This is a genomic window from Serratia sp. 2880STDY5682894 (genome assembly GCF_001537385.1).
In the GTDB taxonomy this organism is placed as follows: domain Bacteria; phylum Pseudomonadota; class Gammaproteobacteria; order Enterobacterales; family Enterobacteriaceae; genus Serratia; species Serratia nevei.
Genome location: NZ_FCJA01000008.1, coordinates 170720 through 228390, shown reverse-complemented (window position 1 = coordinate 228390; position 57671 = coordinate 170720). Strand labels below are relative to the sequence as shown.

Annotated in this window: 52 protein-coding genes and 1 tRNA gene (2 of these 53 running past the window's edge); 27 read left to right on the top strand and 26 right to left on the bottom strand. The window is 60.5% G+C overall.

Features of this window, described 5'->3' with window-relative positions:
* Nucleotides 1-13: the 3' portion of a putative transporter gene (locus AWX27_RS18645; RefSeq protein WP_047729572.1), read on the top strand. 1646 nt of this gene lie to the left of the window's left edge; only the last 13 of its 1659 coding nucleotides appear in the window; its start codon lies beyond the left edge, outside the window; it ends in the stop codon at nt 11-13.
* 10 nt (nt 14-23) lie between these two features.
* Here the strand turns inward: AWX27_RS18645 and AWX27_RS18640 are convergent, their stop codons facing one another.
* The 4 genes from AWX27_RS18640 to AWX27_RS18625 all read right to left on the bottom strand — a co-directional run bounded on the left by AWX27_RS18640 (nt 24) and on the right by AWX27_RS18625 (nt 4150).
* Nucleotides 24-404, bottom strand: coding sequence for a type II toxin-antitoxin system VapC family toxin (locus tag AWX27_RS18640; RefSeq protein WP_060424343.1), 381 nt, complete (start codon nt 402-404; stop codon nt 24-26).
* The gene (locus AWX27_RS18635; RefSeq protein ID WP_004933932.1) at nt 404-625 is read right to left on the bottom strand and encodes a ribbon-helix-helix domain-containing protein; all 222 of its coding nucleotides are present in this window, start codon (nt 623-625) and stop codon (nt 404-406) included. The genes AWX27_RS18640 and AWX27_RS18635 overlap by 1 nt, the downstream gene beginning before the upstream one ends.
* Before the next feature lie 75 nt (nt 626-700).
* Complete coding sequence (locus AWX27_RS18630; RefSeq protein WP_004933935.1) at nt 701-1951, bottom strand: valine--pyruvate transaminase; 1251 nt, start codon at nt 1949-1951, stop codon at nt 701-703.
* Between the two features lie 135 nt (nt 1952-2086).
* Entirely contained in the window at nt 2087-4150 is a 2064-nt protein-coding gene (locus tag AWX27_RS18625; protein WP_060424339.1) for an alpha-amylase, read from the bottom strand.
* Between the two features lie 195 nt (nt 4151-4345).
* On the opposite strand from AWX27_RS18625, the gene AWX27_RS25320 reads away from it, so the two are divergent.
* On the top strand, nt 4346-4498 hold the full coding sequence (locus AWX27_RS25320) for a hypothetical protein (protein ID WP_169317907.1): 153 nt from the start codon (nt 4346-4348) through the stop codon (nt 4496-4498).
* Nucleotide 4499: 1 nt separating this feature from the next.
* Here the strand turns inward: AWX27_RS25320 and ghrB are convergent, their stop codons facing one another.
* The 8 genes from ghrB to AWX27_RS18585 all read right to left on the bottom strand — a co-directional run bounded on the left by ghrB (nt 4500) and on the right by AWX27_RS18585 (nt 11939).
* Nucleotides 4500-5477: a glyoxylate/hydroxypyruvate reductase GhrB gene (ghrB, locus tag AWX27_RS18620; protein WP_060424337.1), complete on the bottom strand. Its 978-nt coding sequence runs from the start codon at nt 5475-5477 to the stop codon at nt 4500-4502.
* Between the two features lie 73 nt (nt 5478-5550).
* Entirely contained in the window at nt 5551-6819 is a 1269-nt protein-coding gene (locus AWX27_RS18615) for an MFS transporter (protein WP_060424334.1), read from the bottom strand.
* Between the two features lie 140 nt (nt 6820-6959).
* Nucleotides 6960-7925 (bottom strand): sugar kinase, encoded by a 966-nt coding sequence (locus AWX27_RS18610; RefSeq protein ID WP_060424404.1) that lies wholly within the window; start codon nt 7923-7925, stop codon nt 6960-6962.
* A 7-nt stretch (nt 7926-7932) separates the two neighbouring features.
* Nucleotides 7933-8685 carry a sugar phosphate isomerase/epimerase family protein gene (locus AWX27_RS18605; protein ID WP_060424332.1) on the bottom strand — a complete coding sequence of 251 codons (753 nt, stop codon included), beginning with the start codon at nt 8683-8685 and terminating at the stop codon, nt 7933-7935.
* Nucleotides 8686-8851: 166 nt separating this feature from the next.
* Nucleotides 8852-9886, bottom strand: coding sequence for a LacI family DNA-binding transcriptional regulator (locus AWX27_RS18600; protein WP_060424330.1), 1035 nt, complete (start codon nt 9884-9886; stop codon nt 8852-8854).
* Nucleotides 9887-10012: 126 nt separating this feature from the next.
* Nucleotides 10013-10675 (bottom strand): OmpA family lipoprotein, encoded by a 663-nt coding sequence (locus AWX27_RS18595; protein WP_016929583.1) that lies wholly within the window; start codon nt 10673-10675, stop codon nt 10013-10015.
* Nucleotides 10676-10929: 254 nt separating this feature from the next.
* Nucleotides 10930-11376 carry an N-acetyltransferase gene (locus tag AWX27_RS18590; RefSeq protein WP_049200599.1) on the bottom strand — a complete coding sequence of 149 codons (447 nt, stop codon included), beginning with the start codon at nt 11374-11376 and terminating at the stop codon, nt 10930-10932.
* A complete protein-coding gene (locus AWX27_RS18585) occupies nt 11373-11939 on the bottom strand; it encodes a DNA-3-methyladenine glycosylase I (protein WP_038875986.1) in 567 nt (188 codons plus the stop codon). Before AWX27_RS18585 ends, AWX27_RS18590 begins: the two co-directional genes overlap by 4 nt.
* A 196-nt stretch (nt 11940-12135) precedes the next feature.
* Here AWX27_RS18585 and AWX27_RS18580 point away from each other — a divergent pair, with 196 nt between their 5' ends.
* From AWX27_RS18580 to AWX27_RS18550, 7 genes are all read left to right on the top strand, one after another.
* Entirely contained in the window at nt 12136-14124 is a 1989-nt protein-coding gene (locus tag AWX27_RS18580) for an autotransporter outer membrane beta-barrel domain-containing protein (protein ID WP_060424328.1), read from the top strand.
* 745 nt (nt 14125-14869) lie between these two features.
* A complete protein-coding gene (gene glyQ, locus AWX27_RS18575) occupies nt 14870-15787 on the top strand; it encodes a glycine--tRNA ligase subunit alpha (RefSeq protein WP_004933966.1) in 918 nt (305 codons plus the stop codon).
* A 9-nt stretch (nt 15788-15796) separates the two neighbouring features.
* The gene (gene glyS / locus AWX27_RS18570; RefSeq protein WP_038875981.1) at nt 15797-17866 is read left to right on the top strand and encodes a glycine--tRNA ligase subunit beta; all 2070 of its coding nucleotides are present in this window, start codon (nt 15797-15799) and stop codon (nt 17864-17866) included.
* 332 nt (nt 17867-18198) lie between these two features.
* Nucleotides 18199-18918, top strand: a complete 720-nt coding sequence (locus AWX27_RS18565) for a DUF3053 domain-containing protein (protein WP_016929578.1) — start codon at nt 18199-18201, stop codon at nt 18916-18918.
* Between the two features lie 539 nt (nt 18919-19457).
* Entirely contained in the window at nt 19458-21377 is a 1920-nt protein-coding gene (locus tag AWX27_RS18560) for a PTS mannitol transporter subunit IICBA (protein WP_049200647.1), read from the top strand.
* A 58-nt stretch (nt 21378-21435) separates the two neighbouring features.
* Nucleotides 21436-22581 (top strand): mannitol-1-phosphate 5-dehydrogenase, encoded by a 1146-nt coding sequence (locus AWX27_RS18555; RefSeq protein ID WP_060424325.1) that lies wholly within the window; start codon nt 21436-21438, stop codon nt 22579-22581.
* Between the two features lie 94 nt (nt 22582-22675).
* Complete coding sequence (locus AWX27_RS18550) at nt 22676-23227, top strand: MltR family transcriptional regulator (RefSeq protein ID WP_016929575.1); 552 nt, start codon at nt 22676-22678, stop codon at nt 23225-23227.
* Here AWX27_RS18550 and AWX27_RS18545 read toward each other — a convergent pair.
* Nucleotides 23224-23832, bottom strand: coding sequence for a LysE family translocator (locus AWX27_RS18545; protein ID WP_038875972.1), 609 nt, complete (start codon nt 23830-23832; stop codon nt 23224-23226). The genes AWX27_RS18550 and AWX27_RS18545 overlap by 4 nt on opposite strands.
* A gap of 142 nt (nt 23833-23974) precedes the next feature.
* Here AWX27_RS18545 and AWX27_RS18540 point away from each other — a divergent pair, with 142 nt between their 5' ends.
* The gene (locus tag AWX27_RS18540) at nt 23975-25441 is read left to right on the top strand and encodes an aminotransferase-like domain-containing protein (RefSeq protein WP_038875970.1); all 1467 of its coding nucleotides are present in this window, start codon (nt 23975-23977) and stop codon (nt 25439-25441) included.
* Nucleotides 25442-25514: 73 nt separating this feature from the next.
* Nucleotides 25515-25877: a YibL family ribosome-associated protein gene (locus AWX27_RS18535; protein WP_004933989.1), complete on the top strand. Its 363-nt coding sequence runs from the start codon at nt 25515-25517 to the stop codon at nt 25875-25877.
* 11 nt (nt 25878-25888) lie between these two features.
* Here the strand turns inward: AWX27_RS18535 and AWX27_RS18530 are convergent, their stop codons facing one another.
* From AWX27_RS18530 to sodA, 4 genes are all read right to left on the bottom strand, one after another.
* Entirely contained in the window at nt 25889-26668 is a 780-nt protein-coding gene (locus tag AWX27_RS18530) for a class I SAM-dependent methyltransferase (RefSeq protein WP_060424323.1), read from the bottom strand.
* Between the two features lie 102 nt (nt 26669-26770).
* The gene (gene yiiM / locus AWX27_RS18525; protein ID WP_060424321.1) at nt 26771-27442 is read right to left on the bottom strand and encodes a 6-hydroxyaminopurine reductase; all 672 of its coding nucleotides are present in this window, start codon (nt 27440-27442) and stop codon (nt 26771-26773) included.
* Nucleotides 27443-27541: 99 nt separating this feature from the next.
* Nucleotides 27542-29470, bottom strand: coding sequence for a methyl-accepting chemotaxis protein (locus AWX27_RS18520; RefSeq protein WP_060424318.1), 1929 nt, complete (start codon nt 29468-29470; stop codon nt 27542-27544).
* Between the two features lie 125 nt (nt 29471-29595).
* Nucleotides 29596-30216, bottom strand: a complete 621-nt coding sequence (gene sodA, locus AWX27_RS18515; RefSeq protein ID WP_004934003.1) for a superoxide dismutase [Mn] — start codon at nt 30214-30216, stop codon at nt 29596-29598.
* A 418-nt stretch (nt 30217-30634) separates the two neighbouring features.
* On the opposite strand from sodA, the gene fdnG reads away from it, so the two are divergent.
* The 10 genes from fdnG to AWX27_RS18460 all read left to right on the top strand — a co-directional run bounded on the left by fdnG (nt 30635) and on the right by AWX27_RS18460 (nt 41485).
* A complete protein-coding gene (fdnG, locus tag AWX27_RS18505) occupies nt 30635-33682 on the top strand; it encodes a formate dehydrogenase-N subunit alpha (RefSeq protein ID WP_154618190.1) in 3048 nt (1015 codons plus the stop codon).
* A gap of 12 nt (nt 33683-33694) precedes the next feature.
* Nucleotides 33695-34597 (top strand): formate dehydrogenase subunit beta, encoded by a 903-nt coding sequence (fdxH, locus tag AWX27_RS18500; RefSeq protein WP_033649532.1) that lies wholly within the window; start codon nt 33695-33697, stop codon nt 34595-34597.
* A complete protein-coding gene (fdoI, locus tag AWX27_RS18495) occupies nt 34594-35229 on the top strand; it encodes a formate dehydrogenase cytochrome b556 subunit (protein ID WP_004934017.1) in 636 nt (211 codons plus the stop codon). The genes fdxH and fdoI overlap by 4 nt, the downstream gene beginning before the upstream one ends.
* Nucleotides 35229-36158 carry a formate dehydrogenase accessory protein FdhE gene (fdhE, locus tag AWX27_RS18490; RefSeq protein ID WP_038875958.1) on the top strand — a complete coding sequence of 310 codons (930 nt, stop codon included), beginning with the start codon at nt 35229-35231 and terminating at the stop codon, nt 36156-36158. The genes fdoI and fdhE overlap by 1 nt, the downstream gene beginning before the upstream one ends.
* Before the next feature lie 114 nt (nt 36159-36272).
* A complete protein-coding gene (locus AWX27_RS18485) occupies nt 36273-36923 on the top strand; it encodes a DcrB/PsbP domain-containing protein (RefSeq protein WP_049202570.1) in 651 nt (216 codons plus the stop codon).
* A gap of 40 nt (nt 36924-36963) precedes the next feature.
* The gene (locus AWX27_RS18480; protein ID WP_060424313.1) at nt 36964-37569 is read left to right on the top strand and encodes a glutathione S-transferase; all 606 of its coding nucleotides are present in this window, start codon (nt 36964-36966) and stop codon (nt 37567-37569) included.
* 68 nt (nt 37570-37637) lie between these two features.
* Nucleotides 37638-39032 (top strand): L-seryl-tRNA(Sec) selenium transferase, encoded by a 1395-nt coding sequence (gene selA, locus AWX27_RS18475; RefSeq protein ID WP_060424311.1) that lies wholly within the window; start codon nt 37638-37640, stop codon nt 39030-39032.
* Complete coding sequence (selB, locus tag AWX27_RS18470) at nt 39029-40867, top strand: selenocysteine-specific translation elongation factor (RefSeq protein WP_060424309.1); 1839 nt, start codon at nt 39029-39031, stop codon at nt 40865-40867. Before selA ends, selB begins: the two co-directional genes overlap by 4 nt.
* 82 nt (nt 40868-40949) lie before the next feature.
* Entirely contained in the window at nt 40950-41210 is a 261-nt protein-coding gene (locus AWX27_RS18465; protein WP_047025978.1) for a CopG family ribbon-helix-helix protein, read from the top strand.
* A complete protein-coding gene (locus AWX27_RS18460) occupies nt 41210-41485 on the top strand; it encodes a type II toxin-antitoxin system RelE/ParE family toxin (RefSeq protein ID WP_033631416.1) in 276 nt (91 codons plus the stop codon). The genes AWX27_RS18465 and AWX27_RS18460 overlap by 1 nt, the downstream gene beginning before the upstream one ends.
* An 11-nt stretch (nt 41486-41496) precedes the next feature.
* On the opposite strand, the gene AWX27_RS18455 is transcribed toward AWX27_RS18460, so the two are convergent.
* Nucleotides 41497-42408 carry a LysR family transcriptional regulator gene (locus AWX27_RS18455; RefSeq protein WP_060424307.1) on the bottom strand — a complete coding sequence of 304 codons (912 nt, stop codon included), beginning with the start codon at nt 42406-42408 and terminating at the stop codon, nt 41497-41499.
* A 121-nt stretch (nt 42409-42529) separates the two neighbouring features.
* Between AWX27_RS18455 and AWX27_RS18450 the strand changes: the two genes are divergently transcribed.
* On the top strand, nt 42530-43156 hold the full coding sequence (locus AWX27_RS18450) for a LysE family translocator (RefSeq protein ID WP_060424305.1): 627 nt from the start codon (nt 42530-42532) through the stop codon (nt 43154-43156).
* A 53-nt stretch (nt 43157-43209) separates the two neighbouring features.
* Here the strand turns inward: AWX27_RS18450 and AWX27_RS18445 are convergent, their stop codons facing one another.
* The gene (locus AWX27_RS18445; RefSeq protein WP_038875940.1) at nt 43210-44457 is read right to left on the bottom strand and encodes an MFS transporter; all 1248 of its coding nucleotides are present in this window, start codon (nt 44455-44457) and stop codon (nt 43210-43212) included.
* Between the two features lie 217 nt (nt 44458-44674).
* Here AWX27_RS18445 and AWX27_RS18440 point away from each other — a divergent pair, with 217 nt between their 5' ends.
* Nucleotides 44675-45667 (top strand): acyltransferase, encoded by a 993-nt coding sequence (locus AWX27_RS18440; protein ID WP_060424303.1) that lies wholly within the window; start codon nt 44675-44677, stop codon nt 45665-45667.
* Here the strand turns inward: AWX27_RS18440 and AWX27_RS18435 are convergent.
* The 4 genes from AWX27_RS18435 to AWX27_RS18420 form a co-directional block, all read right to left on the bottom strand.
* Entirely contained in the window at nt 45662-46585 is a 924-nt protein-coding gene (locus AWX27_RS18435) for a GlxA family transcriptional regulator (RefSeq protein ID WP_060424300.1), read from the bottom strand. The two genes, AWX27_RS18440 and AWX27_RS18435, sit on opposite strands and share 6 nt — an antisense overlap.
* Before the next feature lie 2 nt (nt 46586-46587).
* Nucleotides 46588-47139: an isochorismatase family protein gene (locus tag AWX27_RS18430; RefSeq protein ID WP_046898791.1), complete on the bottom strand. Its 552-nt coding sequence runs from the start codon at nt 47137-47139 to the stop codon at nt 46588-46590.
* A 100-nt stretch (nt 47140-47239) separates the two neighbouring features.
* Nucleotides 47240-48628, bottom strand: coding sequence for an amidohydrolase family protein (locus AWX27_RS18425; RefSeq protein ID WP_060424297.1), 1389 nt, complete (start codon nt 48626-48628; stop codon nt 47240-47242).
* 127 nt (nt 48629-48755) lie between these two features.
* Nucleotides 48756-49610 carry a LysR family transcriptional regulator gene (locus tag AWX27_RS18420; RefSeq protein WP_041037265.1) on the bottom strand — a complete coding sequence of 285 codons (855 nt, stop codon included), beginning with the start codon at nt 49608-49610 and terminating at the stop codon, nt 48756-48758.
* 126 nt (nt 49611-49736) lie between these two features.
* Here AWX27_RS18420 and AWX27_RS18415 point away from each other — a divergent pair, with 126 nt between their 5' ends.
* The 4 genes from AWX27_RS18415 (at nt 49737) to AWX27_RS18405 (ending at nt 53909) form a co-directional block, all read left to right on the top strand.
* Nucleotides 49737-50936 (top strand): cyanate transporter, encoded by a 1200-nt coding sequence (locus tag AWX27_RS18415; RefSeq protein WP_072265479.1) that lies wholly within the window; start codon nt 49737-49739, stop codon nt 50934-50936.
* A 75-nt stretch (nt 50937-51011) separates the two neighbouring features.
* A complete protein-coding gene (locus AWX27_RS18410; RefSeq protein ID WP_060424293.1) occupies nt 51012-52355 on the top strand; it encodes an esterase-like activity of phytase family protein in 1344 nt (447 codons plus the stop codon).
* 97 nt (nt 52356-52452) lie between these two features.
* Nucleotides 52453-52547 (top strand) — tRNA-Sec (locus AWX27_RS25150).
* 162 nt (nt 52548-52709) lie between these two features.
* Nucleotides 52710-53909 (top strand): tyrosine-type recombinase/integrase, encoded by a 1200-nt coding sequence (locus tag AWX27_RS18405; protein ID WP_060424291.1) that lies wholly within the window; start codon nt 52710-52712, stop codon nt 53907-53909.
* A gap of 80 nt (nt 53910-53989) precedes the next feature.
* Here AWX27_RS18405 and AWX27_RS25145 read toward each other — a convergent pair whose 3' ends face one another.
* The 3 genes in view from AWX27_RS25145 to AWX27_RS24680 are tightly spaced (at most 4 nt apart) and all read right to left on the bottom strand, a layout consistent with a single transcriptional unit that may run on beyond the window.
* A complete protein-coding gene (locus AWX27_RS25145) occupies nt 53990-54934 on the bottom strand; it encodes a hypothetical protein (RefSeq protein WP_154618191.1) in 945 nt (314 codons plus the stop codon).
* A gap of 4 nt (nt 54935-54938) precedes the next feature.
* Nucleotides 54939-56069: a DUF3696 domain-containing protein gene (locus AWX27_RS24685; protein ID WP_072265475.1), complete on the bottom strand. Its 1131-nt coding sequence runs from the start codon at nt 56067-56069 to the stop codon at nt 54939-54941.
* On the bottom strand, nt 56053-57671 hold the 3' portion of the coding sequence (locus AWX27_RS24680) for a DUF262 domain-containing protein (RefSeq protein WP_080432959.1). The gene runs 130 nt beyond the window's last position; the window shows 1619 of its 1749 coding nt (coding positions 131-1749); its start codon lies beyond the right edge, outside the window; its stop codon occupies nt 56053-56055. The genes AWX27_RS24685 and AWX27_RS24680 overlap by 17 nt, the downstream gene beginning before the upstream one ends.

The following is a 57671-nucleotide window of genomic DNA, read 5'->3' as shown; positions in this document are numbered from 1 at the left end:
CTGGACGCTGTAACGCTGCCCGACTACAGCCGGTAAGGCATTAACACGCCGTTGTCAGTGCCGAAATCTTTGGGGTTGCGGGAGATGAGCGTCCGGAACCCCACCTGCGCGGTGGCCCAGATAATGGCGTCCGGCAGCTTCACATGCTGTGAGTGGCGCAATTCTACGGCGCGTTCGGCAACTTCATCGGTAATAGGCAGCAGCAGGAATTGCCCTAAAAACTGGCGCGTTTTCAGCTCCAGCGCCGGCCCCTGTTTTTTGGCACCCACCATCACTTCCATCCAGGTGATGGCGCTAATAGCCGGGTTGATGTGGTATTCGGTCAGAACGTCTTTGGCTTGAGGAATGCCGTTGAGATAATCGATCAGGATATTGGTGTCGAATAGCGCCCGTTGAACCACCATTATTCCCACTCCTCGCGCTGACGATTTTCGTAGTCTACGCCATCGCCCATCGCCCCGGACCAGAGCCCGAAAGCATTGCTGGGATCTTCAACGTGGTTCTCCGTCAGATAACGGGAGACGGCCTGACGGATGATTTCGGCCCGGGGAACGTGGCGGATATTTTTCAGATTGTCGAGCTGCCGCAGGTCTTCTTCAGGTAAATCGATCACGATGCGAGTCATCGCTAGCCCTCCAGAAAAAAGATATACGATATATGCATCGTATATCTTTATCGGTCGATTTTCAATCAGCTGGCGTTAGCCTTCCTGATGCGCGCGTTCGATCTCTTCCGCCAGGATCGCCACGCCGCGCTCGATTTTCTCCGGGTCGGGCACGTAGTTCATGCGCATGCACTGGTGGGTGTGCGGCCAGTCGTGCTCCAGCCCCGGGAAGAAGTAGTGGCCCGGCACCATCAGCACGCCGCGCTTTTTCAGGCGCTGATACAGCACTTCGGTGGTGATCGGCAGATCCTTGAACCACAGCCAGAGGAAGATAGCCCCTTCCGGTTTGTGGATCAGGCAGCGCTCCGGCGACAGGTAGCGGCGGATAATCTCGATGGTGTGCTCGACGCGCTGTTTGTAGAACGGGCGAATCACCTCGTTCGACAGGCGCAGCAGATCGCCGCGCGCGATCATTTCCGTCGCCATCGCCGGCCCCATGCTGCCCGGCGACAGGCTGATGATGCCGTTCATGTTGGTCAGCGCGGTGATCACCTTCTCGTCGGCGATCACGATGCCGCAGCGCGAGCCCGGCAGGCCGAGCTTGGACAGACTCATGCACAGGATGGTGTTCGGGTTCCACAGCGGCGTGGCGTCGCTGAAGATGATGCCGGGGAACGGCACGCCATAGGCGTTGTCGATCACCAGCGGAATATCGCGCTGCTGTGCCAGCAGGTCGAGCTTCATCAGCTCTTCGTCGGTGATCACGTTGCCGGTCGGGTTGGTCGGCCGTGAAACGCAGATCATGCCGATGTCGTCGCCGATGGTGAGGTGTTCGAAATCAACGTGATACTTGAACTGGCCGTCCGGCAGCAGCTCGATGTTCGGCTTGGCGGAGACGAACAGCCCTTCGTCCAGCCCGGCGTCGGCATAGCCGATATATTCCGGCGCCAATGGGAACAGCACGCGGCGGCGCGAACCGTCGGCGTAGCGGCCGGCGAACAGGTTGAACAAGTAGAAAAACGCGCTTTGGCTGCCGTTCGTCAGTGCAATATTCTGTGGCGAAATCTCCCAGCCGAGCTCGTCGCGCAGCAGATTGGCCAGCGCTTTCAGCAGCGCGTCCTTGCCTTGCGGGCCGTCGTAGTTGCACAGCGCTTCGGTCAGTTTGCCCTGGTCGAGCATCTCCTGGCACAGCTGTTTGAAGTAGGCTTCCATCTCTGGGATCTGCGCCGGGTTGCCGCCGCCGAGCATGATGGCACCGGGGGTGCGCAGGCCTTCGTTCAGGTCGTCCATCAAACGGGTAATGCCCGCATAACGGGTAAATTTTTCGCCGAAAAGTGAGAAAGTCATAGGTGCAGCAGTACTGTTTCTTAGCAGGTAATCCCCCACCATACCGCCAGACAAATCCCGCTGCAACGCGGCCGACAAATCGACCAATGGGCACAAACTTCGATCATTGGCCGATTAGCAGCATATTACGCTGGATTATTGTGACCGTTCGCCGGCCCACACCACCATCACCTTATCGTCGCCGAGCCGGCGGCTGAAGGCGTAGTAGGCGGCGTGCGGCTGCGGGGTTTGCACGCCGCCGCCGATCGCCGGGTGGCGAGCGCGGAACTGCCCCAACCGTTGCCAGTGGGCCAGCAGCGGGGCTTTTTCCCCCTGCAGCTCGCGCCAGTTCATGTCGGAGCGGGTGCCCTGCAGCGGATCGGAACCGGTTGGGCCGAGCGGGCGGCCGCTTTCATCGCCGTAGTAAATCTGCACCGCGCCCGGCGCCAGCAACAGCAGGTTCGCCGCCCGCTGTTGCAGCGGCAGCGAGCCTTTGGCGTCGCTGGCCAAGAACAGCCGGGTGTCGTGCGAAGAGAGGTAGCTCAGCACGTTGAAATCCTGCAGCCGCTCGGCCATCTGCCGGTAGGTGGCATCGATGTCGGCAAAGCAGCCCAATGCCTGCGCCGCCTGGTCCTGGAAGTCGAAGTTGATCATCGCGTCGAAGCCGTTTTGGTAATAGTCGCTTTTCATCACCCCGTGGCCCCAGGCCTCGCCGGTCATCCAAAACGGCGCGTCATCCAGCGCCTGCTGCGGATGCTCCGCTTTCCACGCCGCCAATGCCGCCGTGGCGCGCTGCTTCAACAGCGCCAGCGTCGGTTTTTCCACGTGCTTGGCGGTATCGACGCGAAAACCGTCGATGCCGTAATCGCGCACCCACTGGCTGAGCCAGACGGTCAGGTAATCGCGGGTGGTGGCGCCGGGCATGTCGCGCGCGGCGGTGTCGGGTTTGTGGCGATAGAACAGCGGCAGGCCGCTGGCGCCGGGCGCTTCGGTTTTGATGTCCGGCAGGAAGGCCAGCGACATTGTCAGGTCATCATAGCCCGGTGAGTCATAGTCGCCGATGTCGGTGCGGATCCAGTTTTTCCCCCACCATTGGCGCCAGCCCGCTTTGTCGCTGAAGTTGATGTAGTCGTTGAAGCTGTGCCAGTTTTGCCCCGGTCCGGGGCGCCAGTCGCTCCAGTTTTTCCCCAGGGTTTTCTCCACTTCTGTACCCTGCAGATACAGCGAGCCGAAGTGGAACGTCTGCATATCCGCCAGCGTGGCGTAACCGACATGGTTCACCACCACGTCGAACAGAATGCGAATGCCGCGCCGATGCGCCTGCTCGACCAGCGTGCGCAGCTCCTGTTCGGTGCCCATGTTGGCGTCGAGGCGAGTCCAGTCCAGCGCGTAATAGCCGTGATAGGCGTAATGCGGGAAATCGCCTTTGGTGCCGCCGCCAACCCAGCCGTGGATCTGCTCCAGCGGCGAGCTGATCCACAAGGCGTTGACGCCCAGCTGCTGCAGATAATCCAGTTTCTGCGTCAGGCCGGCCAGATCGCCGCCGTGAAAGGTGCCTATTTCCTGCAGGCCGTCGCTGCGGCGCCCGTAGCTGTGGTCATTGGCCGGGTTACCGTTCTCAAAGCGATCGGTCAGCACGAAGTAGACCGTGGCGTTATGCCAGCTGAACGCCGCCGGTTTCGCCGTGGCGGCGGATTCCAGCAGCAACAGGCCGCCGCTGGCGGCGGCGGGTTGCAGCGTTATTTTCCCCTGGCTCACCTGCGCCGTTTGGCCGGAATAGAAATCGCGCAGCGTTTCGCCTTCGGCGAAGGTGGAGGCGACGTCGACCGTGACCGGCTTGCCGTCCCAGCGCGGGCAGCTGCGGACGGCAACGGTGGTGCTTTCCGGCGCGCTGCTCAGGCTGAGCTGCAGCGTCGGCGTGCCGCTGCGGGTGTCGATGCGCACCTGATAATCGCCGGCGCGGAACTGCCGCCAGTTGACCGGCGGGTGAGTGCCGCAGGGCTGCAGCGACAGCGTCTGGTTAAGCTTCACTGCCTCGGCCGGCTGCCAGCAGTGGTTATCCTGATACAGCCGCAGCGGCAGCTGGCCTTTGGGCAGCGCGGCCTGGCTGGCGAACAGCCCGGCGGCCGTTTCGTCGAAGGCCGGGAAGCCCGGCAGCGTCCAGCCGGCTAGCGCCGAAGGCGACAGCAGCATCAACAAGGGCAGGGGTAAAAGCTTCATGGCTCTCCTTACGCGCGGCAGGAAGCGTTTTTTCGCAGGGTAGCGCCCAGTGTGGCAAACGGTGGAAAAATGGCCTCCTCCCTGCGGGGGTTTTTCGGGGAGGAGAGGAAGGGCGGAGCGTTTTCGGATTGATTCGGCTTGGCTTTGCGCGCGCGCTGCGGCAGATTAAACGATGAACATCAAAGGAGGTTAGCGATGACGGACAAAAACTGGCGAGAAGAGATCGTTCAGGCAATTCAGGATGCCGAATTGCAGCACTTCGCCGAAGAACATCAGCTGCAGGCGCTGTTCGCACCGCAGCAGGAAGATCAACACGGCCGGTTATCCGCAGAGCACCGGCCGCGCTGAGTTATTTCCGCAACAGCTGCGGGTTGACGCAGTTTTCTTTCACCGTGCCGGTCAACGCGGCGATCAAATTATCCACCGCGCAGGCGGCCATGCCGTAGCGCGTTTCATGGGTGGCGGAGCCGATGTGCGGCAACGCCACCACGTTCGGCATGCTGAGCAGCGGCGAGTTGGCCGGCAGCGGCTCTTTCTCGAACACGTCCAACCCGGCGGCGTGGATCACGCCGTTTTGCAGCGCTTCGATCAGCGCCTGCTCATCCACCACCGGCCCGCGGCCGGCGTTGATCAGAATGCCGCTTTTCTTCATTTTCGCCAGCTGTTCGCGGCCGATCATGTGGAAGGTTTGTTCGGTCAGCGGCAGCGTGATGCAAACGAAATCCGACTCGGCCAGCAGGGTGTCCAGATCGCAGCGGCGCGCGTTGAAGCGCTGTTCCGCCTCTTCATGCGTGCGGCGGGCGTTGTACAGCACCGGCATGCCGAAACCGAAATGCGCGCGCTGCGCCAGCGCCAGGCCGATGCGCCCCATGCCGAGGATGCCGATGGTTTTATGGTGCACGTCGACGCCGAACCAGTCCGGCCCGATGCTGCCGCGCCATTCGCCGGCCTTCACCCGCTCGGCCACTTCCACCACCCGGCGCGCGGTCGCCAGCACCAGGCTCATGATGGTGTCGGCGACGGTTTCGGTCAGCACCGTCGGGGTGTGCATCAGCAGCACGTTATGGGCGTTGAGCGCCTCGACGTCGAAGTTGTCGTAGCCGACGGAAACGGTCGAGGCCGCGCGCAGTTTGGGCGCCTGCTGCAGGAAGGCTTCGTCAATTTTACCGCCGGAACCGATGATCCCTTCGGCCTGCTGCAGCGCCTGGCGCAGTTCGTCGCGGTTCTCCGGCTGCAGGCCGTTGAAGGCGTGCACGGTGAAGTGCTGTTCCAGACGTTCACGCAGATCGGCAGGCAGGCTTTTGTACAATACGATAGAAGGCTTCATCACGAACTCCAGCTGGGCCAAAGGGGGCATGGCGCCCCCCCGGTTGGGTTAACAGATAAAAAGTATAACCGGATCAAGCCAATTGCGGCTGGATCTCGTTGCGGGCGGGTTTGACGATCAGCGTCAGCACCACCGCCACCACCAGTGCGATGGCCATAAACATGTAAGAGGCCGCCGGGCTGCCGGTGGCGCCATTCAGATAGCCGACGAACCATGAACCGAAGAACGACCCCAGCGCGCCCATGCTGTTGATCAGCGCCATGGCGCCCCCGGCGACGTTTTTCGGCAGCATTTCCGGAATGATGGCGAAGAATGGCCCGTAGGGGGCGTACATCGCGGCGCCGGCGACCACCAGCAGGCCGTAGGAGATCCAGAAGTGGTTGGTGCCGACGGCGTAAGAGCCGAAGAACGCCAGCGCGCCGATCAGCAGCAGCGGCCAGACGAACAGCTTGCGGTTTTGCATTTTGTCCGACGCCCAGGAGACCACGATCATGGCGATGGTCGCCGCCAGGTAAGGCACCGCCGACAGCCAGCCGGCTTCCACCATGCCCATCTGCATGCCGCTGCGCAGGATGGAAGGCAGCCACAGCACGAAGCCGTACACGCCGATGCTCCAGGCGAAGTACTGCACGCACAGCAGGATCACGTTGCGCGAACGGAAGGCTTCGCCGTAGTTGCGCACGGCCTTGATGCCTTTCTGCTCTTCGTCCAGCTGCTGTTGCAGCGCCAGTTTCTCCTCGGCGCTCAGCCAGCCGGCCTGCGCCGGTTTGTCTTTCGCCAGCACCCACCAGCAGAACGCCCAGATAACCGCCGGAATGCCCTCGATGATGAACATTTCGCGCCAGCCGAAAGCGTGAATGAGATAACCGGACACCACCGACATCCACAGCACCGTCACCGGATTGCCGAGGATCAGGAAAGTATTGGCGCGTGACCGTTCCGATTTAGTGAACCAGTTGCTGATGTAGATCAGCATCGCCGGCATCACTGCCGCTTCCACCACGCCGAGGATAAAGCGGATGGCGGCCAACATCGGGATATTGCTGACCACGCCGGTCAGCGAGGCGCAGCCGCCCCACAGGATCAGGCACCAGAAGATCAATTTTTTGACGCTGCGGCGTTCGGCGTAGATGGCGCCGGGAATTTGGAAGAAGAAATAACCGAGGAAAAACAGCGCGCCCAGCAGCGAGGCCATGCCTTTGGTGATGCCGAGATCTTCATTGATGCCGGCGGCAGAGGCGAAGCTGAAGTTGGCGCGATCGAGATAGGCCAGGCTGTAGGTGATAAACACGATGGGCATGATGTACCACCAGCGTTTGGCCGCGACAGTCGCTTTGTTCATGTTCAGTATCCTTCAGTGGTGTTGCATCCCCTTTGCCCGGCACGCTGGGCATGCAAGACAAAGGGGCAGATGCTCTCCCGACGCGTCCCGGTTGTAGGGCCAGAGGCTGACGTCATGCGGAGAAGTCGTTTTTTTTATTGTTATTCGGCCAGCGCCGCGCGGGTTGGCAGGCCTTCGCTGTCGCCGATGGCCTGGATCGCCAGCGAACCGATTTTGTTGCCGCGCTGCACCGCCTGTATCAGCGTTTTGCCTTCCAGCAGGGCGCTGAGGGTGCCGACGGCAAAGCCGTCACCGGCACCGACGGTATCCACCACGTTGTCGACCTTCACTGCGGCCACTGCCGCCTTGTCGCCGGCGGCGGTTTTAAACCAGGCGCCGTCCGGGCCGGTTTTGATGATCACCGCCTGCACGCCGCGTTCCAGATAGAAATCGGCGATGCCTTCCGGCGTCGATTGGCCGGTGAGGATCTGCCCCTCTTTCAGCCCCGGCAGCACCCAGTCGGCGGCGAACGCCAGCTGGTTCAACTGCTCGATCATCACCTCGCGGCTGGGCCACAGCACCGGGCGCAGATTGGGGTCGAACGAAATGGTTTTGCCCATGGCGCGCATCTCGCGCGCCGCATGGTGGCACAGCGCCAGCGACTCGCTGGACAGCGCCGCTGCAACGCCGCTCAGGTGCAGGTGGCGTGCGGAACCGAAATACTCAGGGTCGAAATCGGCGACCGACAGGTGGCTGGCCGCCGAGCCTTTGCGGAAGTATTCCACGCTGGGATCGGTACCATCGGTGGTTTTGGATTTCACCTGAAAGCCGGTCGGATAGTGGCCGTCGACCGTCACCTGCCGGTAGTTGATGCCTTCTTTTTTCAGCTGCTGCAGGGTGAAGCGGCCGAACGAATCGTTGCCGACGCGGCTGACCCAGCCGACGTTCATGCCCAGACGCGCCAGGCCGATCGCCACGTTAAGTTCAGCGCCGGCGATGCGTTTGGTGAAGGTTTCCACCTCAGCCAAATCGCCGGTTTGCGCCGCCACGAACATCGCCATGGCTTCGCCCAGCGTGACCACATCCAGGGGCGCCTGCTGCGCCGTCGTTGCCGTTAACGTTGTCATCATGGGGCTACTCCGCACGCAAAATATTGACGTAATGGCGGGTGACGGCTTCCAGGTCATCGCCCTGCAACGGGAATTCGATGCCGCGCGGCGCATCGTGCGGCAGGCGGGCCAGCAGATCGCGCCAGCTGCCGTCGGTATCGTCCAGCGCGACGGCGCGCCAGCCGCGCGGGCCTTGGGTGGCGGCTTTGACGTGCACGTAACCGACGTGGCGGGCCAGGCGTTCGGCGGCGGCAAAGGCGTCTTGCCCCACCCACAGCCAGTTGGCCATATCGAAGGTCATGCTGACCGGCAGGTGGCTATCTTCCGCGGCGTGGAAAAAGGCGTTCAGCATCGACAAAATGCCGCAGTCCGGCGTCTGATCGTTTTCGACCACCAGTTTGACCGGGTGCTGCTCCAGCGCCACTTTCAGCTCGGTAAAATCGAAGCCGGGGCGGAAATGGCCGAGGGAAAGCTTCAGCCGGCGCGCGTTCAGCGCCTGCGCTTCCGCCAGCAGCGCCGGCAGGTTAGGGTTCAGCGTATGTTGCGGGGTGAACAGCGCCTCAGGGGCGGAGTAGACGGCGAACAGCTGCTGGCGATCGATCTCTTGCGCCAGGGCCGGCAGGCTGTCCAGTTCGCCGGCGGCGAACAGTTCGCGGCGGATCTCGACCCCGTCGGCGCCTGCGCCGGCGATGATGGGCAACAGCGCGCGCTGGCCGCCGTGTTGTTTGACGGTATCGGTGCCGTAGGCACCGGTGACCACGATGATTTCTGTTTTCATTTTGACTCCTGAGGCGGCATTGTCGCCGCCGCTGCTGTTACCGGTACGTTAAATGGAACCGGTTCCAGCGGAAAGCGACAGAGTGTAAAAATATGATCGCAATCACGAAGCTGAGCAAAAAACAGCCGATGAGGGCGGGGCGGGCAACGGCCCCGGAGAAGGCGGGTTAGCGGGTGGTGGAGCCGCGGACGATCAGCTCGCCGGAGAACATCTGCTCGCCGCTGGGGGCGGCCAGGCCCTGAATGCGCTGCACCAGCCGCTCCAGCGCCGCGTGCCCCATTTGGTAGGTGGGCTGTTTCAGCGTGGTGATGCCGACGCCCGCCAGCTCCGCCCACTCCAGCTCGTCGAAGCCCAGCAGGCCGATGTCGTTGCCCCACTGAATGCCGAGCCGGCGCATGGCGCGCGCCACCTGCAGCGTCAGGGCGCCGTTAGCGGAGATCACCGCCTTGCGCATGCCGCGATGGCGGCCACTGAAATCGCTCAGTACCTGCTCCAGCTTCTGCCGATCGTTGAGCGGCGTTTCGGCCTGCTCCGCCAACAGCGTGGGGTGCTGCGCCATGGTGTGTCTGAAAGCGTGCAGGCGTTCGAGACGGGTATTGACCGTACCGAGCGGCTCGCTGAGGAACAGGATCGCTTCGAAACCTTGTTGCAGCAGATGTTCGGTGGCGACGGTGGCGGCTTCGCGGTTGTTCAGGCCCACCACGTCGCAGGCGAAGTCGGGGATTTTGCGGTCGATCAGTACCATCGGCAGCATCGACTGTTGCAGCGTGGATAACGCTTCCTCGCGCATGCCGACCGCGTTGACCACGATGCCTTCCACCCGGTAACTGCTGAGCAGCTGCAGGTAGTGCTGTTCCTGATTGACTTCGTTGTTGGTGTTACACACCAGCAGGGTAAAGCCGTGCTGGCGGCAGGCGGCCTCGATGCCGCGCATCACGTCCACCGAATAGGGGTTGGTGATATCGGCGAGGATCAGGCCGATCAGGCGGGTCTGGCCGCCTTTCAGGCTGCGCGCCATCTGGCTTGGCCGGTAGTCGAGCTGCCGGATCGCCTGTTCGATGCGCTGTTTGAGATCGTCGGAAAGCAGGTGTTGTTCACCATTCAGATAGCGCGACACGCTGGTCTTGCCGGTTTTGGCGATGTTGGCCACATCGCTGATGGTGGCGCGCCCTGAGGCGCGCGTTGCCTTGACAGTGCTCACAGCCGATCCCTCCTGCGGTTAATTGCCAAGGAGACTACCATACCCGATGTGCGGGCGGGAGTATTGAAGGGTAAGGAGAAAATCGCAGGGAGGCGGCGGGGCGCCGGTTGCGCGCCCCGCACGGGATTACTGCAGCGGGCTGAGGGTGATCTCGACGCGGCGGTTTTGCGCCTTGCCTTCCGCGGTGCTGTTGGAGGCGATCGGGTTGTCCGGGCCGGCACCGGTGGTGCGGATACGGTTTGCCGCCACGCCCTGGGTGATCAGCGCGCTGGCTACGCCGTCGGCGCGCTGCTGCGACAGGTTCATGTTGAGCGAGCGGGAGCCGGTGCTGTCGGTGTAGCCGACAACGTTGACCGCGGTTTTCGGGTACTCTTTCAGCACCATGGCGACGCCGGTCAGGGTGTTGGCGCCCGCCGGTTTCAGCGTGGCGCTGCTGCTGTCGAAGGTCACGTTGTTCGGCATGTTCAGCACGATGTTGTCGCCCTGGCGGGTGACGCTGACGCCGGTGCCTTTCATCTTGTCGCGCAGTTTGGCTTCCTGCACGTCCATGTAATAACCTGCGCCGCCGCCCAGTGCCGCACCGGCCGCCGCGCCGATCAGCGCGCCCTTGCCGCGATCTTTCTTGGAAGAGGACAGCACGCCGACACCAGCGCCCAGTGCGGCCCCGAGGCCTGCGCCGATGCCGGATTTGCCGACTTCGGATTCGCCGGTGTATGGGTTAGTGGTACAGGCCGACAGCGTGAGCGCTACGCTCACTGCGCCGGCAATAATTGCAATGCGTTTTTTCATGTTCTTGTCCTTAATGGCATCAAAATCTGTACGCGCCTGCCCAAAACGGGGGCGCAAAAAATAGGCGACGCAGGTGGGGCCCGCGTCACCGCGCTACTATGACGCGTTGACTCGCCGGCAGTTCCGGAGAAAAACGTGACAAATGATGAGCGCGGGGAAGTGCTGGGGGGAGTTATGCGACAAAACGCCGGGCGGCGCCATGCAGCGGATTCCTAATTGCGCGCATCCGGGGTGCGGATGCGCCTTTTTTAAGCCTAATGGGTTGAATTTTCGACTGCCGACCAGTTCATGATCAGCGTATAGGCCTGGGTTTCTTCATTGAACAGGCGCTGCGTCACCTGAAAGCCGTGCTTGTGGTAGAACGCGCAGGCACGCAGGTTCTGCTGGTACACCTCCAGGCTGAGCCGGCGGTAGCGCTGCTGCACGTGCGTCATCAGCGCCTGGGCGACGCCGCGGCCGTGAAACGCCCGATCGACAAACAGTGCGCCGATGAACTGCTCGTCCAGCACGCTGATAAAGCCGACGATCTCGTCGTGATGCCAGCAGGCCCAGCTTTGCGCGCGCGGCAGGTAGTTTTCCCGCACCAGCGCGGCGCTCTCACGCCAGTACTTTTCCGCCACGAACGGATGGGCGGCGATGGTGCTGGGCAGCCACAGCGCCATCAGCCGTTCGATATCCTCCGGTCCACAGGGGCGGATCACCGTGGCTTTGGGTAGCAGATGCACCCCGTCAGATGATCGTTCACCAGCCCGCTGGCCTGCATGAAGGCGTAACAAATGGTGGAGCCGATAAACTTGAAGCCGCGCTTTTTCAGCGCTTTGGACATGGCGTCGGACTGTTCGGTTTTGGCCGGCACCTGGTTCAGCGCCTGCCAGCGATTGAGCTGCGGCCGGCCGCCGACGAAGTCCCAAATGAAAGCGACGAAATCTTCGCCGGCCGCTTCCATCGCCAGATAGGCTTTGGCGTTGGTGATGATGGCTTCTATCTTGCCGCGGTGGCGGATGATGCCGCTGTCCTGCAGCAGGTTTTCCACGTCCTCTGTGGTCATGGCGGCGACACGCTGCGGATCGAAACCGTGGAAAGCGCGACGGTAATTCTCGCGCTTTTTCAGAACGGTGATCCAGGAAAGGCCGGCCTGTTGCCCCTCCAGACACAGCATTTCAAACAGTTCGCGCGCGTCGGTGGTGGGCGCGCCCCATTCCTTGTCGTGATACTCGAGATACAACGGATCGGCCGTCACCCAACCGCAACGTTCGTCTGCCATCCTGACTGTCCCTATGCTGTGTTTATGAACAGTAATCATCGCTCGTAGCGCCGAACTTGGCAAGCCTCTGATTGTTTTGTCATCAGCCCGCTTGACGTGACGAAAAAGCCGACAATAGTTACTACATGGCCGGTGGAAAACCGGTCAACGATAAAAACGACATTGCCTTCATTTGCAGGCTCTCAGGAGTCGATTCATGCCTCTAAAAATAACGTGCATGCCCCGCCCGGCGGCGCTTGCAGTGGCGCTACTTTGCAGTGTGACCCTACCGGCTCAGGCGTACGATCAACTGTACGTCTTTGGCGACAGCCTGAGCGATACCGGCAACAACGGCCGGTTCACCTATGACGGCAACCAGCACTTGTTGTACGACGAAGCGTTGGCGCAACGCATCGGGGCGGCGCTGGTGGCTTCGGACAACGGCGGTGAAAACTACGCCGCCGGCGGCGCCGTGGCGGTGCCGGGCCTGAACCCGGTCGACAACACCCAGGATCAGGTGCAGCGCTACCTGAACCGGGTCAATGGCCAGGCCGACGGCGACGGGCTGTATATTCATTGGATCGGCGGCAACGATCTGGCGGCGGCGGCGCTGAATGCCGCTACCGCGCCCGGCGTGGCCTATAACAGCGCTGCGGCCGCCGCTGCGCAGGTGCATTCGCTGCTGAACGCCGGCGCCGGCACGGTGATCGTGCCAACGGTGCCGAACATCGGCTCCACGCCGCAGCTGATGGAATTGATCATTCAACAGGCGCTGTCGCCGGTGCAGGGGGCGGCGATCCAGGCGGCCTATGCCACGCTTAATTCGGTGGCGACGCCGGACAACGCTTCACGCACGCAGGCGATCCACGCGGCGTTGGCCGCCGCGGCGAAGCAGGGCAGCGCCATTCCTCAGGTGCAGCAGGCGATCGCCGCGCAGCTTATCGCGGCGTATGACAGCCTGAGCGCGCAGGCCGCCCAGCTGACCGATTTCTATAATCAAAGTGAAGACCGTCTGCTGGCGCAGGGCGGCGGCAATATCGTGCGGGTGGACGTCAACAAGCTGTTCGCCGAAGCGATCGCCAATCCGGCGCAGTTCGGCTTCGCCAACACCGCCGGTATGGCTTGCCCGCCGGGCGTTTCCTCGGCGGTTTGCCGTTCTGATATGCCCGGCTTCGACGCCAGCCAGTCCTATCTGTTCTCCGACCATTTCCACCCCAGCCCGCAGGCACACCTGCTGATTGCGGATTATATCCAGGCGGTGTTGGATGGCCCGGCGCAGGTGGTGGCGCTGAATCAGGCGACCGCGGCGATGGCGCGCGACAGCCGCGCCACGCTCGACAGTCGCTTCCAGCAGCTGCGCAATGGCGACAACCCGCAGGGATCGCTGGGCGTGTTCGGCGGTTACGCCGGCCAGCACTACGACTATGCCGATAACCGGGCGGCGGGGGACGGCAATGCCACTACCCACAACCTGACCGTCGGCGTGGACTATCAGCTGACCGACGGTTGGTTAATCGGCGCGTTGATCGCCGGTTCCAACGACGATCAGCATCCTTCCAGCCGCTTTGATTACAAGGCGCGCGGGCTGCTGCTGTCGGCCTTCAGTTCGCTGGCGCTATTCGAGCATGGCTGGGTCAACGCCGATCTGCACTATGCGACGATGGATTATGACGACATCCGCCGCAGCATGCGGCTGGGGCCGCTGACGCGCACCGAAACCGGTTCGACCACCGGCAAGCAGTGGGGCGCGCGCGTGACCGCCGGCTATGACTTCCCGATTACTTCTTACCTAACCACCGGGCCGGTCGCGCAGTTCGCCTGGGATTACAGCCGCGTTTCCGGCTACGGTGAAGATGGCGATGACAGCACCGCCATGCACTTCAACGATCAAACTTACCACTCGCAGATCGGCGCGTTGGGATGGCGGCTGGATACGCAATTCGGCGTGTTTAACCCTTATGCGGAAGTGAGTTATCAGCATCAGTTCGGCGACGACGTCTACCGCGCCGGCGGTGGCCTGAAATCGACGCAAACCTCGTTCACCCGCGACAGTGCGGGCCAGGACAAAAACTGGGTGGATGTCACGCTGGGGGCCAACATGCCGTTGACGGACAGGGTATCGGCCTTCGCCACCGTGTCGCAAACCGGCGGGCTGAGCAGCGGCGAGCAGTTTATGTATAACGTCGGCGTCAGCGCGCGTTTTTGAATTGGCCATCGGCGCGCTCAACGGCGCAGGAGAAGCCATAAGGGCTGATAAGGGATGTAAGCGGGGGGCGGCCTGGCGTGAATTATGCGGGCCGCAATGACGTTGGCGGAAATACAAAAAAAAACTGATCCTATGAAAGGATCAGGTAGCCACTTGGCCAACACCAGGGAAAATTTTATTTATTATTGTATAACCAAAGATTAACTGTCAATTTGTTTCTGTGGCCCGTTTGCGCCGTATTTCATCCCTGACCTTCCCTTCATACCCAGAGCCTCGGTCCGCCGTGCGCTATCGCCTTATTTTTCACGTTCATAAGAAATAATCTGGCACTTGATCACATTATCTCTCGGTGAGGGGAGTTTTTTAGTTGATAAAATTAACAAAAATAACATTGGCGCAACTTTATCTTGTGGCAAATATAAGGATATGCGTACGCAAATCAGCCTGAATTTGGCCGGCGAGGGGAGATATCGCGTTCAGCTAATTGCTTATTTAAACGGCGGTGAGTGATATTTTTGTTAAGCTCATCTAATGGATTTGGCGGCATCACGCCTTTCAGGCCGGCTCGTGGATGGCGAGGGGGCCGGCCGGAGCGCTGTGTCTTCACGCTGCGGCCGACGTGTGAAAATCCAGCGCTTCTCGCCCCGATTCGCACTTGTTGCCGGATTCTGGCTGTATATCTTACGGTCAAAGGGTATACTGGCCCATTCCATCTAAATCCACTTGTATCGCGTGCGAATTCAACATGCAAAAGTTTGATACCAAGACCTTCCAGGGCCTGATCCTGACACTGCAGGATTATTGGGCGCGCCAGGGCTGCACCATCGTTCAACCATTGGACATGGAAGTCGGCGCGGGAACCTCACACCCGATGACGTGCCTGCGCGCACTGGGGCCGGAGCCGATGGCCGCCGCCTATGTGCAGCCATCCCGCCGCCCGACCGACGGCCGCTACGGCGAAAACCCGAACCGTCTCCAGCACTACTACCAGTTCCAGGTGGTGATTAAGCCGTCGCCGGACAACATTCAGGAACTCTACCTGGGCTCGCTGAAAGAGCTGGGTCTGGATCCGACCATCCACGACATTCGCTTCGTGGAAGACAACTGGGAAAACCCGACGCTCGGCGCCTGGGGCCTGGGTTGGGAAGTGTGGCTGAACGGCATGGAAGTGACGCAGTTCACCTACTTCCAGCAGGTCGGCGGCCTGGAGTGCAAGCCGGTGACCGGCGAGATCACCTACGGCCTGGAGCGCCTGGCGATGTACATCCAGGGCGTGGACAGCGTGTACGATCTGGTGTGGAGCAACGGCCCGCTGGGTGTTACCACCTACGGCGACGTGTTCCACCAGAACGAAGTTGAGCAGTCCACCTACAACTTCGAATATGCCGACGTCGACTTCCTGTTCTCCTGCTTCGAGCAGTACGAGAAAGAAGCCCAATCGCTGCTGGCGCTGGAAAAACCGCTGCCGCTGCCGGCCTACGAACGCATCCTGAAGGCGGGCCATACCTTCAACCTGCTGGACGCGCGCAAGGCGATTTCGGTGACCGAGCGTCAACGCTACATTCTGCGCATCCGCACGCTGACCAAAGCCGTTGCCGAAGCCTACTACGCTTCCCGCGAAGCGCTGGGCTTCCCGATGTGCAACAAGAAGAACGAGAACTAAGAGGCAGCCATGACTCAACAGACTTTCCTGGTGGAAATCGGCACGGAAGAGCTGCCGCCGAAGGCGCTTCGTTCCCTGGCGGAATCTTTCGCCGCCAACTTCACCGCCGAGCTGGACAACGCCGGCCTGGAACACGGTGACGTGAGCTGGTTCGCCGCACCGCGCCGCCTGGCGCTGAAAGTGGCCAACCTGAGCGCGGCGCAGGCCGATCGCGAAATTGAAAAACGCGGCCCGGCGATCGCCCAGGCGTTCGACGCCGAAGGCAAACCGAGCAAAGCGGCCGAAGGCTGGGCGCGCGGCTGCGGCATCACCGTCGATCAGGCTGAACGCCTGGTGACCGACAAGGGCGAGTGGTTGATGTACCGCGCCCACGTCAAAGGCCAGTCGGCGCAGCAACTGCTGGCCGGCATGGTCAGCACCGCGCTGGCTAAACTGCCGATCCCGAAACTGATGCGTTGGGGCGACTCCGACGTGCAGTTCGTGCGTCCGGTACATACCGTCACGATGCTGCTGGGCGCCGATCTGATCCCAGGCACCGTGCTGGGCATCGACTCTGCGCGCACCGTGCGCGGCCACCGCTTCATGGGCGAAGCCGAGTTCACCCTCGACAACGCCGACCAATACCCGCAGATCCTGCTGGAGCGCGGCAAAGTGGTCGCCGACTATGAAGCGCGTAAAGCCCTCATCAAGCGCGATGCCGAGCTGGCGGCGCAGAAGATTGGCGGCAAGGCCGATCTGAGCGACAGCCTGCTGGAAGAAGTGGCCTCGCTGGTGGAATGGCCGGTGGTGCTGACCGCTAAATTCGAAGAGAAATTCCTGGCGGTGCCGGCGGAAGCGCTGGTGTACACCATGAAGGGCGACCAGAAGTATTTCCCGGTGTATGACGCCGCGGGCAAACTGCTGCCGAACTTTATCTTCGTGGCCAACATCGAGTCGAAAGACCCGCAACAGATCATCTCCGGTAACGAGAAGGTGGTGCGTCCGCGCCTGGCCGACGCCGAGTTCTTCTTCAACACCGACCGCAAGAAACGCCTGGAAGATAACCTGCCGCGCCTGGAAACCGTGCTGTTCCAACAGCAGCTGGGCACCCTGCGCGACAAAACCGACCGCATTCAGGCGCTGGCGGGCTGGGTTGCCGGCCAGATTGGCGCCGACGTCAACCACGCCACCCGCGCGGGTCTGCTGTCGAAGTGCGACCTGATGACCAACATGGTGTTCGAATTCACCGACACCCAGGGCGTGATGGGCATGCACTACGCGCGCCACGACGGTGAGGCGGAAGACGTCGCCGTTGCGCTGAACGAGCAGTATCAGCCGCGCTACGCCGGCGATGCGCTGCCGCAGTCGCTGGTGGCCTGTTCCCTGGCGATCGCCGACAAGATGGACACCCTGGCCGGCATCTTCGGCATCGGGCAGCATCCGAAAGGCGATAAAGACCCGTTCGCGCTGCGCCGCGCCGCACTGGGCGTGTTGCGCATCATCGTCGAGAAAAACCTGCCGCTGGATCTGCAGACCCTGACCGAAGAGGCCGTGCGCCTGTACGGCAGCAAGCTGACCAACGCCAAGGTGGTCGACGAGGTGGTGGAATTCATGCTGGGCCGCTTCCGCGCCTGGTATCAGGAAGAAGGCCACGCGGTCGATACCATTCAGGCGGTGCTGGCGCGCCGTCCGACCAAGCCGGCCGACTTCGACGCACGCGTCAAGGCGGTGTCTCACTTCCGCACGCTGGAAGCGGCGGCGGCGCTGGCAGCGGCCAACAAACGCGTCTCCAACATTCTGGCCAAGTCCACCGAAACGCTGAACGACAGCGTGCGTGCCTCGGTGCTGAAGGACGCGGCGGAGATCCAGCTGGCGACTCACCTGGTGGTGCTGCGCGACAAGCTGCAGCCGTACTTCGCGGCGGGCAACTACCAGGAAGCGCTGGTGGAGCTGGCCGCGCTGCGCGAGCCGGTGGATGCGTTCTTCGATAACGTGATGGTGATGGCGGACGATGCGGAAGTGCGCGTGAACCGCCTGACGCTGCTGAGCAAGCTGCGTGAACTGTTCCTGCAGGTGGCGGACATCTCCGTGCTGCAGTAAGCGATTCTCTGCCGTGAAAAGGCGCCTGCGGGCGCCTTTTTTTATTTCCGTTTCCTGGGCGCGAAGGCAAGGTCGCCTGGCGACTTGGGGGGCGACTTGGGGGGCGACTTGGGGGGCGACTTGGGGAAATTGAAGCGTCCGGTCGCCGACGGCAATGAACCTCAGTGCGTTTTGCGCACGATTTTCAACCGCATCCGGCCGGGGTAATGCTCACCGCAGGCGGAATCGCGTATCGGAACGCCGCCAGTTGATCTATTCTTATAGGCGCACGGAGTGCGGAAAAAGGGGCGGAGTCCAATGAAAAAGCAGGTTTATAACAGGAGTTATGTCACATGGCGGTAGGGATCCAGAGCAGAGGTTTCGCGCGTTGGTTGGCACCGGTATTGGCATTGTTGGTGGTCATGCAATTGACCGCCTGCGGCGATAAAGAGCCGGAACAGCGCAAAGCATTTATCGATTACTTACAGAATACCGTGATGCGCAGCGGGGCGAACATCCCCACGCTGAGCGAAGATCAGAAGCAGAAGTTCGGCAACTATGCCGGCGATTACGCGATTTTGGTCGGCTTCTCGCAGCAGTTGTCCAAGTCGGTCGGCGCCAGCCTGACCCCGGCGCTGGATCAGATTAACCAGATCCGCACCGCGCAGGACTATCTGAACAAACGCGATGCGCTGCAGCAATCGGTCGGGGCGTTGAACCTGCTGGGCCAGCAGATCCAGTCCGCCAAATCACAGGCGGATACCGCCCGTGCGGCGCTGAAGCAGCCCGACGATCTGAAGGCGGTATACAACCAGGCCTATGACAAAATCGTCACCGCACCGGCCAACGCCCTGATGCCGGCGATCCCGACCACCGCCAGCTTCGTGCAGGATCTGGTGCAGGTTGGCGATTTCCTGCAGAGCCAGGGCAATCAGGTCAGCTTCAACAACAACGGCGTGCAGTTCCGTACCGCGCAGCAGGTGGCGCAGTACAACACCATGATGTCGAATCTGGTGGCCAAACAGCAGAACCTGGTAAACGCGCAGAAAGCCATTCAAAGCGTGACGCAATAAAGCCTCCACGCACGCAGCAGGCCGGCATTGCCGGCCTGTTTTATTTCCCCTCAGCGTTTCCAATAGCTTGCTGGTTTATTGCGCAGGCTTCTGTACTACACTTCAATTAATCCATTCATTCGGCAATGTAGTTTTCTTTCATTCATCACTTCGCTAGTTCCCGGCGGGATGAGTGCTCACAGGGAAGATCAAACAGAGCGTCGCGATCGGGCGCGCAGCCAAAAATAAATTGTGATGTTTATCACAATTTAAAAACAAACCATCAATTTAAAAATGTGACAAATATCACATTATTATGGGTTTCAAGGCGGTTTTTTTCTCACTGTGCTTTTTTTACACGCCATAAATGTGATCTTTGTCACTATAAAGGGTGGTTTGTTGGGGTGTTGTATGTGATTTGTATCACAAAAAATCCGTGAAGTTCGCGTGACAAAAACAGCGTGATAGAGTCCGTTTCGCATACAGCGGCAACACGGCTGGATCGTCACAACAATAATCACGCGCTCTATTGTCAGCGCGTAACAATAGGGGTGTGTTTTATGTTTTCACCAGACATCAAGGTCAAAGTACAAAACTTTGGCCGCTTCCTGAGCAACATGGTGATGCCCAACATCGGCGCCTTTATCGCCTGGGGGATTATCACCGCGCTATTCATTCCAACCGGCTGGCTGCCGAATGAAACCTTAGCCAAGCTGGTCGGCCCGATGATCACCTACCTGCTGCCGCTGCTGATCGGTTATACCGGCGGGCGGCTGGTGGGCGGCGATCGCGGCGGCGTCGTCGGCGCCATCACCACCATGGGCGTCATCGTTGGCGCCGACATGCCGATGTTCCTCGGCGCGATGATCGCCGGCCCGCTGGGCGGCTGGGCTATCAAGCACTTTGACCGCTGGGTGGACGGCAAGATCAAAAGCGGCTTTGAAATGCTGGTGAATAACTTCTCCGCCGGCATCATCGGCATGCTGCTGGCGATCCTGGCCTTCCTCGGCATCGGGCCGCTGGTGGAGGTGCTCTCCAAGCTGCTGGCGGCGGGCGTACACGTCATGGTGACGAACAACCTGCTGCCATTGGCGTCCATCTTCGTTGAACCGGCGAAAATCCTGTTCCTGAATAACGCCATCAACCACGGCATCTTCTCGCCGCTGGGTATCCAGCAGGCTACGGAAGCCGGTAAGTCGGTGTTCTTCCTGATTGAAGCCAACCCAGGCCCGGGCATGGGCGTACTGATGGCCTACATGTTCTTCGGCCGCGGCAGCGCCAAGCAATCCGCCGGCGGTGCGGCAATCATTCACTTCCTGGGCGGCATCCACGAAATCTACTTCCCTTACGTGCTGATGAACCCGCGCCTGCTGCTGGCGGTGATCCTGGGCGGCATGACCGGCGTCTTCACCCTGACGATGCTGAACGGCGGCCTGGTTTCTCCGGCTTCTCCGGGTTCGATCCTGGCGGTGCTGGCGATGACGCCGAAAGGCGCCTACTTCGCCAACATTGCGGCGGTGTGCGCAGCCTTTGCCGTCTCCTTCGTGGTGTCCGCTTTCCTGCTGAAAACCTCCAAGGTGAAAGAGGATGACGATCTGGAAGCCGCAACCCGTCGCATGCAAGAGATGAAATCGCAGTCCAAAGGCGGCGCAGCGGCGCCGGCATCGGTCGACGGCGATCTGAGCACCGTGCGCAAAATCATCGTTGCCTGCGATGCGGGCATGGGCTCCAGCGCCATGGGCGCCGGGGTGCTGCGCAAGAAAGTGGCCGACGCCGGGCTGAAGAACATCTCGGTGACCAACAGCGCCATCAACAGCCTGCCGGACGACGTGGATCTGGTGATCACCCACCGCGATCTGACCGAGCGCGCGATGCGCCACGCGCCGCAGGCCCAGCACATCTCGCTGACCAACTTCCTCGACAGCAAGCTGTACAGCGATCTGGTCGATCGCTTGGTGGCGGTCAACAAAACCAGCGACAACCAGCAGAAGGTGCTGGGCGCGCTGGACGACAGCTTCGAAGCCGGTGAGCCGAACCTGTTCAAGCTGAGCGAGAGCAACGTGTTCCTCAACCTGCAGGCCAGCGACAAAGAGCAGGCGATCCGCTTCGCCGGCGAGCAGCTGGTGAAAGGCGGCTACGTCGAGGCGGAGTACGTGCCGGCGATGCTGGAGCGCGAGAAACTCACCTCCACCTACCTGGGCGAGTCGATCGCCGTGCCGCACGGCACCATCGAGGCCAAAGACCGGGTGCTGCGCACCGGCGTGGTGTTCTGCCAGTACCCGCAGGGCGTGCGCTTCGGCGAGGAAGAGGATGAAGTGGCCCGCCTGGTGATCGGCATCGCCGCGCGCAACAACGAGCATATCCAGGTGATCACCAGCCTGACCAACGCGCTGGATGACGAGAGCGTGATCGAGCGGCTGGCGAATACCACCAGCGTGCAGGAAGTGCTGGACCTGCTCGGCGGCAAAAAAGCCGGATAACAGAATCATTTTAAAGGGTGCAGCTTGCTGCACCCTTCGACATTAAGAAGGTAGAGTTATGAAAGCATTACATTTTGGCGCAGGGAACATCGGCCGCGGTTTTATCGGCAAGCTGCTGGCGGACGCAGGGGTTGAGCTGACCTTCGCCGACGTCAATCAAACGGTGCTGGATTTGCTGAACAGCCGTAAAAGCTACGCGGTGCACGTGGTGGGCGAGCAAGAACGCGTGGAGAACGTCAACAACGTCAGCGCCGTCAACAGCGGCAGCGAGGCGGCGGTGGCGCTGATCGCTGAGGCGGATCTGGTGACCACCGCCGTTGGCCCGCAAATTCTCGGCAAAATCGCCGGCACGATCGCTAAAGGGCTGGTGCTGCGTCATCAGCAGGGCAATGTGCAGCCGCTGAACATCATCGCCTGCGAGAACATGGTGCGCGGCACCAGCCAGCTGAAACAGCATGTGTTCGCCGCGCTGCCGCAGGACGAGCAGGCATGGGTTGAGCAGCACGTCGGCTTCGTCGATTCGGCGGTCGACCGCATCGTGCCGCCGGCGGACAGCAGCGATCCGCTGGAAGTGACGGTGGAAACCTTCAGCGAATGGATCGTCGATCAGACCCAGTTCAAAGGCCAACCTCCGGCGATCGCCGGCATGGAGCTGACCGACAACCTGATGGCGTTCGTCGAGCGCAAGCTGTTCACCCTCAATACCGGTCACGCCATCACCGCCTACCTCGGCCAACAGGCCGGGCTGCAAACCATTCGTGACGCCATTCTCGACCCGGCGATCCGCCGCGTGGTGAAAGGGGCGATGGAAGAGAGCGGCGCGGTGCTGATCAAGCGCTACGGCTTCGACGCCGACAAGCACGCCGCCTACATCAACAAAATCCTCGGCCGCTTCGAAAACCCGTATCTGCACGACGACGTCGAGCGCGTGGGCCGCCAGCCGCTGCGCAAACTGAGCGCCGGCGATCGCCTGATCAAACCGCTGCTGGGCACGCTGGAATACGGCCTGCCGCACGCCAACCTGATCCAGGGCATCGCCGCCGCCATGAGCTACCGCAGCGAACAGGATCCGCAGGCGCTGGAGTTGGCGGAATTGCTGAACACGCTCGGGCCGAAAGCCGCGCTGGCGCAAATTTCCGGCCTGCCGGCGGAAAGCGAGGTTGTAGAAGAGGCCGTTGCTGTGTATAACGCCATGCACAAGTAGAATCGTGATGATGAACACCCGAGCGCAGCTTGCTGCGCTCCTGCAACCCGAGTTCGGCATCGACGGCCCTCCCCACGCCTTTCGAAAAGCGACGATGGAAGAAGCACAGGCATTTGAAAACCAGGTTCTGGAAAAGCTGAACGCGGGCAAAACGGTGCGCAGCTTCCTGATCGCGGCGGTAGAGCTGCTGGCGGAAGCGCTCAACGTGCTGGTGGTGCAGGTATTCCGCAAGGATGACTACGCGGTGAAATATGCCGTCGAACCGCTATTGTCCGGCAGCGGCCCGCTCGGGGAGCTGTCGGTGCGCCTGAAGCTGATGTACGGGCTGGGGGTGATCTCCCGCCACGAATATGAAGACGCCGAGCTGCTGATGGCGATGCGCGAAGAGCTGAACCACGACGGCTCGGAATACCGCTTCGTCGACGACGAAATCCTCGGGCCCTTCGGCGAGCTGCACTGCGTGGCCGCGCTGCCGCCGGTGCCGACCTTCCTGCAGCCGGGCGAAGCGGATGAAGCGCTGATCGCCATGCAGCGCCAGCGCTATCAGCAGATGGTGCGCTCCACCATGGTGCTGTCCATTACCGATCTGATCGCCGGCATCGGCGCCAAACAACCTTCCCGACTCTCTCCTCTCGGCCGCGGCTAAGCAAAGGCCGCGCGCCACTCGTCGAACAACAACCACAGCGCGGTGGCGGCCATCAGGCCGGACATCACGCCGTTGAAGGCGCGCAGTTTCCAGGTGACCCGCAGCGCGTTGCGCAACCGGTCGCCCAGCACCGCCCACAGCAGCACGCACGGCAGGTTCAGCAGCGCGAAGCCGGCGATGACCGACAGCGTATGGACAAAGGTGGCGCCTTCGCGCGGGGTGAACAGGATCGCCACGTTGATCACCATCAGCCAGGCCTTGGGGTTGACCGCCTGAAACAGCGCGCCATTGAGCAGGCTCATCGGCTGCGCCTGCTCTTTGGCGTCCGGCGAGGCCGCCTGGAACAGTTTCCACGACAGCCACAGCAGGTAGGCGCAGCCGATCACCGCCAGCGGGAGGCGGATGACGCCGGCCCAGCTCAGTGCCAGTGCCAGCAGCGGGATAATGATCGCCAGCTGCACCGCACAGCCGACGCAGATGCCAAGCAGCATCGGCAGGGTGCGGCGCAGGCCGAAGTTGACGCCCGACGAGGCCAGCAGCAGGTTGTTGGGGCCGGGGGTAATCGACATGACGGTGACGTAGCTGACAAAGGCGGAGTCCAGCATGACAGGTTCCTTGAAAATGGCGGTAATCACGAGAGGATCAGCATAATCGCTGCGATGGGATGGTGACAGAACCACAAATCGGATATTGTCATGGTTACAGTTGTGCAAAATGTAAACTGTACCCATTGCCTGGAGAGAAACTGTGACCCTGCTCGATGAAACCCCGGATACCCGTTACCTGCAGCTGGCTGATACGCTGGCCGAGGCCATTCGCCGCGGCACGCTGCGGCCCGGCGACCGCCTGCCGTCGGTACGGCGCTGTGCGCAAACCCATCGCGTCAGCATCAATACGGTAGTGTCGGCTTACCGCACGCTGGAGGATCGCGGGCTGATCGAAGCGCGGCCGCAGTCGGGGTTTTATGTTCGCAGCACGCTGCCGGCGCTGAAGATGGCCTCGGCGCCCAGCGGGCGCATCGAACCGCCGGCGGACGACGTGCTGGCGCTGATCGACACCGTGTTTGCCGCCCAGCAAAACCCGGCTTTCACCAACATTGCGCTGGCCTGCCCGCAGACCAGCGATTTTTATCCCGGCGGCAAGTTGGGGCGCATGCTGTCCTCACAGCTGCGCCGTCAGCCGGATCTGATCGGGCAGTACCCGTTGCCGCCCGGCAGCCTGCGGCTGCGTCAGCAGATCGCCCGCCGCTCGATGACGCTGGGCATGCTGCTGGAGCCGGGCGACGTGGTGCTGACCCACGGCTGCATGGAAGCGCTGCAGCTGGCGCTGCGCGTCACCACCAAACCGGGTGACTGCGTCGGGCTGGAGTCGCCAACCTATTTCTATCTGCTGCCGCTGCTGGCCAGCCTGGGGCTGAAAGCGCTGGAAATCCCCACCGATCCGCAGCTGGGGCTGTCGCTGGACGCGCTGGAACTGCTATTGAACGAGAAACGGCTGAACGCGGTGATCGCCATGCCGACGGTGCAAAACCCGCTGGGCTGCACTATGCCGCTGGCGGCGAAAAAGCGGCTGGCGCGGCTGATGAACGATCATCAGGTGCCGTTGATTGAAGACGGGCTGTATGCCGAGATCCAGTTCGGCGGCGCGTTGTCGCCGGCGGTGAAGGCGTTCGATCGCGACGGCTGGGTGCTGTTTTGCTCCAGCTTTACCAAAACGCTGGCGCCGGACTTTCGCGTCGGCTGGATCTGCGGCGGCCGTTTCCACGAGGCGTTGCGCAAGCTGAAGGCGGTGTCATCGATGTCCGAGTCGCAGCTGCTGTCGGAAACGCTGGCGACCTTCCTGGAGAGCGGCGGCTACGATCACCATTTGCGCAACCTGCGCAAGCGTTATGCGGCGCAGGTGGACGAGGCGCGGGCGCTGATCGCCCGGCATTTCCCGCGCGGCACGCTGGCCACGCAGCCGGCGGGCGGATTCGTGTTTTGGGTCGAATTTCCCCCCGGCGTGGACAGCGTGGCACTGTTCCATCAGCTGTTGGAGGAGCAGATTTGTTTGACGCCGGGCACCCTGTATTCCCCGAGCGGGCGCTACCGCAACGCGCTGCGGCTCTCCTGCTGCTACCCGTTCAACGCGCGCTACACCCAGGCGTTGGCCCGGCTCGGCGCCAGGGCCTGCGAGATGAGCGGCCTGCCGCCCGGCATTGCGCAGGACGGGTAACGGCGCGCGCCTTTTGCTACAATGCCGGTATCATTGATTAGCGTGCCATTTTGGGCACAACGGGCCAGAGACCATGAAAGAGAAAGAAAAGGCAGAGATCAAGCGCCTGAGCGACCTGCTGGACGCCTTGAACCACAAAGACGCCACCGTGATCCAACAGGGCAACCCTGAGTTGATCGCGCAGCACACCAAAGAGAAAGAGAAACTGGCGACGGAGATCGAACGCCTGAAAAACGTGCGCGGCGAGAAGCTGAGCGCCGAAGCGCAGAAGCTGAGCAAGCTGCCGTTCAGCCGCGAGATCACCAAGAAAGAGCAGGCCGATATGGGTGCGCTGAAGAAGAGCGCGCGCGGGCTGATCGTGGTGCACCCGATGACCGCGCTGGGCCGCGAGATGGGCCTGAAAGCGGTCACCGGTTACGCCAAGAAAGCGTTCTGAACCCCCGGGCATCAGACCTTGGTGGTGAAATACGCCTTGGTCTGATAGGGCACGGTGACCGTGTCCTGGCCCCGCAGTTCCTCTTCTTCCGCCACCAGCTGGCGCAACTGCTCGATAACCTGCTCCTGTTGCGGCTGCGGCAGCGCGGCGATAAAGCTGGTTGAACGCACCCGGTTGTAGATCACGTCCTCCACCGCGCCGCGGTGACCCAGCATAAACACCTGCTCCTGCAGCGGTTCAAAGCCTTTGAACGGGAAGAATTTGCGCCATTCGCCGGTATAGAAACGCGGCGCATCGCCTTCGTGGCTATCGACGATCTGATTCAATTTACGCACCCAACCGACGCGCGCATCGCGCATGTTCCACACCAGACCGAGTTTGCCGCCGGGCTTGAGGATGCGCTGGATTTCCGCCAGCGCCTGCGGCGTGGCGAACCAGTGGAAGGATTGGGCGCAGACCACCGCATCGACGGACTCGTCCGGCAACGGGATCGCCTCGGCGGTGCCCGCCAGCGTTTTCACCTGCGGCAGCGCCGCCGACAGTTTTTCCAGCATTTGCGGCACCGGTTCGACGGCGATCACCTGCGCGCCGGTTTCCAGCAGGCGCGGGGTAAACTTGCCGGTACCGGCGCCGAGATCGATGACCGTCATGCCGGCGTGCAGGCCGATAGTTTCACGCAGCCAGACGGCGATTTCCGGCGGGTAATCCGGCCGGCCTTTCACATAGCGATCGGCGTTGGCCTGATAGCCTTCGGCGGCGGCGTGATGAATCGAATGGATCGGGGTGGTCATTACCTGGCTCCTGGCTGAAAAAACGTGCGGCTACAGTATAGGCGGAAGAATAGGGTTAACGCGGCATTCGGCGCACGTTTTTCATCTTTTCCGCCCGCGATTTCAACGGCCGAGCAGGCGGCGGTTGAAGTCCTCGAGGCGCCCTTCGGCAAGCCGCGTGAGCATGGTCTTGCTCCAGCTGGCGGAGAGGCCGGCCACCGCCAACAGGCGGCGATACTGTTCCGCGTCGAACGGCATGTGCCAGGCGATGGCGATGGCTTCGGCGACCGACACGTCGCTGTTGCGCGCCGCCAGCTCCAGCGGACGATCGCCGCTGACCGCGCCCGGCGACACCACCCGATACAGCCAGCCGCAGCGGCCGCTTTGCTGCATCAGCACCGAAATGTCCTCGATGGCGAAGTGATAATTGAGCTTGAAGCACGGTGAGCGCGGCTGGGTGACCTGGATCAGCGCTTCGCCCCAGCGGAAGATGTCGCCCATAAACACATTGTGTTCGGTCAGCCCTTCGGTGGAGATATTCTCGCCGAAGGCCGGGGCGCAAAACTGCTCTGCCTGCGCCGGAAACTGCTCGCGCCAGTGGACGTAATGCTCGCGCGGGTAGTGGCACAGCGCGCGATCCGGCCCGCCGTGGTAGCTTTTTTCCGCCTGTTCGTCGCCTTCCAGGCCGAGCGGCGTGAGCCGGATGGCGCCATCCACCTGGCGTTTGGCGATGGCGCTGGGGCGCCCGCCTTCGTAGGGTTGAATATTGCCGATGTAAACGTCTGGGTGATGCATGTGCGCCTCCGTGTCTCGCGTCGAGGGCTCAGCATAGCCTGAGTTGTGCCGGGGGGACATAACAACCCGCCCGAAAATCCTCGGGCGGGCGGCGGGGCATCAGAAGGTGGTCCAGTTCTCTTCCGCTGCGGCGTTGGCGGCCGCGGGTTTTACCGCCGGCGCTTTCGGCGCGGCGGCTTTCACGGCGGCGGGTTCGGTCTGCTCCGCCAAACGGAACACCGAGACGCTCTGCAGCAGCATGTCGGCCTGTTCTTCCAGCGAATCGGCGGCGGCGGCGGACTCTTCCACCAGCGCGGCGTTCTGCTGGGTGGTGTGGTCCATCTCGACGATCGCCTGGCCAATCTGGGCGATGCCGCGCGTCTGCTCATCGGAGGCGGCGGCGATCTCGGCCATGATGTCGCGCACGTGGGTGACCGAGCGGACGATCTGTTCCATGGTGTTGCCGGTGCTTTCCACCAGTTCGGTGCCGGTTTTCACCCGGCTGACCGATTCGGCGATCAGCCCTTCGATCTCCTTGGCCGCCTGGGCGCTGCGGCTCGCCAGGCTGCGCACTTCGCTGGCAACCACCGAGAAGCCCCGGCCCTGTTCGCCGGCGCGCGCCGCTTCTACCGCGGCGTTGAGCGCCAGGATGTTGGTCTGGAAGGCAATGCCGTTGATCAGGGTGGTAATTTCGGCGATACGCTGCGAACTGCTGGAGATATCGCGCATGGTGCTGACCACGTTTTCCACCAGCTTGCCGCCCTGCTGCGCGGTCTGCGAGGCATCGGTGGCCAGCTGATTGGCGTGATGGGCGTTGTCGGCGTTCTGTTTCACCGTGGCGGTCAGCTGTTCCATGCTGGCGGCGGTTTCCTCGACCGCCGCCGCCTGCTGCTCGGTGCGGGAAGAGAGATCGGTGTTGCCGGCGGCGATTTCCGCAGAGGCGGTAGAAACCTGGCTGACCCCCATCTGGATCTTCTCAATCATGGTGCGCAGGTTTTGGCTCATGGCCGCCACCGCGTTCAGCAACTGCCCCAGCTCGTCGCGGCGGGTGCTGGTCTGCGCCTGGCGCAGGTCACCGCCGGCGATGCGTTCCGCCATCGCCAGCGTACTGTGCAGCGGACGGGTGATCTGCAGCGTGATGCGCCAGGCGATAAGCACCCCGGCGATGATGGCGATCAGGGTGGTGATGCCCATTTGCAGCTGCGCCAGATTGATGTTGTTGCGCGTCTGCACCAGCTCGTCCTGCATAAAGGCGTTGACCAGCATGCCGATCGCTTGCGCGCGTTCGCCGAGCTGCCGGCTGATCTGCTGCTCGTGCTCATAGGCCGGCAGGTAAGCCGCGATGCGGTTTTTGTAATCGTCCAGGGCGGCTAGCAGCGGCTGCAGCTGCGGGCGCTGCGCGTCGCTCACCCTGCGGCTCAGGGCGTTGGCCGCGTCGCGCGCGTCGTCGATGGCCGCCATCAGCGGGGCTTCGGTTTCCTTGTTCAGGCTCAGCAGCAGGCCGCGCGCGCCGTAGCGCACCTGGGTCAGCTTCTGGTTCAGCTGGATGAAGGCCAGCTGCAGATCGCCGTTGGTCAGCTGGCGTTCCACCTGGCTCAGGCTGGCCTGCACTTCCGACATGTTCCAGCTCTGGCGCACCGCGTCTTTCGCTGTGACCGCCTGCTCAAAGACTTTTTGCTGCTGTTGATATTCCCCGATCAGCGTCACCAGACGCTGCAGATCCTTGCGGCTTTGGGCGTCCCAGTCCAGCGCCTGCCCCTGGTCTATCAGTTTGACGGCGTTCTCAATATTGGCGCGGTTGTTCTGAATGTACTCCGGCCGGTAGGTCTGGCCGTACATGGCGCGATTGTATTTGGCCTGGTTGATCTCCTCGTTCAGCCGGTTGCTGAAGTCGATGCGATCGGCGCGGGATTCGATGATGTGCAGATATTGCGCCCCGGTGCCGGCGATGACGACCGCCAACAGCAGCAACAGCGCGAAGCCGAGACCGAGCTTTTTACCTACGGTGAGATGAGTGAACTTTCCTGCCAATGCTTGCAATGCCGCCATAGCGTTTTTCCTTCTCCGGGCGAACGTCAATTGAACAAACCATCGGCAAGAAGTGGTCAAACTTTAGCGGATTTCAGGCAAAAAAATACCCGCCGGTGGCGGGCATCTTCATCAACGGGGGCGAATTACTTCTTCGCGGCGAAGCGTGCGGCGGCTTCATCCCAGTTGACCACGTTCCAGAACGCCTTGATGTAGTCAGGGCGTTTGTTCTGATATTTCAGGTAGTAAGCGTGTTCCCACACGTCCAGACCGATGATTGGGAAACCGGAAGCGCCGGCGACGGCTTCGCCCATCAGTGGGCTGTCCTGGTTAGCGGTAGACACCACGGCCAGTTTGCCGTCTTTCAGCACCAGCCAGGCCCAACCGGAACCGAAGCGGGTGGCTGCGGCTTTCTCGAACTCTTCCTGGAATTTCTCAACGCTGCCGAAATCGCGCTCGATGGCCGCTTTCAGATCGCCGCCCAGCGTGGTGCCGGTTTTCAGGTTTTTCCAGAAGAAGCTGTGGTTGGCGTGGCCGCCGGCGTTATTGCGCATGAAGGTGCGTTTGTCGGCAGGCACTTTATCCAGATCCTGGATCAGCTCTTCAACGCTGTATTTGGCCAGCTCTGGGTAGGCTTCCAGCACGGTGTTGGCGTTGTTGACGTAGGTCTGGTGGTGTTTGGTGTGATGGATTTCCATCGTCTGCTTGTCGAAATGCGGTTCCAGTGCGTCGTAAGCGTACGGCAGGGATGGCAGTGAATAACTCATAATCATCATCTCCAGTGGTGTATGGGCGGCGCAAAGGGCGAGCACCGCGTAAGCAGTCGGATCATTATAGTTAATTAAATGATATTGAAAATGATTATCAATGCCCTGTGAACTGTGTGGTTAATGAACAAATCGCTGCGCTAACATACTGATAGAAGAGGGCGGCGGATGGCCGCCTCAAGCCGTCGATCCGGCGCGTGGGTTACTCTCTATACTGTAGGGAGCACCCACGCCGAAATGTATCGAAATGTGCCAATGCGTTCACTGAATGAGCACGAGTGTGTAACAACCACAAGCACGCTGTGGTAATATGGCCGGCGTTCGTAGCAAGCATAACAACAGTGACATTCGCGTTTGCCGCGCTAGCGGGGCAGGCGCATTTGAACAATGTGACAATCGAGAGTGAAAGGAGACCCCCATGCAGGTCAGCAGAAGGCAGTTCTTTAAGATCTGCGCTGGCGGTATGGCAGGAACGACGGTGGCCGCGCTGGGCTTTGCCCCCGAAGTGGCGTTGGCGGAAACCCGGCAGTACAAACTGCTGCGCGCCCGCGAGACCCGTAATACCTGTACGTATTGTTCCGTCGGCTGTGGGCTGTTGATGTACAGCCTTGGTGATGGCGCCAAGAACGCCAAAGAAAGCATTTTCCATATCGAAGGGGATCCGGATCATCCGGTAAACCGCGGCGCGCTTTGCCCGAAAGGCGCCGGCCTGGTTGACTTCATCCACAGCGAAAGCCGCCTCAAGTACCCGGAATATCGGGCTCCAGGGTCGGACAAATGGCAACGCATCAGCTGGGACGACGCCTTTACCCGCATCGCCAAGCTGGTGAAAGAAGACCGTGACGCCAACTTCATCAAAACCAACGACCAGGGCGTTACCGTCAACCGTTGGCTGACCACCGGCATGCTGTGCGCCTCGGCCGCCAGCAACGAAACCGGTTTTCTGTCGCAAAAATTTAGTCGCGCTCTCGGCATGCTTGCCGTAGACAACCAGGCGCGTGTCTGACACGGACCAACGGTAGCAAGTCTTGCTCCAACATTTGGTCGCGGTGCGATGACCAACCACTGGGTTGATATCAAGAACGCGAATTTGATTATCGTCATGGGCGGTAATGCGGCGGAAGCGCATCCGGTGGGGTTCCGCTGGGCGATGGAAGCCAAAATACACAACAATGCCAAGCTGATCGTGATCGATCCGCGCTTTACCCGAACCGCATCGGTGGCGGACTTTTACACGCCGATCCGCTCCGGGACCGACATCGCTTTCCTGTCGGGCGTGTTGCTGTATCTGATGACCAACAACAAGTTCAACCGCGAATACGTCGAGGCCTACACCAACGCCAGCCTGCTGGTGCGGGAAGACTTTGCCTTCGAAGACGGCTTGTTCAGCGGCTACGACGCGGAAAACCGCAAGTACGACAAAACCACCTGGAACTACCAGTTCGACGAGAACGGCTTCGCCAAGCGCGACGTCACGCTGCAGGATCCGCGCTGCGTGTGGAACATGCTGAAACAGCACGTGAGCCGCTACACGCCTGACGTGGTGACCAACATCTGCGGCACGCCGAAGGACGATTTCCTCAAGGTGTGCGAATACATCGCCGAAACCTGCGTCGCGGATAAAACCGCTTCGTTCCTGTATGCCCTGGGCTGGACTCAGCACTCGGTCGGCGCGCAGAACATCCGTACCATGGCGATGATCCAGCTGCTGCTCGGCAACATGGGCATGGCGGGCGGCGGCGTCAACGCGCTGCGCGGCCACTCCAACATCCAGGGGCTGACCGATCTCGGCCTGCTGTCGCAGAGCCTGCCGGGTTACATGACGCTGCCGTCGGAGAAACAGACCGATCTCGAGACCTACCTGAAGGCCAACACGCCGAAGGCGCTGCTGCCGGGCCAGGTGAACTACTGGGGCAACTACCCGAAATTCTTCGTCAGCATGATGAAGACCTTCTACGGCGACAAGGCGCAGAAGGACAACAGCTGGGGCTTTGACTGGTTGCCGAAGTGGGACAAAGGCTACGACGTGCTGCAGTACTTCGAAATGATGGCGCAGGGCAAGGTCAACGGCTACTTCTGCCAGGGCTTTAACCCGGTGGCGTCGTTCCCGAACAAAAACAAGGTAGTGGCTTCGCTGTCCAAGCTGAAGTTCCTGGTGACCATCGATCCGTTGAACACCGAGACCTCCAACTTCTGGCAGAACCACGGCGAGTTCAACGAGGTGGATCCTTCGCAGATCCAGACCGAAGTGTTCCGCCTGCCGTCTACCTGCTTCGCCGAAGAAAACGGCTCGATCGTCAACTCCGGCCGCTGGCTGCAGTGGCACTGGAAAGGCGCAGATGCCCCGGGCGAAGCGCTGAACGACGGCGAGATCCTGGCAGGCATCTTCAGCCGCCTGCGCGAGATGTATGCGCGCGACGGCGGTGCGGTGCCGGAGCAGGTGCTGAACATGCGCTGGGACTACCTGACGCCGGACAACCCGGCGCCGGAAGAGGTGGCGCAGGAGAACAACGGCAAGGCGCTGGCGGATCTGCTGGATGCCGACGGCAAAGTGCTGGTGAAAAAAGGCGAGCTGCTCAGTTCGTTCGCGCAGCTGCGCGACGACGGCACCACCGCCAGCGGCTGCTGGATCTTCGCGGGCAGCTGGACGCCGGCCGGCAACCAGATGGCGCGGCGCGACAACGCCGATCCGTCCGGCCTCGGCAATACGCTGGGCTGGGCCTGGGCATGGCCGCTCAACCGTCGCATCCTGTACAACCGCGCCTCGGCGGACCCACAGGGGAAACCTTGGGATCCGAAACGCCAGCTGCTGGAGTGGGACGGCGCCAAGTGGGTCGGGGCCGATATCCCGGACTACAGCACCGCCGCACCGGGCAGCGATGTCGGGCCGTTCATCATGCAGCCGGAGGGCATGGGCCGCCTGTTCGCCACCGACAAGATGGCGGAAGGGCCGTTCCCTGAGCACTACGAGCCGTTCGAAACGCCGCTCGGCACCAACCCGCTGCACCCGAACGTGGTGTCCAACCCGGCGGCGCGCGTGTTCAAGGACGATCTGGCGGCGATGGGTAAATCCGACAAGTTCCCTTACGTCGGCACCACCTATCGTCTGACCGAGCACTTCCACTACTGGACCAAGCACGCGCGGCTGAATGCCATCGCGCAGCCGGAGCAGTTCGTGGAGATCGGCGAGAAGCTGGCGGAGAAGAAAGGCATCAAGCAGGGCGATACCGTGAAAGTCAGCTCCAACCGTGGCTATATCAAGGCCAAGGCGGTGGTGACCAAGCGCATTCGCACGCTGCAGGTGCACGGCCAGGAAGTCGACACCATCGGCATCCCGATCCACTGGGGTTACGAAGGGGTGGCGAAGAAAGGCTTTATCGCCAACACGCTGACGCCGTTCGTCGGCGACGCCAATACGCAAACGCCGGAGTTCAAGGCGTTCCTGGTCAACGTGGAAAAGGTGTAACGGAGACGAATTATGGCCATGCAATCTCAAGACATCATTCGTAAATCCGCCACCAATGGCTTCACGCCGGCGCCGCGCGCCCGTGACCACCAGGAAGAAGTGGCCAAACTGATCGATGTCACCACCTGTATCGGCTGCAAGGCCTGTCAGGTGGCCTGTTCCGAATGGAACGACATCCGCGACGAGGTGGGGCACAACGTCGGGGTGTACGATAACCCCGCCGATCTGACCGCCAAGTCGTGGACGGTGATGCGCTTCTCCGAGGTGGAGGAAAACGGCAAGCTGGAATGGCTGATCCGCAAGGATGGCTGCATGCACTGCGCCGATCCGGGCTGCCTGAAGGCCTGCCCGTCGGAAGGCGCGATCATTCAGTACGCCAACGGCATCGTCGACTTCCAGTCCGAGCACTGCATCGGCTGCGGCTACTGCATCGCCGGCTGCCCGTTCGACGTACCGCGCATGAACAAGGACGACAACCGGGTGTACAAGTGTACCCTGTGCGTCGACCGCGTGGACGTCGGCCAGGAACCGGCCTGCGTGAAAACCTGCCCGACCGGCGCCATTCACTTCGGCACCAAGGAAGCGATGAAGCAGGTGGCGGCAGATCGCGTCAGCGAGCTGAACACCCGCGGCTACCAGAACGCCGGTCTGTACGATCCGGCGGGGGTGGGCGGCACGCACGTGATGTACGTGCTGCACCACGCCGACAAACCGCAGCTGTACCACGGTTTGCCGGACAACCCGAGCATCAGCCCGGCGGTGACCTTCTGGAAGGGCGTGTGGAAACCCCTGGCGGCCATCGGCTTTGCCGCCACCTTCGCGGCCAGCGTGTTCCACTATGTCGGCGTCGGGCCTAACCGCGTCGACGATGAGGACGAGCACGACGAGTCGCACGACGAGGAGACGCGCAAATGAGAAAGGAAAAGCCCATTCAGCGTTACAGCGCACCGGAGCGCATCAACCACTGGATCGTGGCGTTCTGCTTCGTGTTCGCCGCCATCAGCGGGCTGGGGTTCTTCTTCCCCTCCTTCAACTGGCTGATGAACATCTTCGGGACGCCGCAGCTGGCGCGCATTCTGCACCCGTTTGTCGGGGTGATCATGTTTGCCGCGTTCCTGCTGATGTTCCTGCGCTACTGGAAGCATAACCTGATCAACCGGGAAGATATCGTCTGGGCCAAGAACATCCACAAAATCGCCATGAACGAGGAAGTGGGTGACACCGGGCGCTATAATTTCGGCCAGAAGTGCGTGTTCTGGGCGGCGATTATCAGCCTGGTGCTGTTGCTGGCCAGCGGCGTGGTGATCTGGCGGCCGTATTTTGCGCCGTCGTTCTCCATCCCGCTGATCCGCATCGCGCTGCTGGTGCATTCGCTGGCCGCGGTCGGCCTGATTATCGTGATTATGGTGCACATTTACGCCGCATTGTGGGTAAAAGGCACCATTACCGCGATGGTGGAAGGCTGGGTGCCGGCGGCCTGGGCCAAGAAACATCATCCGCGCTGGTACCGTGAGGTCCGCGAGAAACGACAGGAAGATAAACCCTGATGAGTATCCGCATCGTTCCTAAAGAGCAGTTAGGGGCACAGCGTGAGAAGTCCACAACGGCGGAGAACATCCCGCCGTTACTTTTCGCCAACCTGAAAAGCCTGTACAGCCGCCGCGCCGATCGTCTGCGTCAGCTGGCGGTCGACAATCCGCTGGGCGACTACCTGAACTTTGCCGCCGAGCTGGCGCAGGCGCAGCAGCATGCGCTGCACGATAACCCGCTGGAGCTCGATCTGAGCGAAGCGCTGGCGCAGGGCGCCGCCAGCGGCAAACCGCCGCTCGATCTGAGCGTGTTCCCGCGCAGCGAGCACTGGCGCAAGCTGCTGACGTCGCTGATCGCCGAGCTGCGCCCGCAGGCGCCGGAGCATATCCTGGCGGTGCTGGACAACCTGGAGAAAGCCTCGGCGCACGAGTTGGAGCTGATGGCCGACGCCTTGCTCAACCGCGAGTTCGGCAAGGTGGGCAGCGAGAAGGCGCCGTTCCTCTGGGCCGCGCTGTCGCTCTATTGGGCGCAGATGGCCAGCCTGATCCCCGGCAAGGCGCGCGCCGAATACGGCGAGCAGCGCCAGTTCTGCCCGGTGTGCGGCAGCATCCCGGTTTCCAGCATGGTGCACATCGGCACCGTCAACGGCCTGCGCTACCTGCACTGCAACCTGTGCGAAAGCGAATGGCACGTGGTGCGGGTGAAGTGCAGCAACTGCGAGCAGACCCGCGATCTCAACTACTGGTCGCTGGACAGCGAGCAGGCGGCGGTGAAGGCGGAGAGCTGCGGCGACTGCGGCACTTACCTGAAGATCCTCTATCAGGAAAAAGACCCGCAGGTCGAAGCGGTGGCCGACGATCTGGCTTCGCTGGTGCTGGACGCCCGCATGGAAGAAGAAGGCTTCGGCCGCAGCAGCATCAATCCGTTCCTGTTCCCGGCGGAGTAACCGCCCGGCCCCGTTCGCGCGGGGCCGGACCAGCAATTTCAGAACGGGCTTCTGGCATTCGCCCGGGCGAGTTGCTACGTTTAGGCCATAACGCGCCAAGCGAAAGGAACCACGATGTTAAACACCCTGGCAAAATTGACCGCGGTCGCCGTGCTGGCGATGGGACTGGCGGCCTGCGACAACAAAGACGACACCAAACCGGCGGTACCGCCACCGGACACCAAGCCGACCGTGACGCAGCCCGCGCCACCGCCGCCGCCTGCGCCGGCAGAAACCCCGCCCGCGCCGCCGGGGCTGAGCGTGTCGCTGCAGAAGGGCAAAATCACCTTCGAGCTGCCGCCGGGCTTTAGCGATCAGACGCTGAACAGCGGCATCATCAACGACAGCACCTCCACCATTCAGCGCTTCCTCGACGGCAAGTCGCGCCAGAGCGCGGTTTCGTCCGAGGTGATCCCGCCGGACGACATGAAGCTCAACACCAGCGACAAAATGCTGAAAGAGCTGGCGCAGAGCGCCATCACGGTGCTGGCCGAGCGCTATCAGAATATCCAGACCACCAAAGAAGAGAACTTCACCGTCGGCAAACAGAAGTTTCGCCGGGTGGATACCGAGCAGACCGTCAACGGGCAGAAGGTGGTGTCCACGCTGGTGCTGACGGTGTTCAACAAGCGGGTGGTGACGCTGCAAATGCTGTCGCCGGCCAAAACGCCGGAAGTGCACCAGGCGCTGGTGCAGAGGATTATCGATACCCTGGCGGTGAAGTAAGGGCGCCGCGCCGCGGCCAGGACGAAGCGGAGGAGAACGGATGAAGCTTATCGGCAGTTACACCAGTCCCTTTGTGCGCAAGATTTCCGTGATGCTGCTGGAGAAGGGGATCGCGTTCGAATTCGTCAACGATCCGCCGTATGAGCCCGGCAGCCGGGTGAAGGAGCTGAACCCGCTCGCCAAGGTGCCGGTGCTGATCGCCGATGACGGCGAGGTGTTTTACGACTCGCCGGTGGTGGCCGAATACCTTGAGCTGCTGGCGGTGGAACCGGCGTTCTTGCCGGCCGATCGCACCGCCGCGTTGCGCGTCCGCCAGGTGGCGGCGCTGGCGGACGGCGTGACCGAAGCGGCGGCGACCCTGTTTCGCGAAAGCCGGCGCGCGCCGGAAAAACAGGACGAAAACTGGATGCTGCGCCAGCGTGACAAACTGACGCAGGGGTTGGATGCGCTGGAGGCGCTGGCGCGGGAAAAAACGTGGCTCAATGCCGAGCGGCTGACGCTGGCGGATATCGCCACCGGCTGCGCGCTGGGCTACCTCAATTTCCGCCGCATCCTGCCCAACTGGTGCGTCGAGCGCCCGGCGCTGGTCAAGCTGGCCGAACGCCTGTTCGCCCGCGAAAGCTTCGCCCGCACCTCGCCTCCCTGAGCTTTTTTCTCCCCCGCCGCGGCGGGGTTTTGCTATGCCGATACGTCTAAACTGAAAACCGAGCGACCATGAGCACTGAATCCCACCTTCTTTACAGCCAACTGCCCGCCATTGACCGCCTGCTGCGAGAACCCGCGATTGAACCGCTGGTGGCGCAGCATGGCCAGACGCTGATCGGCGAACTGCTGCGCCGGCTGCAGGCCGAGGCGCGCGCCGCGATCAGGCAACAGCAACGTTTACCCGCTTGGTGCGACGACTGGCCGCAGGCGCTGCGGGCGGAGCTGGCCCGGCAGCAACGCCCGGCTTTGCTGCCGGTGTTCAACCTCAGCGGCACCGTGCTGCACACCAACCTCGGGCGCGCCCTGCTGGCGCAGCCGGTGAAGGACGCGGTAAGCGCGGTGATGGGGGAGGCGGTGACGCTGGAGTACGATCTGGACGGCGCCGGGCGCGGCCATCGCGATCGGGCGGTGGCGGATCTGCTGTGCCGGCTGACCGGCGCGGAGGACGCCTGCATCGTCAATAACAACGCGGCGGCGGTGCTGCTGATGCTGGCGGCGATCGCTCCCGGCAAAGAGGTGGTGGTGTCGCGCGGCGAGCTGGTGGAGATCGGCGGCGCGTTCCGCATACCCGACGTGATGCGCCAGGCGGGCTGCCAACTGGTGGAGGTCGGCACCACCAACCGCACCCATCTGAAAGATTACCGCCAGGCCATCAACGAGCAGACCGGCCTGTTGATGAAGGTGCACACCAGCAACTACAGCATTCAGGGCTTTACCGCGGCGGTCGACGAGGCCGAACTGGCGCAGCTCGGGGCCGAACAGGGCGTGCCGACCACCACCGATCTGGGCAGCGGCTCGCTGATCGACATGGCGCAGTACGGCCTGCCCGCCGAACCGATGCCGCAGCGGCTGCTGGCCGCCGGCGTCGATCTGGTGACGTTCTCCGGCGATAAGCTGCTGGGCGGCCCGCAGGCCGGCATCATCGTCGGCAAAAAGGCGCTGATCGCTCGCCTGCAGCAGCATCCGCTCAAACGCGCGCTGCGCGTCGGCAAGCTGACGCTGGCGGCCCTGGAGGCCACGCTGCGGCTCTATCTGCAGCCGGAAAAACTGGCTGAGCAGCTGCCGACGCTGCGGCTGCTGACCCGCCCGCAGCTGGAGATGCAACAGGCGGCCGAGCGGCTGCTGGCGGCGCTGACGCCACGGTTTACCGCCGATTTCGAGCTGCGCGCCGAACCGTGCTGGTCGCAGATTGGCAGCGGTTCACTGCCGGTGGATCGCCTGCCCAGCTATGCGCTGACCTTCACGCCGCGCGACGGCCGCGGCGCCACGCTGGAGGCGTTGGCTGAACGCTGGCGCCGCCTGCCGCAGCCGGTGATCGGCCGCCTCGGCGACGGCCGGCTGTGGCTGGATCTGCGCTGTCTGGAACAGGAAGGGGCGCTGATCGAAGCGCTGAGCGCCTCATGATCATCGCCACCGCCGGCCATGTCGATCATGGCAAAACCACCCTGCTGCAGGCGATCTCGGGGATCAACGCGGATCGCCTGCCGGAAGAAAAGCGCCGCGGCATGACTATCGATCTGGGTTACGCCTACTGGCCGCAGCCGGACGGCCGGGTACTGGGCTTTATCGACGTGCCCGGCCACGAGAAATTCCTCGCCAATATGCTGGCGGGCGTCGGCGGTATCGACCATGCATTGCTGGTGGTGGCCTGCGACGACGGCGTGATGGCGCAAACCTGCGAGCATCTGGCGATCCTGCGCCTGAGCGGGCGCCCGGCGCTGACGGTGGCGTTGACCAAGGCCGACCGGGTGGACGCGGCGCGTGTCGACGAGGTACGCCGCCAGGTGCGCGACGAACTGGCGCGCCAGGGCTGGCCCGATGCGCCGCTGTTTGTTACCGCGGCGGCGGGGGAAGGCATCGAGGCGCTGCGCGCGCATTTGCTGGCGCTGCCCTCCGGCGAGCACGCGTTGACGCGCCGTTTTCGCCTGGCGATAGACCGTGCGTTCAGCGTCAAAGGGGCGGGGCTGGTGGTGACCGGCACCGCGCTCGGCGGCCGGGTGCAGGTGGGGGATACGCTGTGGCTGACCGGCGCCGACGCGCCGGTGCGGGTGCGTGGCCTGCACGCCCAAAATCAGACCGTGGAGCAGGCGCAGGCCGGGCAACGCATCGCGTTGAACATCAGCGGCGATGTCGATAGAGACCGGATCGCGCGCGGCGACTGGTTGCTGGCGCAGCGTCCGCCGGAGGCGGCGGAACGCATTCTGGTGGCGCTGGAAGCGGATCGGCCGATCCGCCATTGGCAGCCGCTGCATCTGCACCATGCCGCCAGCCACATCACCGGGCGCATTTCGCTGCTGAACGACGGGCTGGCGGAACTGATCCTCGATCGCCCGCTGTGGCTGGCGGAGAACGATCGGCTGGTGCTGCGCGATATCGGCGCACGGCAAACGCTGGGCGCGGCTCGGGTGCTCAGGCTGAGCGCCCCCAAGCGCGGCAAGCGCCAGCCGGACTACCTGGCATGGCTGCAGGCTCTGGCGCAGGCGCAAGACGATGCGCAGGTGCTGGCGCTTGAGCTGCCGCAGGGCGCGCTGTCGCTGGCGGCGTTCGCCTGGGCGCGTCAGTTGACCGACGACGGCCTGGCGGCACTGCTGGCGGATCGCGATCTGCTGATCGTCGGTGACCGGGTGCTCGCGCAGGATCAGGTGCAACAGGCGGAGAGCCGGCTGCTGCAGGTGCTGGCGGAGTACCACCAACAGCACGCCGACCAGCTGGGGTTAGGGCGCGCCCGCCTGCGGCGTATGGCCCTGCCTCAGCAGCCGGAAGCGTTGGTGTTTATGATGATCGATCGGCTGCTGAAGGCCGGTGCGCTGCGCAACACGCGCGGCTGGCTGCATTTGCCGGAACACGGTCTGGCATTCAGCGCCGAAGAGGCGCCGCTGTGGGCGCGCATCGAACCGCTGTTCGGCGACGAGCCGTGGTGGGTGCGCGATCTGGCGAGCGAGTTGGGCGAGGAAGAGAGCCGGGTACGGGCGCTGCTGCGTAAGGCAGCTCAGCTGGGCCATGTGACGGCGGTGGTGGTGGATCGCTATTACCTCAGCCGACGCATCGATCAGTTCGCGGCGCTGATCCGCGAGCTGGATGCGGAGCGGGGCGGCGCCAACGCCGCCGACTTCCGCGATCGGCTCGGCGTCGGGCGCAAGCTGGCGATCCAGGTGCTGGAGTTCTTCGATCGCAGCGGTTTTACCCGCCGCAAGGGTAACGAGCATCTGCTGCGTGACGGCGGGTTGTTCGGCAACTGATTGCGTGTTTTTTGTTCTCTGATGACGGTATAATCAGCTTTAATCACTTTGATTGATGTCGATTGTATTGAGGAGCAAGACGATGAATACGAAAGTCATCACCGCTCATGTGCCGCTGCCTTTGGCTGAAAAGGTGGATGAAATGGCCGCCAAACTTGACCGCTCACGGGGATGGATAGTGAAGCAAGCCCTCGCCGCCTGGCTTGAGCAAGAGGAAGAGCGCCGTCGATTAACGCTGGCGGCGCTGGCCGATGTCGAACAGCAAAACGTTATCGATCATGAGTCGGTAGAAGCCTGGGCGGCCAGCCTGGACAGTGACGAGCCGCTGCCGGTACCGCGCTGATGGAGTTAAAATGGACGAGTAAGGCGCTATCGGATTTGGCGCGTTTGTTTGAGTTTCTTGCTTTGGCTAACCGTACTGCGGCAGCGAATTCGGTGAAGGCTTTGGTCGCCGCGCCTAAAGCGTTGCTTGATAATCCTCGCTTGGGTGAAAGGTTGGACGAGTTTTTACCGCAGGAAGTGAGGCGTATTCTGGTCGGCCGCTATGAGATACGTTACCAGGTGCAGCCGGCAGCGATTTATGTTCTGCGTATTTGGCATACCCGCGAAGAGCGATAGGCCGAATTTCCCTAGCAGATAAACCTGACGGCGGCCCGGCTGACGTCGGGCGTTTGGGCGGTGAGAAACGCCTGTAAGCGTTCGATCAGCGGCCGTTTCGCCGACTCCGCCGGCCAAACCAGATAGTAACCGTCGCCGGTGCGCACGGCGGCGTCACAAGGCAGCGCCAATAACCCCTCCTCAATGGTTCGCAGGCTCAGCGCCAGATCCCCGATCGAGATGCCGTGCCCGGCGATGGCTGCGGCGTTGCCCTGTTCCAGCGAATCAAATACCTGGCCGCGTGCAAGATCGATCGGGGCCGCGATGCCGCTTTTTTGCAGCCAGCGCCGCCAGTCGCGCCGATCGGGCGAAGGGTGGATCAGCGGGCAGGTGGCGAGATCGCGCTGCCCGTCGGCGAGCAGCGCGGGGGCGCAAATCGGGATTAGCCATTCGTCGAACAGCTTGGCGGCGGCGGTATTGGCGCCGAAATGGCCGTTGCCGAGCAGGATGGCGCAGTCGTAGGGTTCGCTGAAAAAATCCACGCTGTCGATGTCCATCCAGACGCTGGCTGCCTGCACGTCGAACGCCTGCGCCGTTTGCCGGAACCGGCTCAGGCAGTCCAGCAGCCAGCGCATGGTCAGGGTGGAAGGCGCCTTCAGCCGCAGCAGATCGCGGTGGCTTCTGAACAGCTCGCAGGCTTGCTCGATGCGGCCAAACCCTTGCTGCAGCTCGGCGGCGAAGATTTTCCCCTGCGGCGTGACCTCGATACGCGGGCCGTTGCGCTGGAACAGCCGGCAGCCGAAGTGCTGCTCCAGCGTTTTGATGTGCTTGCTGACCGCGCTCGGGGTGAGATGCAGCTCCTCGGCGGCCAGCGTGAACGAGCCGGTGCGGGCGGCGCTTTCGAAGGCGCGCAGGGCGTAAAGCGGCGGAAGGGAACTGGCCATCGCGGCGTCTCTAATAATGAGTCTGATTCACAGTAAACGACAGGATTACTCCTTTTTCAAGGCGGGGGCGGCGGCATGATAATGGCGCGATGCCAACTGACTGAATGTGAGTGAAATAAAGATGAACCTGTCGTTACTGGCGGCGTATTTCGCCGCCATTTTGTTGCTGATCGCCACGCCGGGGCCGGTGGTGGCGATGGTGGCCAACACCGCCGCGCGCTTTGGCGCCCGGCGTGCGCTGTTGACCGCGCTGGGCAGCAACGGGGCCTCCTTGTTGCTGATCGGCATCGCCGCGCTGATTATCACCGGGCTGTTCGCCGTGGATATGCGCATGCTGCAGTGGGTAGGCCTGCTGGGTTGCCTGTTTATCGGCCGTATGGCGATCGTCTCGCTGTATGAGGATTTATCCGCGCGCCCCCCCGATGCGGAGCCCGTTGCGCCACCGCAAAAACGCTCGGCGATCCTGAACGGTTTTCTGGTGGGCATCGCCAACCCCAAAGACATTGTCTTCTTCGTCGCCTTTTTCCCGCAGTTTATCGCCGTCACCCCCTCGATCGGCACCAGCCTGACGCTGCTGACCGCGCTGTGGGTGCTGGCGGACTTCGCCATCTTGCTGACCTATATCACCCTGCTGTCGGGAATGGCGCTGCAGCACGCGCGGCGGGCGATCTCTGTCCTGTCGGCATCGCTGCTGTTGGGGGTGGCGGTAGTGGGAGCGGGGTATGCGCTGTGGGGGCTGTTCGGCTGAAGCCGCATAAAAAACGCCGGTCGGGAAACCGGACCGGCGTTTTATCGTGGCATTTAAGCCGCGCCGGTCGGCTGCGGCGTGGGGTCGCCGTTGCGGCGTTTGCCGAGGAACAGCGCCACCAGCGTCAGCCAGCACAGGCCGCTGATGAGGTTGAACAGGTTGAACAGCCCGCTGCCGCCCCAGACGTAGGCGACCTTGGCCAGTTCGATGCCGACGGTGAACACCATCATGCTCAGCATGCCCATGGTGGCTGACACCGTGCCCTTGCTGACGTTGCTTGAGAACAGCGTCAGGCGATACAGCCCGGCGTTGGCGAGGCCAATGCCGAAGGCGTACAGGCTCAGGCCGGCGGTCATCCACAGGTAGGCGTGGCTGGAGAACTGGGTTGCCAGCGCGGCGATCAGCAACCCCAGCAGCATCGGGCCTGCGCCCAGCTTGATCAGGCGCTCCACGCTGTTTTTGCCGGTCAGGCGCGCCAGCGTCAGGTTGCCGAGGATCAGCGCGCCGAACACCGGGATTTGCAGCAGGCCGTAGTCCAGCGTCGACAGCGACTCACCGCTGATCAGGATCACCGGCGACTGGGCGATCCAGGCCAGCAGCGGCAGGCTGGCGAAACCGATCGCCAGCGCGCCGCACAGGAAGCGGCGGTTGCCCAGCACCTGGCGGTAGTCGCGCCACAGGTTGGCGGCGGAGAACGCCTCGCCCTGCAGCGTGGCGGTTTCCGGCATCGCTTTCCACAGGCCGTAGAAGGCGATGGCCGCCAGCGCGGCGAACAGCACGAACATGCTCTGCCACGGCGCGACGTGGATCAGCGCCGCGCCGGCCAGCGGCCCGAGCAGCGGGGCGATCAGCGCCACGTTGGCCATCAGCGCGGTGATCTTGATGCACACCGATTCTTCAAACGACTCCTGAATGGTGGCGTAGCCGACGGCGCCGATAAAGCACAGGCCTATGCCCTGCAGGAAACGCATGGCGATGAACTGTTCGATGGTGGTGACCAGCAGGATCGCCAGGCAGGCGACGATAAAGAACGCCACCCCGGCCAGCATCACCGGGCGGCGGCCGCGGCGATCCGACAGCGGCCCGAGCAGCCACTGCAGGAAGATGCCGCCGGCCAGATAGGCGGTCATCGAGGTGGGTACCCACTCTTCGCCGGCGTTGAAATCCGCCACGACGGCCAGCATGCCCGGCTGAATCATATCGTTGCCGATATAGGTGGCGAACTCGAACAGCACCAGACAAAGAGGGAATAAAAGCGCCTGTCGGCCCAAACGTGCCGCAGGTGGTAATGTCGTTTTCATATTATTGTACTGATAGTAAAAGAGAAAAAGGAACTGCCAGGGCGGGAAGCGCAAACTGAGCGAGTTGTGGCGGCTATTTTGCCGCCAATTGTTCACCTTCGCAATAATAAGGTGTTGTTTAAGTGCATTCTGATATTTCGCTTTTGGGTTGTCGCCGAACGCCGTGCCCGATAACCTCTTCTTAACATATCAATATGACACAAGATCGGGCGAGCGTTTGAGCGAGAAAATCGGCTGGATAGACAACCTGCGGGCGATGGCGTGCATGATGGTGGTGATGATCCACGCCACCACCTATTACGTCACCAACGGCGCGGCGATAGGGCTGCACAATTGGGATATCGCCAACGTGCTGAACTCGCTGTCACGCGTGTCGGTGCCGCTGTTTTTCATGATTTCCGGCTACCTGTTCTTCGGCGACAAGAGCGCCGGCCGGCGGCATTTCACCCGTATCGCCTGCTGCATTCTGTTCTACAGTGCCATCGCGCTGATCTATATCGCGGCCTTTACCAAGATCGGCTTCTGGCCGTCGCTGCGCGCCATCCTGCAAAAGCCGGTGTTCTATCATCTGTGGTTTTTCTATGCCATTGCGGTGATTTACCTGCTGTCGCCGCTGATCAGCGTCAAGCCGGTGTCGCGCCGTTACCTGGCCGCCGCGCTGGTGGTGTTGGCGGCGATCGCCAACCCGAATACCGACAAGCTGACCTTCGGCAACGTGCACCTGCTGCCGGTTAACCTGTATATCTACGGCGATACCTTCTACTACCTGCTGTATGCGCTGGCCGGGCGGGCGATTGGCATGATGGAGGCGCGCGGGCGCGCCGTGGGCTGGCTGGCGGCGCTGGGATTTGCGCTGTGCGTGGCGCTGATCGCGCGCGGCACCAAGCACCAGCTGTTCATCAACCGCAACTTCGCCGATACCTACTATATCTACAGCGGCCCGCTGGTGTTTATGGCGGCGGTGGCGCTGCTGGTGTGGGTGAAACACTGTCTGCCGCAGCCGATCGGCTGGCTGAGCGCGTTCTCTCGCCATTCGCTGGCGATCTACGGTTTTCATGCCCTTATCGTCAACGTGATGCGCAGCCGGCACCTGGATTTCACCGGGCACCCGCTGCTGGATATCTTCTGGGTGTTCGGCGTGGCGCTGGGGCTCAGCCTGCTGCTGTCTGTCGGCCTGCAGCGGCTGGATACCCGCCGGCTGGTGTCATAGCGGCGAGCGCTGGCGCTGCTGGGCGCGGCGCAGCTGCCGCCCGGAAGAAAAGCCGGCCGCCAACGCGGCCTTCTCCAACCCATATCCTTGCTGCAGACGCTGTTGCGCCACCGCCAGCCGCAGCTGCTCATGGTATTCCCGCACGCTGATGCCGACGTGGCTGCGAAACAGCCGCGCCAGGTGGCGGCTGCTGACGTGCGCTTTTTCCGCCACCTGCGGCACCGACCAGTCGGTCTCCGGCTCGGCGGCCATCACGTCCTGCGCGCGGTGCACCGCCGGGTGCAGGTGGTTGCGGTAGCGCAGCCAGGGCGACAGCTGCGGATCGTCCCCCGCGCGGCGGAAATAGACCACCATATCGCGGGCGACGTCGCGCGCCCGGCCGGAGCCGCAGTGGCGGTGCACCAGGTGCAGCGCCAAATCGATGCCGGTGGTGATGCCCGCGCTGGTGTAGACGCCGCGATCTTCGACGAAGATACGGTTCTCTTTCACCTGCGCCGCCGGCGCCTGCCGGCGGATACGCTCGATAACGTCGTGGTGGGTGGTGCACTGATAGCCGTCGAGCAGCCCGGCCTGCGCCGCCAGCAGCGCGCCGGAGCAGATGCACACCAGGGTGATGCGCTGCCGCTGCAGATCGGGCCGCAGCGTCGCCAGCCAGCGACGCGCCTGCTCGGCCTCTTCCCCGGCGAAATAGCGCTGCGAATCGCCGACGCCCGGCAGCACCAGGATGGCGCCGTCTTCCAAGCGTTCGGGCAACGGCTGCAGGCCGCTCAGCGTCATGCCGATGGAGCAGATGATCTGTGGCGACGGGCTGAGATAACGCAGGCTGAACTGCCCCGCGAGGCGCAGGGTTTCCGCCGGGCCGCTGACGTCCAGCGACAGCACGTTGGGCAACAGCAGAAAATAGACGGCCTGCGACATGGTTACTCCTGTGCGAGTTGCGCCAGCGCCTCATCCACGCTGGCGATGCGGGCGAAACGATCGACCAGTACGGTTTCAGTATGCCGCTTCAGCTGCGCGGGGGTAAAGACTTCGCCGTCGGGATGGCGCATCGGGAAGGTCAGCGTCGCCTCGGTGACGAAGGTCACCCGATAACCGAGATCGGACGCTACCCGGGTGGTGGTTTCGCAGCACTGCTCGGTACGGATGCCGGAGACGATCAGGTGGTTGATATCCCGCTCGCGCAGCCAGGCGTCGAGGCCGGATTCGGTCAGCGCATTGTGCACATGCTTATGCACGGTGATATCCGCCTGGTGGGTGAGGAACGGCAGGCGCTGCACGTGGCCCGAAGCCAGCGAGAACGGCCCCTGCGGCGAAACGTGCAGCACATCGACCAGCGCCGCGCCGCGTTGCCGGCAGCCCGCGATCAGGCGCGTCAGCGCCTGTTGGAACGCCGGCAGATCGTCCTCCTGCCAGAATGGACGATGCTGGAATGATTGCTGGACATCGATGATCAATAACGCGCTCTGTGACATTTTCGGCCCTCCGCCAGTGTGTGTAGCGACCATCTTGCGCCGCGCCTTACTCTGGCAGAAGGCCAAAAACGGCCATCATGATGACAACAGCGGACCGACCTTAGGCTTTGCTCACCTGGCCGGCCACCAGACGCCCCTGATGGAAGGTGGCGCTGCGCGCCGGCAGACGGGCGACCGCCTCGGCGGAACAGCTGGCGTTGACCAGCACGAACTCGGCGGCGTCGCCGGCTTTCGGCCAGGCGCGCTGGCCCTTATCGTCCAGCGGCAGCACGCCGCCGGTGGAGATGGCCATGGCGCGCGACAGGTGATACTCGTCGGAGCCGCGGTACAGCTGGGCATACAGGTTAGCCTTCTCCAGAATGTCGCCGGTGCCGAACGGCGACCAGTGGTCGATCACGCTGTCGGTGCCGGTCATCACGAACACCCCTTTCTCGCTGAGCTGCGGCAACGGCATCATCAGGCCGCCGATCGGCACCGTGGAGGCGATGGTGATCTGCTGCGCCGCCAGCCGGGTGGCGGTTTCCGCCAGTTCGCCCGGCGTCAGCGTAGTCAGGGCGAACGCGTGGCTGATGGTGACCTTGCCGCGCAGCGCCGGGTTTTTCTCCACGGTGGCGATCATGTAGTTAATGGCGGCGACCCCGGCCGGGCTGGTCTCATGCAGGTGGATATCCACGCCTTTGCCGGTATCGAGGGCGATCTGGAACATGGCGTCCAGCGATTTCTCCATCGCGCCGTCGACGTTGGTCGGATCGAGCCCGCCGACGTACTGCACGCCCATCTGCATCGCTTCGCGCATCAGCGCATCGACCCTGGAGTGCAGCAGGCCGTGCTGCGGGAAGGCGACGATTTCACAGCTGAAATCCGCCCGGTGGTTTTCCAGCGCGCGCTGCAGGTGCTCCAGGCTTTTCAGGCCGCTGACCGGATCGATATTGCAGTGGCTGCGTGCCACGGTGCTGCCTTTGGACTGCAGCAGGGCGATCAGGTTTTCCGCCCGCTGCTGCGAGGTGGGCAGCAGTTTCGGTATCAGCGTCTGCTCCAGCGCGATCATGTCCATGATGGTCTTGCCCTGGCGCGGGCGCGGCGCCTGCCACGGGCCGCTGTAGAAGGTTTTGTCCAGGTGGATGTGCATGTCGCGGAACGCTGGCAGCAGCAGCTGGCCCTGCGCCTGATAGCGGGGCACGCCGGCGGGCAGGGAGGCGTTGGCGGCGTGAATGGCGGCGATCTTGCCGTCTTTGATCTCCAGTGTGTACAGCGCGGTGCGGGTGCCGATCACCGTTTCGCCGTCGTATTCAAAGCCGTCTTCCAGCCGCACCTCACTCAGGCAGTAGTGGCGATCGGTCAGGGTCATCGGTGCCGGTGCGCACTGCCCGTCGCCCGGTGACGCGGCCTGCGCCATGCCGCCCGTCAGGCCGATCACCGCGCAGGCGGTGGTGAGTTTGCCGGTTTGGCTGAGGAAGGCTCTGCGGCCCGGTTGTTGAGGGTTTTCCACGTTCGGTTCCTTAATCCAGAGGTGAGGGGTGAAACATCCCCCAATTTAGGAGAGGAACCGGCCGGTTGGCAGCGACATTTGCCACTGGTGACTATTCGATTTGGTAATGTTCGGCGTCTGCCGGCGTTTATTTCAACCCGCAAAACACCGCCAGCCGCTGGGCCAGCGCCAGCGTGGCGGCGGGAGCGCCGTCGCGGTAGTAGAGCGCCAGTTCGAAGCTGTCTATCGGCGGTAATCCTTCGGCTTCGCCCAACACCCGATGCGTGGGCAGACGGCAGCCGGCCGGCAGCAGGGTGACGCCCAGCCCGGCGGCCGAAGCGGCGGTCAGCGCCGCCAGGCTGGCGCTGCTGTAGCCGATGCGCCAGCGTTTGCCGAGGTTGTCGAGCGCCTGGCACAGCTCGTCGCGGTACAGGCCGCTGAGCGGAAATACCGCCAGCGGCACCGGCGATTGCTCGATGGCCGGGAAGGCCAGGCTGTCCAGCCACAGCAGCGGTTCCGGCCGCGCGGCGCGCGGCGGTTGCCGGCGGCGCTGTTTCACCAGGATCAGATCCAGCTCTTCACGCGCGTAGGCGCTGTGCAGATCGGCGCTCAGGCCGCTGGCGACGTCCAGCCGCAGGTGCGGGTGTTCGCGGCTGAAGTCGGCCAGCAGCTCGGTGGTGGGCACGGCGAAATCCTCCGGCATGCCGATCCGCAGCACGCCGTCGCGCCAGATGCCGGTCAGCGCGTCGTGGGCTTCTTCATTCAGCGCGATGATGCGGCGCGCGTAGCTCAACAGCTTCACGCCTTCTTCGGTCAGCAGCACCTGATGCGAGGAGCGCTCAAACAGCGGCTTGCCCAGCATCTCTTCCAGCCGGCGCACCTGCTGGCTAACGGTGGACTGCGACAAAAACACCCGCTCTGCGGCGCGGGTGAAGCTGTTGCTGTCGCATACGGCGACGAAGCTGAGCAGCAGCTGCGGATTGAACATCGGGTAGCGATTCATTTTCCCACTGTTGGCTATTTTATTATTTAATTTCCCAATACTAGCGGCGTTGCCTACAGTAACGCAACGCTGCGGCGATCGCGCTGTGACGCCGCACCTTTCATTTTGCAGTACCAGGAATATACCGTGTTAAATCATTCTGTTAATTCATCCTCTTCGCGCCGCTGGCTCAACCCTCTGTTGCTGGCGCTGGTGTTGATCGGCCTGAACATGCGGCCGCTGTTGACCTCGATCGGCCCGTTGCTGCCGACGCTGCGTCAGGCCACCGGGCTGAGCTTTGGCGGCGCGGCGCTGCTGACCACGCTGCCGGTGCTGATGATGGGGCTGATGGCGCTGGCGGGCGGCGCCATCAATCGGCTGTTCAGCGAACGCAGCGCCGTGACGTTGAGCCTGCTGGCGATCGGGCTGGGCGCGCTTTGGCGCGAACTGGCCCCCGGCAGCGTGCAACTGCTGATGAGCGCGGTGCTGGGCGGGCTCGGCATCGGGGTGATCCAGGCGGTGATGCCCGGCATCATCAAGCATCACTTCCTTAAAAGCATGGCGCTGGTGGCCGGGCTGTGGTCGGCGGCGCTGATGGGCGGCGGCGGGCTGGGGGCGGCGATCACCCCGTGGCTGATGAGCGCGGGGCACGACTGGCACAGCGCGCTGGCCTGGTGGGCGTTGCCGGCCCTGGTGGCGCTGCTGGCCTGGTGGCCGGTCAGCCGCGGGCTGTCTCGCCTAGGCGCGGCGGGAGAACACCGCGGCCCAAGCCTGCTGCGCAACCGGCGCGCCTGGCTGCTCGGTGCCTATTTCGGCCTGATCAACGGCGGTTATACCAGCCTGATCGCCTGGCTGCCACCGTACTACATGCAGCTCGGCTGGCAGCCGCAGGCCAGCGGTTCGCTGCTGGCGCTGATGACCTTCGGCCAGGTGATGGGCGCGCTGCTGCTGCCGGCACTGGCGCGCAATCATGACCGGCGGCCGCTGCTGCTGTTGGCCTTGATGATGCAACTGATCGGCTTTATCGGCCTGATTTACCTGCCGCAAACGCTGCCGTGGCTGTGGGTGCTGGTTTCCGGGCTGGGGCTGGGCGGCGCGTTCCCGCTGTGCCTGGTGCTGGCGCTTGATCACCTGCACCAGCCGGCGGCGGCCGGGCGGCTGGTGGCCTTTATGCAGGGCGTCGGCTTCCTGCTGGCGGGCGTGACGCCCTACCTTTCCGGCCTGCTGCGCGACTACAGCGGCGGCTTCGTGCTGGACTGGCAGATCCATGCGCTGCTGGTGGTGGTGCTGATCGTCATCACCTGGCGCTTCCATCCGCACAGCTACCGGCGGGCGTTCGCCGAATAATATTTCTGTCATTGCCGCTCCCTATAGTGACGTTGCTTTTACTTCTGGGCGATAACAACGAAAAGGGACAATGACATGCACAACACCAAAACCCGGCTGGCGCTGCTGGTCGGCTGCATGGCGCTGAGCGCCAACCTGTGGGCCGACGCGCAGCCGGTGCAAGCGACGTTGGCTGGGCATGCGCTGCTGCCGGTGAAATCCGCCGTTTCCACACCGAAGGACGCGCCGAGCGATCTGCAGCAGAGCGGCAAGTACACCAGCGGCAAACGCGTCACCGAGCTGGGCAGCGTGGCGGGCAAATCCGCCGATCGCCTGACCGGCCTCGGCCTGCCGATCGACGGTCAGCCGCTGCAGGGCCACTCCGGCATCAAACACATGCCCGACGGCACCTACTGGGTGCTGACCGACAACGGCTTCGGCAGCAAGGCCAATTCGCCGGACGCCATGCTGTACCTCAATCACTACAAGATCGATTTTAAAGACGGCACGGTCGCGCCGCTGAAGACGGTTTTCCTGCACGATCCGGATAAAAAGGTGCCGTTCCACATCATCAACGAGAGCACCGAGAAGCGTTATCTGACCGGCAGCGATTTCGATCCGGAAAGCTTCCAGTTTGCCGACGATGCTTTATGGATCGGTGAAGAATTCGGGCCTTACCTGATCAAGGCCGACCTGAACGGTAAAGTGCTGGCGGTGTTCGACACCCTGGTGGACGGCAAGGTGGTGAAATCGCCGGACAACCCGACGCTGACCCTGCCGGGCGCGCCGGACGGCAAGCAAAACTTCCAGGTGGCGCGCTCCAAGGGCTTTGAAGGCATGGCCGCCTCGCCGGACGGCAGCAAGCTGTACCCGCTGCTGGAAGGGGCGCTGTGGGACGGTGAGCAGTTCGAGAACGTCGGCGGCAAACGCTACCTGCGGGTGCTGGAGTTTGACGTCAAACGGCAGGCCTGGACCGGCCGCAGCTGGCAGTACGTGCTGGAAGACAACCAGAACGCCATCGGCGACTTCAACATGATCGACGCCACCCACGGGCTGGTGATCGAGCGCGACAACGGCGAAGGCACGCCGGACAAAGCCTGCGCCGCCGGTGCGCCGACCGACAACTGCTTCAGCCAGGTAGCCAAGTTCAAGCGGGTGTATAAAATCGCCTTCTCGGACGCTAACGTCGGCAAACCGGTCGAAAAACTGGGCTATATCGACCTGATGAACATTCAGGATCCGAACAAGCTGGCGCGCAAGCCGCTGAACGACGGCGTGCTGACCTTCCCGTTCTTCACCATCGAGAACGTGGACGTGGTGGACGCCAACCACATCATCGTCGGCAACGACAACAACTTCCCGTTCTCCTCCAGCCGCCAGCCCAATATGGCGGATGACAACGAGTTCATCCTGCTAGACGTGAAGGATTTCCTGAAGTAGCTCCCCCTGGCCGCCGAATCGCCGGCGGCCGCCATTTCCCGCTTAGCGCAGCGAACGAACTGCGCTATAATCAGCGCCTTGCTTCCCTCTTCTCCAAGGAAGATCCTCGTCCCCGGTGGGGCGGCCGGACTTCAAATCCGGTTGGGGCCGCCAGCGGTCCTGGGCAGGTTCGACTCCTGTGATCTTCCGCCAATTTGCCTCTCCTGAACTCCACTGTCTCAAGTAAATCCCCTATAATACCCGCAATTACTGCTGATTATGTTCTCCCGAGGTCAACTGTCTCTACCAGAATCAAGTGCATTCTGGGGGCATAATGGGGGGCATGATTTATAGCCCCATTTTGAGATGCCCCCAATGAAGCTAACAGTCAGACAAATCGACACAGCCAAGCCCAAAGAGAAGCCGTACAAGCTATCTGATGGTGGAGGCCTCTACCTTGAAGTAACCACCAACGGCTCACGCTACTGGCGTTTAAAGTATCGTTATGCCGGTAAAGAAAAGCGCCTTGCCTTCGGTGTTTATCCTGAGGTTTCTCTCGCTCAAGCCCGCGAAAAGCGTGAAGCTGCGAAAAAGTTACTATCTGCTGGAAGCGATCCCGGAGAGCTAAAGAAAGCAGAGAAAATCGCTCAAAAACTTAACTACGAAAATACCTTCGAAGCTATTGCCCGTGAATGGCACCAACTGAGAGCGGATCGTTGGTCATTACGTTATCGCGATGAAATTATTGATACCTTTGAAAAGGATATTTTTCCCTACATCGGTAAGCGCCCCATAGCTGAAATTAAGCCTATGGAATTGCTGGAAACCCTTCGCCGGATGGAAAAACGCGGCGCATTAGAGAAGATGCGCAAAGTTAGGCAGCGCTGTGGTGAAGTATTCCGTCATGCGATCGTGACCGGACGCGCTGAATACAATCCTGCCCCCGACCTCGCTACAGCCCTCGCAACACCAAAGAAAACACATTTTCCATTCCTGACCGCCGAAGAACTCCCTCACTTTCTTAGGGATCTTGCCGGTTACACCGGTAGCATTATTACCAAGACGGCGACTCAAATCATCATGCTTACAGGGGTACGAACTCAGGAATTACGTTTTGCCCGCTGGGAGGATATCAATTTTGAAAAGCGCCTTTGGGAGATCCCTGCTGAAGTGATGAAGATGAAACGACCACACATCGTTCCGATGTCGAATCAGGTTGTCTCACTTTTCGAGTCACTAAAGCCTATTACGGGGCTATACCCGCTGGTTTTCGTCGGACGCAATGATCGAACGAAGCCGATCTCAAAGGAAAGCGTTAATCAGGTGATTGAGTTGTTGGGATATAAAGGAAGGCTGACTGGGCATGGTTTTCGCCACACGATGAGTACTATTTTGCATGAAGAAGGCTTTAACTCAGCGTGGATTGAAACGCAGCTTGCACATGTAGATAAGAACGCTATACGTGGGACGTATAACCATGCGCAGTATCTGGAGGGGCGAAGAGAGATGTTGCAGTGGTACGGAGACTTAATTAATGCATTGTGTAAAGGAGGAATTAAGCAGAATATTTTTTAAAATATATATATGCTTTAATTACACCTTTTTTATCAAAAAAATGAGGCATCTATAGATGAAATTCATAGATGCCTCATTTTTCATATAGGTTTTGAGAGTTTCATACCGATATATCCAATTATTATTTTTCTATTTTTCGAATCAACAAAGAAATGTATCCTTCCTGCAAAACTTCCTGTGAAACGAACATGCCACCCAAAGCATTTACTCTCTCCATCGTCTTCATCATCCAACCAGCAAAGTTTACGTCTTGTTTCAGATTCATCAGTTGCATATCTGGAAAAATTTGGCCATGCTTCATCATGTTCCCAATTTTCGGCATCCTGTGAAAGAGATATAATTGCGTTTATAGCTTGATTATACGGCATACTTGCACCATATAAATCAAATAAGTCTTTCTTTGTTCTTTTTAGAAAACGTAACATAGGGAAGCGTTCGTTTCGCTCATTCCAGAAATCATCTACGGTAGGGGACTCCACAAGACCTAAAGATCTTAACCATTCTTCGTGAATAGTGACATGATTAGGAGAAGAAACATTTTTCACATTATAATTTAATGAGCTAATATTTCCGTCATCTTCAAGAGTATCGCAAACAACCTCAACTATTGGGGTTGACCAATCAGGAATAATATCATAACTAACAGTTGCACTATCTAACAGAGAGGCATATGCCAAGGCTATAGATTTTTTATTTCCATTAGCAGTTCTAAACTCCTTGTCATTCAATTGCTGCACTATCAGATCTTCAATTTCTGAAGATAGTGGAGAACGGCTATTTAATAGTCGGATAAACTCCCATTCTTCTCTATAGCCATTGCCAACCAAAATGTTCTGTAAAACCCAGTTATCGGAAACTGGATATTGACCTATTGGAACATTTAAATTCACTGAGACTCTATTATTTGCTTTCTTTATTTTTCTCAATGAATTTATCATAGACAAAGCTAATTTTTCCGCTTCAACCTTGTCTAAATCGCCAATAAATTTAGAGGCATCATCCAAAAATAATACAGTATTAGTCATAGTCTTAGTCCAGAAGTTCGTCTAAAGCCCTACTCCATTCATCAAAAAAGCCATTAGGCCATTCACTAAAACGACCATTGTCATATAAAATTGGAGATATACTGGACGTTTCTCCTGTTTCAACATTTCGTGAAAAGAAATGAACACTAACATCATCACTCTTAATTTCTTTCTTTTTGGCTGCAACCCTTATGCCATTTATGACGTGATCGCTATGTGTTTCGACAATAATCTGAACGCCATCAGATGCACAGCGGGATAACAATAATCCTAATGCAGCCTGCCCACGAGGATGTAAATGTGCTTCAGGATTTTCAAGAAGCAATAATGAACCAGCAGGAGCAGATAAGCATGCAACGATAATGGGCAAGCAATAAGTTAATCCGAAACCTACATTTATTGCTTTATGATCACGACTATTGGAGTCAATCGAACTTCCCGAGTATGAAAACCGTAATGCTGTTGCATCTGCTAAATCTAAAGAAATAGGGTGAGGTCTCGCTCCGGGGCTAATTTGTTGCAACCAACCTGTAGTTTGGTCTAATAGACTTTCTGTAGGGGCTATTTGACTTATAAATTCATGGGAAATATAGCCATCATCAGAAAAGAGTCGATTCGGGGATACTTTATCTTCACCACGCTGAATTAAATAATCGATCGTAAATTCACCACGACATCCTAACCAACCAGAAGTTCTTTGGAAAGAGTTAGCTTGATTATAATGATTCGCAGGGGTAATTCTATCTGCCTGAATTAACTGAAACCCATTTGCGAATTGATCAACTAAATCTTTAATATCTCCATCATAACTTAAAGGAAGAGTGTCACTACCTTCTACTGTAGGAATGTTTAATTGAATACGACCGTTAGGTGTAGCTACGACAAAGGTAACATTATCCGTATCAGAATTCTCAAATCTGATATCTTCGCTTCTACCTAAATTTATTATTGGCCCTTGCAATGATAAAGAGTAATTTAAAGAATCATTATTCAAACTTTGCTTTAATAAAGTTATTGCTTGTAATAATGTGCTTTTACCAGAACCATTTAATCCCGTTAAAACAGTTAAACCATTAAGCTTTACACTCAGATTTTTAGCTGATTTAAAATTATGTAACTCAATGGAATTCAGCATTGTATGCCTCTCTAAATATTTTCCTCAAAGTTCTAATTCTTATATTTGAGGATTCCGATGAACCCGTACCAAATGACAGAGCACGAACAAAGTCACTATCGATAATTAATGCATTGGATAACAATTCCTCAAGTAATTTTTTATTTTTTATAGCAAAATCTAATTCATGATGATCTAATGAGCCAAAGAAAATCATCTCTGCTTCAAACAATCCTCTATTAATAGGACCTCGGGGCTGCGTACCGACGCTCTTACGAAAAGCATGTCTTCCACGAATGGCGTAGACTGCATTCAAGGCTGAATAAAAGGCATTACTTGCGTCATGCCATTTCTGCGCATCCCATTTATATAATTCTTTTTCAACCACTACGTTCAAAAATTCATCAAGAGTCTGATTCGCAGGCCTTATATATGGAGCATCTAATTGCCAAATAGCAACGAATCTTAAAACTAACTCCATATCTTGTTGGCGCAGTTTCTGAACTTTATTCTCAGTTACCTTTAAAAAAAGATCACTGTCTGAAAGACTCCTTATTTTCGAACGCCACTCTCCAGGGAATATAGCATTCCGTATTTCTTGAGCATTAAGAGGTAAACCACCTTGGTTAAGTCTAGCAAACACATTAAATTTAACAGCAAAGGGAGTATTAGCTCGTATTATATTCGCAGTAATTTCTAATTCAGCTACTCTTCTTTGAAATTTTCTATCCAGCTCTTGATAAGATTTACCTTCCAATTCATTAAGATATTGCAAACCTTTAAGTTGCAGAGGTGCAAGTTTAGCACCTGTTACAGAATTTAAAAGGTGAACATTTTTAAAATGAAATATTGTGCATAGCCTTTGAAGCCCATCTACTACAGAATATGCTCCATCTAAATCCTCACTAAAATAAAAAGAGGGCAATGGAATACGTAATAAGATAGATTCTATTAACCTTGATTTCCTCCTAATATCCCACAGATTAGCTTGGCGTTGAAAGTCTGGGGTAAGATCTAATTCATTATTATCTAGCCTATCCTCCAAACTACCAATAGTCATAGGCTTAGCAATTATATCAATTTTAGAGGGGTCAAATGGAGTTTCTATTTCAGGGTCCCGATCTTCATCGGGATCAAAGTCATTTTCAAAATTTACTACGATAGACTCTTCATGAATATTGTCTTCTGATTCTTTTTTTAAATTATATTCAACACCGTTATTATTAAAGCTCTTATACAAATCGGGGTAATTGCATTCAATCTTGATAAATAAACCTGGAACTATGGCCTCTAATGCCAGTAATAGAGCATGTAAACTCTGTCCCGGTTTACTGGGTTCAATTCTTTGTACAACCTGGCTACTATAGTTATTAACCCCTAGAACTGGCATTGCAGCAATATCTGCGTACAAATTGCTTTGAGATGTTACTATGTCCATTTTTGTAACAGTTGAGGGGAAAACGATATTAACAATAATATCTATCTGTTTAGTCGAACTGTAACCGTCCTCTCCTTGAATATCAACAATTCTTCCAAAGGCTCGTATACCCTGCACCCAGGGAGTCTTACCACCTTTATTATTATTGGTGCCTAACCAAATTATGGCTACATCACCTTCAGATA

Bases quoted from the DNA above. Each gene is read 5' to 3' on its own strand.
- AWX27_RS18640 (WP_060424343.1), bottom strand. From the start codon at position 404: ATGGTGGTTCAACGGGCGCTATTCGACACCAATATCCTGATCGATTAT.
- AWX27_RS18635 (WP_004933932.1), bottom strand. From the start codon at position 625: ATGACTCGCATCGTGATCGATTTACCTGAAGAAGACCTGCGGCAGCTC.
- AWX27_RS18630 (WP_004933935.1), bottom strand. From the start codon at position 1,951: ATGACTTTCTCACTTTTCGGCGAAAAATTTACCCGTTATGCGGGCATT.
- AWX27_RS18625 (WP_060424339.1), bottom strand. From the start codon at position 4,150: ATGAAGCTTTTACCCCTGCCCTTGTTGATGCTGCTGTCGCCTTCGGCG.
- AWX27_RS25320 (WP_169317907.1), top strand. From the start codon at position 4,346: ATGACGGACAAAAACTGGCGAGAAGAGATCGTTCAGGCAATTCAGGAT.
- ghrB (WP_060424337.1), bottom strand. From the start codon at position 5,477: ATGAAGCCTTCTATCGTATTGTACAAAAGCCTGCCTGCCGATCTGCGT.
- AWX27_RS18615 (WP_060424334.1), bottom strand. From the start codon at position 6,819: ATGAACAAAGCGACTGTCGCGGCCAAACGCTGGTGGTACATCATGCCC.
- AWX27_RS18610 (WP_060424404.1), bottom strand. From the start codon at position 7,925: ATGACAACGTTAACGGCAACGACGGCGCAGCAGGCGCCCCTGGATGTG.
- AWX27_RS18605 (WP_060424332.1), bottom strand. From the start codon at position 8,685: ATGAAAACAGAAATCATCGTGGTCACCGGTGCCTACGGCACCGATACC.
- AWX27_RS18595 (WP_016929583.1), bottom strand. From the start codon at position 10,675: ATGAAAAAACGCATTGCAATTATTGCCGGCGCAGTGAGCGTAGCGCTC.
- AWX27_RS18585 (WP_038875986.1), bottom strand. From the start codon at position 11,939: ATGGCAGACGAACGTTGCGGTTGGGTGACGGCCGATCCGTTGTATCTC.
- AWX27_RS18580 (WP_060424328.1), top strand. From the start codon at position 12,136: ATGCCTCTAAAAATAACGTGCATGCCCCGCCCGGCGGCGCTTGCAGTG.
- glyQ (WP_004933966.1), top strand. From the start codon at position 14,870: ATGCAAAAGTTTGATACCAAGACCTTCCAGGGCCTGATCCTGACACTG.
- glyS (WP_038875981.1), top strand. From the start codon at position 15,797: ATGACTCAACAGACTTTCCTGGTGGAAATCGGCACGGAAGAGCTGCCG.
- AWX27_RS18565 (WP_016929578.1), top strand. From the start codon at position 18,199: ATGGCGGTAGGGATCCAGAGCAGAGGTTTCGCGCGTTGGTTGGCACCG.
- AWX27_RS18560 (WP_049200647.1), top strand. From the start codon at position 19,458: ATGTTTTCACCAGACATCAAGGTCAAAGTACAAAACTTTGGCCGCTTC.
- AWX27_RS18555 (WP_060424325.1), top strand. From the start codon at position 21,436: ATGAAAGCATTACATTTTGGCGCAGGGAACATCGGCCGCGGTTTTATC.
- AWX27_RS18550 (WP_016929575.1), top strand. From the start codon at position 22,676: ATGGAAGAAGCACAGGCATTTGAAAACCAGGTTCTGGAAAAGCTGAAC.
- AWX27_RS18545 (WP_038875972.1), bottom strand. From the start codon at position 23,832: ATGCTGGACTCCGCCTTTGTCAGCTACGTCACCGTCATGTCGATTACC.
- AWX27_RS18535 (WP_004933989.1), top strand. From the start codon at position 25,515: ATGAAAGAGAAAGAAAAGGCAGAGATCAAGCGCCTGAGCGACCTGCTG.
- AWX27_RS18530 (WP_060424323.1), bottom strand. From the start codon at position 26,668: ATGACCACCCCGATCCATTCGATTCATCACGCCGCCGCCGAAGGCTAT.
- yiiM (WP_060424321.1), bottom strand. From the start codon at position 27,442: ATGCATCACCCAGACGTTTACATCGGCAATATTCAACCCTACGAAGGC.
- AWX27_RS18520 (WP_060424318.1), bottom strand. From the start codon at position 29,470: ATGGCGGCATTGCAAGCATTGGCAGGAAAGTTCACTCATCTCACCGTA.
- sodA (WP_004934003.1), bottom strand. From the start codon at position 30,216: ATGAGTTATTCACTGCCATCCCTGCCGTACGCTTACGACGCACTGGAA.
- fdxH (WP_033649532.1), top strand. From the start codon at position 33,695: ATGGCCATGCAATCTCAAGACATCATTCGTAAATCCGCCACCAATGGC.
- fdoI (WP_004934017.1), top strand. From the start codon at position 34,594: ATGAGAAAGGAAAAGCCCATTCAGCGTTACAGCGCACCGGAGCGCATC.
- fdhE (WP_038875958.1), top strand. From the start codon at position 35,229: ATGAGTATCCGCATCGTTCCTAAAGAGCAGTTAGGGGCACAGCGTGAG.
- AWX27_RS18485 (WP_049202570.1), top strand. From the start codon at position 36,273: ATGTTAAACACCCTGGCAAAATTGACCGCGGTCGCCGTGCTGGCGATG.
- AWX27_RS18480 (WP_060424313.1), top strand. From the start codon at position 36,964: ATGAAGCTTATCGGCAGTTACACCAGTCCCTTTGTGCGCAAGATTTCC.
- selA (WP_060424311.1), top strand. From the start codon at position 37,638: ATGAGCACTGAATCCCACCTTCTTTACAGCCAACTGCCCGCCATTGAC.
- selB (WP_060424309.1), top strand. From the start codon at position 39,029: ATGATCATCGCCACCGCCGGCCATGTCGATCATGGCAAAACCACCCTG.
- AWX27_RS18465 (WP_047025978.1), top strand. From the start codon at position 40,950: ATGAATACGAAAGTCATCACCGCTCATGTGCCGCTGCCTTTGGCTGAA.
- AWX27_RS18460 (WP_033631416.1), top strand. From the start codon at position 41,210: ATGGAGTTAAAATGGACGAGTAAGGCGCTATCGGATTTGGCGCGTTTG.
- AWX27_RS18455 (WP_060424307.1), bottom strand. From the start codon at position 42,408: ATGGCCAGTTCCCTTCCGCCGCTTTACGCCCTGCGCGCCTTCGAAAGC.
- AWX27_RS18450 (WP_060424305.1), top strand. From the start codon at position 42,530: ATGAACCTGTCGTTACTGGCGGCGTATTTCGCCGCCATTTTGTTGCTG.
- AWX27_RS18445 (WP_038875940.1), bottom strand. From the start codon at position 44,457: ATGAAAACGACATTACCACCTGCGGCACGTTTGGGCCGACAGGCGCTT.
- AWX27_RS18435 (WP_060424300.1), bottom strand. From the start codon at position 46,585: ATGTCGCAGGCCGTCTATTTTCTGCTGTTGCCCAACGTGCTGTCGCTG.
- AWX27_RS18430 (WP_046898791.1), bottom strand. From the start codon at position 47,139: ATGTCACAGAGCGCGTTATTGATCATCGATGTCCAGCAATCATTCCAG.
- AWX27_RS18420 (WP_041037265.1), bottom strand. From the start codon at position 49,610: ATGAATCGCTACCCGATGTTCAATCCGCAGCTGCTGCTCAGCTTCGTC.
- AWX27_RS18410 (WP_060424293.1), top strand. From the start codon at position 51,012: ATGCACAACACCAAAACCCGGCTGGCGCTGCTGGTCGGCTGCATGGCG.
- AWX27_RS18405 (WP_060424291.1), top strand. From the start codon at position 52,710: ATGAAGCTAACAGTCAGACAAATCGACACAGCCAAGCCCAAAGAGAAG.
- AWX27_RS25145 (WP_154618191.1), bottom strand. From the start codon at position 54,934: ATGACTAATACTGTATTATTTTTGGATGATGCCTCTAAATTTATTGGC.
- AWX27_RS24685 (WP_072265475.1), bottom strand. From the start codon at position 56,069: ATGCTGAATTCCATTGAGTTACATAATTTTAAATCAGCTAAAAATCTG.